General features: G+C 67.8%; 49 protein-coding genes and 4 tRNA genes (1 of these 53 running past the window's edge). 23 read left to right on the forward strand and 30 right to left on the reverse strand.

The features are described 5' to 3' along the window. Nucleotides 1-529, reverse strand: the 5' portion of a protein-coding gene (locus tag ACWESM_RS06080) for an oxidoreductase (protein ID WP_397275081.1). It extends 350 nt beyond the left edge of the window; 529 of the gene's 879 nt are visible here — the first part of the coding sequence; its start codon is at nucleotides 527-529; its stop codon lies beyond the left edge, outside the window. Between the two features lie 197 nt (nucleotides 530-726). Here ACWESM_RS06080 and ACWESM_RS06085 point away from each other — a divergent pair, with 197 nt between their 5' ends. Then, nucleotides 727-2,343, forward strand: coding sequence for a (2,3-dihydroxybenzoyl)adenylate synthase (locus ACWESM_RS06085; protein WP_452491051.1), 1,617 nt, complete (start codon nucleotides 727-729; stop codon nucleotides 2,341-2,343). 41 nt (nucleotides 2,344-2,384) lie between these two features. Here the strand turns inward: ACWESM_RS06085 and nbtS are convergent, their stop codons facing one another. Continuing rightward, nucleotides 2,385-3,695, reverse strand: coding sequence for a nocobactin biosynthesis salicylate synthase NbtS (gene nbtS, locus ACWESM_RS06090; protein ID WP_452491052.1), 1,311 nt, complete (start codon nucleotides 3,693-3,695; stop codon nucleotides 2,385-2,387). 267 nt (nucleotides 3,696-3,962) lie between these two features. Here nbtS and ACWESM_RS06095 point away from each other — a divergent pair, with 267 nt between their 5' ends. Both ACWESM_RS06095 and ACWESM_RS06100 read left to right on the forward strand, forming a co-directional pair. Further along, nucleotides 3,963-6,431, forward strand: coding sequence for a glycerol-3-phosphate 1-O-acyltransferase (locus ACWESM_RS06095; RefSeq protein WP_356963683.1), 2,469 nt, complete (start codon nucleotides 3,963-3,965; stop codon nucleotides 6,429-6,431). Continuing rightward, nucleotides 6,428-7,837, forward strand: a complete 1,410-nt coding sequence (locus ACWESM_RS06100) for an HAD-IB family hydrolase (protein ID WP_364425026.1) — start codon at nucleotides 6,428-6,430, stop codon at nucleotides 7,835-7,837. The genes ACWESM_RS06095 and ACWESM_RS06100 overlap by 4 nt, the downstream gene beginning before the upstream one ends. 275 nt (nucleotides 7,838-8,112) lie before the next feature. On the opposite strand, the gene ACWESM_RS06105 is transcribed toward ACWESM_RS06100, so the two are convergent. The 7 genes from ACWESM_RS06105 to ACWESM_RS06135 all read right to left on the reverse strand — a co-directional run bounded on the left by ACWESM_RS06105 (nucleotide 8,113) and on the right by ACWESM_RS06135 (nucleotide 11,300). Next, a complete protein-coding gene (locus ACWESM_RS06105) occupies nucleotides 8,113-8,832 on the reverse strand; it encodes a polyprenol monophosphomannose synthase (protein WP_228827674.1) in 720 nt (239 codons plus the stop codon). A 195-nt stretch (nucleotides 8,833-9,027) separates the two neighbouring features. After that, complete coding sequence (locus tag ACWESM_RS06110) at nucleotides 9,028-9,210, reverse strand: hypothetical protein (protein ID WP_355075016.1); 183 nt, start codon at nucleotides 9,208-9,210, stop codon at nucleotides 9,028-9,030. A 73-nt stretch (nucleotides 9,211-9,283) separates the two neighbouring features. Beyond that, nucleotides 9,284-9,964, reverse strand: a complete 681-nt coding sequence (locus ACWESM_RS06115; RefSeq protein WP_452491053.1) for a GAP family protein — start codon at nucleotides 9,962-9,964, stop codon at nucleotides 9,284-9,286. Between the two features lie 268 nt (nucleotides 9,965-10,232). Next, nucleotides 10,233-10,306: transfer RNA gene (locus tag ACWESM_RS06120), tRNA-Phe, on the reverse strand. Between the two features lie 58 nt (nucleotides 10,307-10,364). Next, a tRNA-Asp gene (locus ACWESM_RS06125) sits at nucleotides 10,365-10,438 on the reverse strand. Nucleotides 10,439-10,467: 29 nt separating this feature from the next. Continuing rightward, a tRNA-Glu gene (locus ACWESM_RS06130) sits at nucleotides 10,468-10,540 on the reverse strand. Between the two features lie 94 nt (nucleotides 10,541-10,634). Beyond that, complete coding sequence (locus ACWESM_RS06135; protein WP_355077042.1) at nucleotides 10,635-11,300, reverse strand: TetR family transcriptional regulator; 666 nt, start codon at nucleotides 11,298-11,300, stop codon at nucleotides 10,635-10,637. Nucleotides 11,301-12,153: 853 nt separating this feature from the next. On the opposite strand from ACWESM_RS06135, the gene ACWESM_RS06140 reads away from it, so the two are divergent. The 7 genes from ACWESM_RS06140 (at nucleotide 12,154) to ACWESM_RS06170 (ending at nucleotide 21,690) form a co-directional block, all read left to right on the forward strand. After that, nucleotides 12,154-12,226 (forward strand) — tRNA-Lys (locus tag ACWESM_RS06140). Nucleotides 12,227-13,556: 1,330 nt separating this feature from the next. Continuing rightward, complete coding sequence (locus tag ACWESM_RS06145) at nucleotides 13,557-14,525, forward strand: acyl-ACP desaturase (protein WP_355077002.1); 969 nt, start codon at nucleotides 13,557-13,559, stop codon at nucleotides 14,523-14,525. A 161-nt stretch (nucleotides 14,526-14,686) separates the two neighbouring features. Beyond that, complete coding sequence (dusB, locus tag ACWESM_RS06150; protein WP_364425213.1) at nucleotides 14,687-15,814, forward strand: tRNA dihydrouridine synthase DusB; 1,128 nt, start codon at nucleotides 14,687-14,689, stop codon at nucleotides 15,812-15,814. A 755-nt stretch (nucleotides 15,815-16,569) separates the two neighbouring features. After that, nucleotides 16,570-18,336 carry an LCP family protein gene (locus tag ACWESM_RS06155; RefSeq protein ID WP_364425032.1) on the forward strand — a complete coding sequence of 589 codons (1,767 nt, stop codon included), beginning with the start codon at nucleotides 16,570-16,572 and terminating at the stop codon, nucleotides 18,334-18,336. Between the two features lie 689 nt (nucleotides 18,337-19,025). Beyond that, entirely contained in the window at nucleotides 19,026-19,688 is a 663-nt protein-coding gene (gene phoU / locus ACWESM_RS06160) for a phosphate signaling complex protein PhoU (protein ID WP_355076998.1), read from the forward strand. A gap of 119 nt (nucleotides 19,689-19,807) precedes the next feature. Then, on the forward strand, nucleotides 19,808-20,101 hold the full coding sequence (locus ACWESM_RS06165) for a hypothetical protein (RefSeq protein ID WP_355076997.1): 294 nt from the start codon (nucleotides 19,808-19,810) through the stop codon (nucleotides 20,099-20,101). Between the two features lie 32 nt (nucleotides 20,102-20,133). After that, the gene (locus ACWESM_RS06170) at nucleotides 20,134-21,690 is read left to right on the forward strand and encodes a hypothetical protein (RefSeq protein WP_452491054.1); all 1,557 of its coding nucleotides are present in this window, start codon (nucleotides 20,134-20,136) and stop codon (nucleotides 21,688-21,690) included. A gap of 98 nt (nucleotides 21,691-21,788) precedes the next feature. Here the strand turns inward: ACWESM_RS06170 and pstB are convergent, their stop codons facing one another. The 6 genes from pstB to ACWESM_RS06200 all read right to left on the reverse strand — a co-directional run bounded on the left by pstB (nucleotide 21,789) and on the right by ACWESM_RS06200 (nucleotide 27,704). Next, entirely contained in the window at nucleotides 21,789-22,565 is a 777-nt protein-coding gene (gene pstB, locus ACWESM_RS06175) for a phosphate ABC transporter ATP-binding protein PstB (RefSeq protein WP_039795034.1), read from the reverse strand. 21 nt (nucleotides 22,566-22,586) lie between these two features. After that, complete coding sequence (gene pstA, locus ACWESM_RS06180) at nucleotides 22,587-23,489, reverse strand: phosphate ABC transporter permease PstA (protein WP_379250443.1); 903 nt, start codon at nucleotides 23,487-23,489, stop codon at nucleotides 22,587-22,589. Next, nucleotides 23,489-24,460, reverse strand: a complete 972-nt coding sequence (gene pstC / locus ACWESM_RS06185) for a phosphate ABC transporter permease subunit PstC (protein ID WP_355076991.1) — start codon at nucleotides 24,458-24,460, stop codon at nucleotides 23,489-23,491. Before pstC ends, pstA begins: the two co-directional genes overlap by 1 nt. A 90-nt stretch (nucleotides 24,461-24,550) precedes the next feature. Continuing rightward, a complete protein-coding gene (gene pstS, locus ACWESM_RS06190) occupies nucleotides 24,551-25,663 on the reverse strand; it encodes a phosphate ABC transporter substrate-binding protein PstS (RefSeq protein WP_355076989.1) in 1,113 nt (370 codons plus the stop codon). Between the two features lie 241 nt (nucleotides 25,664-25,904). Then, nucleotides 25,905-26,825 carry a mycothiol synthase gene (gene mshD, locus ACWESM_RS06195; protein ID WP_397275096.1) on the reverse strand — a complete coding sequence of 307 codons (921 nt, stop codon included), beginning with the start codon at nucleotides 26,823-26,825 and terminating at the stop codon, nucleotides 25,905-25,907. Between the two features lie 114 nt (nucleotides 26,826-26,939). Next, nucleotides 26,940-27,704: a winged helix-turn-helix transcriptional regulator gene (locus ACWESM_RS06200; protein WP_355076986.1), complete on the reverse strand. Its 765-nt coding sequence runs from the start codon at nucleotides 27,702-27,704 to the stop codon at nucleotides 26,940-26,942. 294 nt (nucleotides 27,705-27,998) lie between these two features. On the opposite strand from ACWESM_RS06200, the gene ACWESM_RS06205 reads away from it, so the two are divergent. The 6 genes from ACWESM_RS06205 to ACWESM_RS06230 all read left to right on the forward strand — a co-directional run bounded on the left by ACWESM_RS06205 (nucleotide 27,999) and on the right by ACWESM_RS06230 (nucleotide 32,093). Continuing rightward, nucleotides 27,999-28,799 carry an LmeA family phospholipid-binding protein gene (locus ACWESM_RS06205; protein ID WP_355076984.1) on the forward strand — a complete coding sequence of 267 codons (801 nt, stop codon included), beginning with the start codon at nucleotides 27,999-28,001 and terminating at the stop codon, nucleotides 28,797-28,799. Next, nucleotides 28,796-29,239: a thioredoxin family protein gene (locus ACWESM_RS06210; RefSeq protein ID WP_355076982.1), complete on the forward strand. Its 444-nt coding sequence runs from the start codon at nucleotides 28,796-28,798 to the stop codon at nucleotides 29,237-29,239. The genes ACWESM_RS06205 and ACWESM_RS06210 overlap by 4 nt, the downstream gene beginning before the upstream one ends. Before the next feature lie 288 nt (nucleotides 29,240-29,527). Beyond that, a complete protein-coding gene (locus tag ACWESM_RS06215; RefSeq protein WP_364425042.1) occupies nucleotides 29,528-30,022 on the forward strand; it encodes a DUF4395 domain-containing protein in 495 nt (164 codons plus the stop codon). Nucleotides 30,023-30,051: 29 nt separating this feature from the next. After that, nucleotides 30,052-30,885 carry a sulfurtransferase gene (locus tag ACWESM_RS06220; protein ID WP_355076979.1) on the forward strand — a complete coding sequence of 278 codons (834 nt, stop codon included), beginning with the start codon at nucleotides 30,052-30,054 and terminating at the stop codon, nucleotides 30,883-30,885. 5 nt (nucleotides 30,886-30,890) lie between these two features. Then, entirely contained in the window at nucleotides 30,891-31,196 is a 306-nt protein-coding gene (locus ACWESM_RS06225) for a DUF1416 domain-containing protein (protein WP_063023277.1), read from the forward strand. Nucleotides 31,197-31,385: 189 nt separating this feature from the next. After that, entirely contained in the window at nucleotides 31,386-32,093 is a 708-nt protein-coding gene (locus ACWESM_RS06230) for an FABP family protein (protein WP_355076977.1), read from the forward strand. A 476-nt stretch (nucleotides 32,094-32,569) separates the two neighbouring features. Here ACWESM_RS06230 and cydC read toward each other — a convergent pair whose 3' ends face one another. The 5 genes from cydC to ACWESM_RS06255 all read right to left on the reverse strand — a co-directional run bounded on the left by cydC (nucleotide 32,570) and on the right by ACWESM_RS06255 (nucleotide 40,014). Beyond that, nucleotides 32,570-34,279, reverse strand: coding sequence for a thiol reductant ABC exporter subunit CydC (gene cydC / locus ACWESM_RS06235; protein WP_452491128.1), 1,710 nt, complete (start codon nucleotides 34,277-34,279; stop codon nucleotides 32,570-32,572). 71 nt (nucleotides 34,280-34,350) lie between these two features. Further along, on the reverse strand, nucleotides 34,351-36,438 hold the full coding sequence (locus tag ACWESM_RS06240; protein WP_397275098.1) for an ABC transporter ATP-binding protein/permease: 2,088 nt from the start codon (nucleotides 36,436-36,438) through the stop codon (nucleotides 34,351-34,353). Nucleotides 36,439-36,442: 4 nt separating this feature from the next. Further along, nucleotides 36,443-37,474, reverse strand: a complete 1,032-nt coding sequence (gene cydB, locus ACWESM_RS06245) for a cytochrome d ubiquinol oxidase subunit II (protein WP_452491055.1) — start codon at nucleotides 37,472-37,474, stop codon at nucleotides 36,443-36,445. Between the two features lie 9 nt (nucleotides 37,475-37,483). Continuing rightward, nucleotides 37,484-38,974 (reverse strand): cytochrome ubiquinol oxidase subunit I, encoded by a 1,491-nt coding sequence (locus ACWESM_RS06250; protein WP_356963667.1) that lies wholly within the window; start codon nucleotides 38,972-38,974, stop codon nucleotides 37,484-37,486. Nucleotides 38,975-39,150: 176 nt separating this feature from the next. After that, nucleotides 39,151-40,014: an aminodeoxychorismate lyase gene (locus tag ACWESM_RS06255; protein ID WP_364425218.1), complete on the reverse strand. Its 864-nt coding sequence runs from the start codon at nucleotides 40,012-40,014 to the stop codon at nucleotides 39,151-39,153. Between ACWESM_RS06255 and ACWESM_RS06260 the strand changes: the two genes are divergently transcribed. The 5 genes from ACWESM_RS06260 (at nucleotide 39,919) to ACWESM_RS06280 (ending at nucleotide 43,522) form a co-directional block, all read left to right on the forward strand. Beyond that, entirely contained in the window at nucleotides 39,919-40,164 is a 246-nt protein-coding gene (locus ACWESM_RS06260) for a hypothetical protein (protein WP_355077071.1), read from the forward strand. The genes ACWESM_RS06255 and ACWESM_RS06260 overlap by 96 nt on opposite strands. Before the next feature lie 116 nt (nucleotides 40,165-40,280). Continuing rightward, the gene (ygfZ, locus tag ACWESM_RS06265; protein ID WP_452491129.1) at nucleotides 40,281-41,366 is read left to right on the forward strand and encodes a CAF17-like 4Fe-4S cluster assembly/insertion protein YgfZ; all 1,086 of its coding nucleotides are present in this window, start codon (nucleotides 40,281-40,283) and stop codon (nucleotides 41,364-41,366) included. A gap of 101 nt (nucleotides 41,367-41,467) precedes the next feature. Beyond that, the gene (locus tag ACWESM_RS06270; RefSeq protein ID WP_355076969.1) at nucleotides 41,468-42,184 is read left to right on the forward strand and encodes an MOSC domain-containing protein; all 717 of its coding nucleotides are present in this window, start codon (nucleotides 41,468-41,470) and stop codon (nucleotides 42,182-42,184) included. Then, nucleotides 42,181-43,134, forward strand: coding sequence for an asparaginase (locus ACWESM_RS06275; RefSeq protein WP_355076967.1), 954 nt, complete (start codon nucleotides 42,181-42,183; stop codon nucleotides 43,132-43,134). The genes ACWESM_RS06270 and ACWESM_RS06275 overlap by 4 nt, the downstream gene beginning before the upstream one ends. 175 nt (nucleotides 43,135-43,309) lie before the next feature. Then, nucleotides 43,310-43,522 carry a DUF3073 domain-containing protein gene (locus tag ACWESM_RS06280; protein WP_039794982.1) on the forward strand — a complete coding sequence of 71 codons (213 nt, stop codon included), beginning with the start codon at nucleotides 43,310-43,312 and terminating at the stop codon, nucleotides 43,520-43,522. Between the two features lie 149 nt (nucleotides 43,523-43,671). On the opposite strand, the gene purM is transcribed toward ACWESM_RS06280, so the two are convergent. From purM to purF, 7 genes are all read right to left on the reverse strand, one after another. After that, on the reverse strand, nucleotides 43,672-44,748 hold the full coding sequence (gene purM, locus ACWESM_RS06285) for a phosphoribosylformylglycinamidine cyclo-ligase (RefSeq protein ID WP_355076965.1): 1,077 nt from the start codon (nucleotides 44,746-44,748) through the stop codon (nucleotides 43,672-43,674). A 130-nt stretch (nucleotides 44,749-44,878) separates the two neighbouring features. Then, nucleotides 44,879-46,567 carry an ABC transporter ATP-binding protein gene (locus ACWESM_RS06290; protein WP_452491056.1) on the reverse strand — a complete coding sequence of 563 codons (1,689 nt, stop codon included), beginning with the start codon at nucleotides 46,565-46,567 and terminating at the stop codon, nucleotides 44,879-44,881. Continuing rightward, the gene (locus ACWESM_RS06295) at nucleotides 46,560-47,558 is read right to left on the reverse strand and encodes an ABC transporter permease (RefSeq protein WP_452491057.1); all 999 of its coding nucleotides are present in this window, start codon (nucleotides 47,556-47,558) and stop codon (nucleotides 46,560-46,562) included. Before ACWESM_RS06295 ends, ACWESM_RS06290 begins: the two co-directional genes overlap by 8 nt. Next, nucleotides 47,558-48,568 (reverse strand): ABC transporter permease, encoded by a 1,011-nt coding sequence (locus ACWESM_RS06300; RefSeq protein WP_356963892.1) that lies wholly within the window; start codon nucleotides 48,566-48,568, stop codon nucleotides 47,558-47,560. Before ACWESM_RS06300 ends, ACWESM_RS06295 begins: the two co-directional genes overlap by 1 nt. A gap of 125 nt (nucleotides 48,569-48,693) precedes the next feature. Beyond that, complete coding sequence (locus tag ACWESM_RS06305; protein ID WP_452491058.1) at nucleotides 48,694-50,307, reverse strand: ABC transporter substrate-binding protein; 1,614 nt, start codon at nucleotides 50,305-50,307, stop codon at nucleotides 48,694-48,696. A 351-nt stretch (nucleotides 50,308-50,658) separates the two neighbouring features. Next, the gene (locus ACWESM_RS06310) at nucleotides 50,659-51,045 is read right to left on the reverse strand and encodes a hypothetical protein (RefSeq protein ID WP_355076962.1); all 387 of its coding nucleotides are present in this window, start codon (nucleotides 51,043-51,045) and stop codon (nucleotides 50,659-50,661) included. Nucleotides 51,046-51,108: 63 nt separating this feature from the next. Further along, a complete protein-coding gene (gene purF, locus ACWESM_RS06315) occupies nucleotides 51,109-52,698 on the reverse strand; it encodes an amidophosphoribosyltransferase (protein ID WP_355076960.1) in 1,590 nt (529 codons plus the stop codon). Nucleotides 52,699-52,903: 205 nt separating this feature from the next. On the opposite strand from purF, the gene ACWESM_RS06320 reads away from it, so the two are divergent. Continuing rightward, complete coding sequence (locus ACWESM_RS06320; protein WP_355077058.1) at nucleotides 52,904-54,172, forward strand: YhgE/Pip domain-containing protein; 1,269 nt, start codon at nucleotides 52,904-52,906, stop codon at nucleotides 54,170-54,172. Nucleotides 54,173-54,202: 30 nt separating this feature from the next. On the opposite strand, the gene ACWESM_RS06325 is transcribed toward ACWESM_RS06320, so the two are convergent. From ACWESM_RS06325 to ACWESM_RS06335, 3 genes are all read right to left on the reverse strand, one after another. Beyond that, the gene (locus ACWESM_RS06325) at nucleotides 54,203-54,592 is read right to left on the reverse strand and encodes a sterol carrier family protein (RefSeq protein ID WP_355076959.1); all 390 of its coding nucleotides are present in this window, start codon (nucleotides 54,590-54,592) and stop codon (nucleotides 54,203-54,205) included. Between the two features lie 139 nt (nucleotides 54,593-54,731). Continuing rightward, nucleotides 54,732-55,454, reverse strand: coding sequence for a CPBP family intramembrane glutamic endopeptidase (locus tag ACWESM_RS06330; RefSeq protein WP_452491059.1), 723 nt, complete (start codon nucleotides 55,452-55,454; stop codon nucleotides 54,732-54,734). Further along, nucleotides 55,451-57,184, reverse strand: coding sequence for an alpha/beta hydrolase (locus ACWESM_RS06335; RefSeq protein ID WP_355076955.1), 1,734 nt, complete (start codon nucleotides 57,182-57,184; stop codon nucleotides 55,451-55,453). The genes ACWESM_RS06330 and ACWESM_RS06335 overlap by 4 nt, the downstream gene beginning before the upstream one ends. Before the next feature lie 185 nt (nucleotides 57,185-57,369). Here ACWESM_RS06335 and ACWESM_RS06340 point away from each other — a divergent pair, with 185 nt between their 5' ends. Next, the gene (locus tag ACWESM_RS06340; RefSeq protein ID WP_355076953.1) at nucleotides 57,370-57,660 is read left to right on the forward strand and encodes a YiaA/YiaB family inner membrane protein; all 291 of its coding nucleotides are present in this window, start codon (nucleotides 57,370-57,372) and stop codon (nucleotides 57,658-57,660) included. Nucleotides 57,661-57,671: the final 11 nt, after the last annotated feature.

Raw genomic sequence — 57,671 nt, forward strand, 5'->3', positions numbered from 1 at the left:
GCTCGCGAGCGAACATCAGGTTGGCCAGCTTGGCCTGCCCGTAGGCGGCCCACCGCTGATACTTGCGCCGCTCCCAGTTGAGATCGTCCAAGTCGATCTTGCCGACCTGGTGCGCACCGCTGGAGACGGTGACGATCCGGTCGGAGATCTTGTCCAGCAGGAGGCCGGTGAGCGCGAAGTGACCGAGATGGTTTGTGCCGACCTGTTTCTCGAATCCGTCGGCGGTGCGGCCTTCGGGCACAGCCATCACGCCCGCGTTGTTGATGAGCACATCGACCCCGTCGACGCTCTGGGCGAACGCGCGGACCGAATCGAGATCAGCCAGATCGAGTTCGCGAACCTGCGCCCGGTCGCCGAGTCCGGCGGCCACCCGCTCGCCTTTGGCCACGTTCCGGCAGGCGAGCACCACCTCGCCGCCCGCCGCGGCCAGCGCGCGCGCCGTCTCGGCCCCCAGGCCACTGTTGGCCCCTGTCACGATGAACTTCCGGCCGCTCTGGCTGGGGATGTTCGAGGTGTCCCACCTGGTCATGCCGGAAAGTCTAGTGCGCGGCGGCACCCGGCGGCAGGTTCGAACACGCCCGGGCGACCGCATTCACCCGTCGCCGGAAGCGTCACGGCGACGGTGCCGCCACCGGCCGGAGTCGGTGATCGGGACGGCACAAACCCACGTGAAGTAGGGTTGCCTAACCTATATAAGGGAACCTTTGCTTGATTTGTGAGGCAGACGTGACTTCCACACCGACCGGGTCCGCGCATCGCGACGGCTACGTACCTTTCCCCGCCGACGCGGCCGCGCAGTACCGAGCCGCGGGCTTCTGGGCCGGGCGCCCGCTCGGCGATCTGCTGCGCGCGAGCGCACACCGGTATCCTCAGCGCCCCGCGCTCCTCGATGCGGAGGGCTCGCACAGTTACGCCGACATCGACACCGCCGCGGACCGGATGGCCCACGGGCTGCTCGCGCTCGGCATCGCTCCCGGCGACCGCGTAGTCGTCCAGCTACCTAATGTGCCCGAGTTCATGACCGTGTTGTTCGGCCTGCTGCGCGCCGGAATCATCCCCGTCTTGAGCCTGCCCGCGCATCGTCGAGCCGAAATCGAGCATCTGGCGCGGCTTTCCGACGCGGTCGGTTACATCGTCGCCGACCGGGCAGGCGATTTCGACTACCGCGAACTGGCCTCGACCGTGCGGGACGCGGTGCCGTCACTGCGCCACGTCCTGGTGCTCGGCGAGCCGGGGCCGTTCACCGACCTCACCTCGGTACCGCGCGACGGCGGCGAACTGCCCGAGATCGATCCGGGCGATATCGCCCTGATGCTGGTCTCCGGCGGAACCACCGGCCTGCCGAAGCTCATCGCACGCACGCACGACGACTATGTCTACAACGCCACCACGAGCGCCGAGGTGTGCGCGTTGACCGAGCAGGACGTCTATCTCGCGACACTGCCCGCCGCGCACAACTTTCCGCTGGCCTGCCCCGGCATCTTCGGCACCGTCGGGGTGGGCGGCGCGGTCGCCTTCGTCGGCGACCCCAGTCCGGAAAGCGCGTTCGCCGCGATCGAGCGGCACCGGGTCACGGTGACCGCCGTCGTGCCGCCGCTGGCCCAACTCTGGTGCGCGGCCACCGAATGGGAAGAGGCCGACCTGAGTTCGCTGCGCCTGCTCCAGGTGGGGGGCGCACGACTGGCCGAGGTCAACGCCAAAGAAGTGACCCCGGCGCTCGGCGCGACCCTGCAACAGGTGTTCGGCATGGCCGAGGGCCTGATCAACTACACCCGGCTGGACGATCCGGCCGAACTGCTGCACACCACCCAGGGTCGTCCGCTCTCACCCGCCGACGAGATCCGCGTGGTGGACGGCGACGGCAACGATGTGGCGCCCGGCGCGGAGGGCGAGTTGCTGACCAGGGGGCCGTACACGATCCGCGGCTACTACCGAGCGGCCGAGCACAACGCACGCGCGTTCACACCGGACGGCTTCTATCGCAGCGGAGACCTGGTCCGCCGCCTGCCCAGCGGGCATCTGGTGGTGTCCGGCCGGATCAAGGACGTGATCAATCGCGGCGGCGAGAACGTGTCCTGCGACGAGCTCGAGGAACATCTGCTCGCCCATCCCGCGGTCCGGCATGCCGCCGCCGTCGGGCTGCCCGACGCGGTGCTGGGCGAAAAGGTCTGCGCCGTCTTGGTCGTCGATGGTGAGATGCCCACGCTGGCCGAGATCAAGTCCTTCCTCACCGCGCGCGGGCTGGCCACCTACAAACTGCCGGACGTGCTGCGCCGCAGCGCCAGACTGCCGATCACCGCGGTCGGCAAGATCGACAAGAAGGCGCTGCGCGCCGAGTCCTAGATCGACGGGCAGCGCACCACCGGCGCGCTGCCCGTACCGCTTTACGCCTTGACGACGTAAGGCGCTATGCTGCCGAGCTTCTCGCAGGTCTCCTCGAACTCACGCTCCGGCCGGGACTGACCGACGATGCCCGCGCCCGCGCGCAACCAGGCTCCCTCCGCGTTCTGGTACACCGCGCGCAGCACCAGGGTCGCCTCCAGCGCACCGGTCGGCGCAACGGTCACCACCGCGCCGGAGTACAGCCCGCGCGGGTCGTGATCGAGCCGGAACACCGAGTCGACGCCCTCCCGCTTGGGGATTCCCGAGGCGGTCACCGACGGGAACAGCACCTCGAGCGCGTCCCAGCTGGACCGGTGCGCGGCCAGCCGCCCGCGCACTGTGGACGCCAGATGCTGCACGCTGCCACGCTCACGCACGGCCATGAAGTCCGACACCGCGGGGGTGCCGGGATCGGCGACCGCCGTGATCTCCGCGAACGAGGTCTGCACCGAAATGGCATGTTCCACGATCTCTTTCGGATCGGTGACCAGTTCGGCCCTGGCGGCGAGATCGGCCGCGGCGCCGCGGCCGAACGCGCGGGTGCCCGCCAGCGGCTCGGTGGTCACCACCCGATCGTCGTCCACCGACGCGACCAGTTCCGGACTGAAGCCCGCCGCTTCCAGGCCGCCGAGCCGCAGCAGGAACGACCGTGCCGGAGTGTTGTGCGCGCGCCCGAGCCGATAGGTCGCCGGAACATCCACGGCGAACGGCAGATCGACTTTCCTGGACAGGATGACCTTCTGATAACGCCCGGCCCGGATCTCGCCGACCGCCTCGGCCACCCGGTCCCGGTAGCCGGTGGGGTCGATGCGGATGTCGGCCGGATGCGCCTGCGGCAGTTCGGTGTTCTGCGACCGCGCGATCAGCTCGTGAATGTCCGCGATCTCCGACGGCGTCGCACCCGATACCCGGACGCCGAATTCGCCTACCCTGACCTCGATGCGGGGAACCATCAGGTGCGCCAATGCGGTGCGCGGGTCGAGGTGCTCCGTGGCGTCGAGCGCCCAAGCGCAGAACTCGAATCCGATCCAGCCGTAGGCATTCCGCCCGTCGAGGGGCAGCGCGCCGAGCGCGCGGTCGATCACCGCCGCCGGATTGCCTTCCCACCGGCTGGTCGTGGCCGCCCCTTGCCAGGTGACGCGCAACTCTCGCACATCCAGTTCGACACTGCCGAGCGGATCGGCGGCGAACACCCATTCCCCCGGACGCTCGTACATCACGTACTCGCCGAACCGATCCGCCCCCGCCAGCCGGGACATCGCTGCCGCCGGATCGGTTACATACTCAACCCGCAGGCGTTCCGTGGTCGACAACGATCCTCCAAAGGTAACCCTGGCCTAACTTGTGGAGGTAAGGTTAGCATTACCTCCTTCAACGCGCCGGTGTGCTCGCGGCCACAACGCGGACCCGAGATATCGCTTCGAGCTGGATGGTTCGCGCCTGCCGAGTTCTTTCGTCCGGGCGTGCGCCGTTCGCGTCGTCGGCGCCCGCGCACGAACTCGCCGCGCCGACTGCCTGCGCGGAACAGACCCGCCGAGATTGAATAGGGGGAAGCGTCACCTGCGGAGGGAAGAACATCGATGATCGATCACCGCGGCGATTCACCCGCGACAGTCCGGCCCGGGACCACACCGCGATCGGTGGTGGCCCTGATCGACGCCGCCTCCGGGGTGGAACGCGAACTCGTCGGCAAGTGGCTCGCCGACGGCGGGATCAGCGCCGAGTTCGGTACCGACGCCCCGGTCACCCAGCTGGATCTGGACGCGGGCGCCGTCGCCGCACGGCTGGTCGGCAGGCGCGACGATCCACTGGTGGTGCCGATCCGCGTGCTGTGGCTGCCGCCGGAACGTGACGGCGTACGCCGCGTCACCTTCGCCGATCTCGCCCTGCTGACCAACCCGCGCAAGCCCAACCGGCTGGCACAGCGCAAGCTGGTGTCCAAGTCACCGGACCGGCACGTCGTGCTGACCGGCGCTCCGGCCCGGCTCAGCGAGTTGCGCGTCAACAATCCGGAGGCTTCGGCGCTCTACGACAAGGGCACCGCCGAACCGTTCGCCCGCGCCGTCGTGCGCGCGGCGGTGGTGGCGCTGGAACGCGCCGAGCGCACCATCATCGGCGACCGGTACAAGGTGCCCAAGCTGGTCGCGGAGGAGATACTCGACTCACCCGACTTCCTGCGCAGGCTGGAACTCATCGCCGATCAGATCGGGGCGAGCCCGCACGAGGTGTACCGGCGCGCGGAGAAAGCGCTCAACGAACTCGTCGCCGCCCAGAGCAGGCTGGTTTCCGACCTGTTCACCCAGGCCATGCGCCCGGTGCACGCTTCGACCTGGAATGTGGACTTCGACGAGTCCGGCCTGACCGGCTTGCGCGACCTGAACCGCCGCTTTCCGCTGGTGTTCCTGCCTTCGCACCGCTCGTACGTCGACGCGTTCGTACTGGGAGACGTGCTGGCCCGCAACGACTTCCCACCGAACCACGTGATCGGCGGCGCGAACCTCAGCTTCTGGCCGATGGGCCCGATCGCCCGGCGCACCGGAACGGTGTTCATCCGGCGCAGTTTCGGCGACGACGAGGTCTACAAGGCCGTCGTCGAGGAGTACTTCGCCTACCTGCTGGCCAAGCGCTTCAACCTGGAGTGGTACTTCGAGGGCGGCCGCACCCGCACCGGCAAGCTGCGGCCCCCGCGCTACGGCTTGCTGAACTACCTCGCCGCGGCGGTCCGTTCCAACCGCATCGACGACGTCATGCTGGTTCCGGTCTCGATCACCTACGAGCGGCTCAACGAGCTCGGCGCCATCGCCACCGAGCAGGAGGGCGGCAAGAAGAAACCGGAGGGCCTGACCTGGCTGGCGCGCTACATCCGCAGCCAGCAGCACTCCGCCGGGCACGTGTACGTCCGCTTCGGGGAGCCGCTGTCGGCCCGCGATCGTCTTGCCGCACATGGCGACCCGCTCACCGCGCCGCCGCTGACCATCCCCCTGCACCATACCGAGCCGATTCCGGCGCCGCGCACGGAAGCCGGGGTCGTCGACAGCGAGCCGCCGGAAATCGCCGAACTGGAACGAAAGGCCGTGCAGCGGTTGGCATTCGAAGTCGCGGTCGGCATCAACGCGGTCACCCCGATCACCGTCAGCGCGCTGGTCACCCTGGCTCTGCTTGGCGTGGACGGGCGCGCCCTCACCCTCGGCGAGGTGCGCACGGTGCTCAACCCGGTGCTCGGCTATATCGACAAGCGTGAGCTGCCGGGCGGCGAACTCGACGCGCTGCGCGACGCACAGGGCCTGGCCGTCGTGCTGGAACAGCTTTCGCTGGCCAAGGTGGTCACGGTGTATCGCGGCGGGGTCGAGCCGGTGTACTCGATCGAGCCCGGCGCGCATCTCGAGGCCGCCTTCTACCGCAACAGCGCCGTGCACTGGTTCGTCAACCGCGCCATCCTCGAGCTGTCCATCCTGGCCGGGGTCGACAACGGTGACGCCGACGCCCTGAAGACAGGGTGGGACGAGGCATTCCGGCTGCGCGACCTCTTGAAGTTCGAGTTCTTCTTCCCCGATCGCGGCGAGTTCGCCGATCAGATGGTCGCGGAAATGCTGCTGGTCGATCCGGACTGGTACAGCCATACCCGCAGCGACACCCTCAGCTCGGACATCCTGGCGAAGCTCACCGCCTCCGGGTTCACCATGGCCCACCGCGTGCTGCGCTCGTTCGTCGACGCGCAGTTGGTGGTGGCCGAACGGCTGGCCGCCCGGGATGCGGGCGACGAGATCGACCGCAAGGAGTTCATCACCGAATGCGTGGCGGTCGGCAAGCAGATGATGCTGCAGCAGCGGTTGCACAGCCCGGAGTCGGTCTCGACCGAGCTGTTCACCAGCGCGCTGAAGCTCGCCGACAACTACGGCCTGCTGGAGACGGTGTCCGACGACGAGCCGGAGGAGCGCCGCGCCGAGTTGGTCGGGCGAAGGAACGAATTCGCCGAGCGCCTGCGCACCATCGGCGCCCGCATCGCGCAGGCCGCCACGCTGGATCCATCCAATCGGGAGGCGCGGTGACCGACGCGCGCGCCGACCTCGACGCCGCGCTCGCCGCCATCCGCTCCGGTCCGCAAGGCAGCGCGGTCGCCGCGATCTTCGATTTCGGCGGTACGGTCATCGACGCCCCGAAATCGCGTCGGCTGCGCCGCAAGCCCGCCGATGTGCTGCTCGGCGGCCTCCGCGATCACATGACCGACGGCGAATACAGCCGGTTCCTGCGCGAGTTGTCCGAGGCGCTGGCCGGACGCTCCGAACAGGAGCTGGACGACGTGGGCAGACGCCTGTTCCAGCGCACCGTCTACGGGTACCTGTATCCCGAAGCTTGGGAACTGATCCGCACCCACCGAGCAGCCGGTCACACCATCGTGCTGGTCAGCTCACTGACCCGATTCCAGGTGGCGCCGGCGGCGGCACAATTGGGCATCGAGCACGTGCTGTACACGCCGATGGCCACCAGCGGCGGTGTGCTCACCGGCTATCCCGATGGGAAGACGCTGTGGCACAACGGCAAAGCCGAGGCTGTGGCTACCTTCGCCGCCGCGCACCGAGTGGATCTCGAGCACAGCTACGCCTACGCCGACTCGATCGCCGACCTGCCCATGCTGTCGCTGGTAGGGCATCCGGTGGCGGTGAACGCCGACGACGCGCTCAGCGGCGCCGCCGACCGGCAGCACTGGGCCACGTTGGCATTCCGGCCGCGCCGCGCGCCGCGTGCGAGCGATTACGTACGCACCGCCGCGGGATTCGCCGGGCTGCTCGGGGGCGCGCTGTTCGGCGTCGCGTCGAAAGCGCCCACCCAGGACCGGCAGCGGATGGCCGACGCGCTGATGGCGCACGCGGCGCGCAACACGCTGCGCATCGCGGGCGTGCGCGTGCGGGTCACCGGCGGCGAACACGCGAGATCGCCGCGGCCCGCGGTCTTCCTGTTCAACCATCAGAGCCAGTTCGACATCATCATCGTGCCCGAAGTGCTCGGCGGCGGGGTGACCGCGATCGGCAAGAAGGAACTGACCAAGAATCCGGTCTTCGGGCCGCTCATGCGCTTCGTCGGCGTGACGTTCATCGACCGGGCGAATACCGCTCAGGCCAAGGCGGCGCTGCGGCCGGTGGTGGAGACCCTGCGCGGTGGCTTGTCGGTCGCGGTGGCTCCGGAAGGCACCCGTTCCTACACCCCCGAAGTCGGGCCGTTCAAGAAGGGCGCATTCCACATCGCCATGCAGGCGGGCGTGCCGGTGATCCCGGTCGTCATCCGGAACGCGGGCGAGATCTGCTGGCGCAACGCGATGGTCGCCCGGCCGGGAACAGTCGACGTGGCGATACTCGACCCCATCGACGTCAGCGCATGGGAGCCGGGTGATTTGGACGACAACGTGGCGCGGGTCCGCCAACTGTTCGTAGACACGCTACTGAATTGGCCGCACTGATCGGCACGGCGTCGCGCCACGACGGCCGCCGGTCGTGTTGTCGCCCCGCTTCGGCCGCGATGCTGTCCCTAGCTGCGGACCGACGTGCTGTGAGCGGCGCGGGTGATCGGTGCGACGCAGCCTGCGGCGGCTATCACGCCGGACATCGACCTGGTCTGCGCGTCTCCCCTCGCCCGTGCGGTCGGTGCTCGTGACCGGGCTGGAGGCGATGCACAGCCGCTCGGTCAGCCGTTGACCGCCTGAGCCGCCGACGAACGGGACCCGTTGGCCGTAACTCAGACCGCGCGGCCGAACAGCAGCTTCCACGGCATGAGCGCCGACTCGAGCTGCACCTTCAGGCTCATCTTGGACGCGCCGAGCGTCCGCTCCTCGAATCGGATGGGGACCTCGGCGATCGCGATCCCCTTCTTGATGGTCCGGTAGTTCATCTCGACCTGGAACGAATACCCGTTGCTGCGGATGGAGGCCACGTCGATGGCGCGCAGGGTGTCGGCCTTCCACGCCTTGAAGCCCGCGGTGGCGTCCTTGACGCCCAAGCGCAGGATGAGGTTCACGTAGAAATTGGCCCAGGCCGAGAGCGCCTTGCGGTACCACTTCCATTCCGCGGCGGTCGAGCCGCCGGGAACGTAACGCGAACCCAGCACGACGCCGGCGTCCGTGCCGGAGAGCTTCTCCAGCATGGCCGGGATGACTTCGGCGGGGTGCGACAGGTCGGCGTCCATCTGGATCACGACGTCCGCGCCCTCGTCCAGCGCCCGAGTGATGCCCGCGACGTACGCCCGGCCGAGTCCGTCCTTCTCGGTCCGGTGCAGCACACCGACCACGTTCGGCAGTTCGGCGGCGAGCTTGTCGGCCACCTCGCCGGTGCCGTCCGGCGAGCTGTCGTCCACCACGAGTACGTGCAGGTCGGGCACCGGCAGCGCGGTCAGCCGCTCCACCGCAACCGGCAGATTTTCCCGCTCGTTGTAGGTCGGCACAACAACGGTAACCCTCAAGGGTCGCCCTCCCTGCTGATCCTGGTTTCCGCTCGCAGCCCACGCCAGGACCTCCGAGCATTCGTCGAGTTCTGGAGAACCGTACTCGATACACCTGATCGCGACCTGAGCGGCCGCACCCGGTGTGACGCGGTCCGAGCCCTCGACCTGCTGCCCAAGATCAACTTCACCGCCCGGGGGAAGACCCTGGGCGCGTCACTCCCCGTCCCGCCAGGCCCGATCCCGGGCATCTTCCCGCTCGTTGCGCGCGTGCGCGATCTCCAGCGCGCGCTCGGCCGTCGCTTTGTCCGGGTACGGCCCCATCCGGTCGCGGAACCAGCACTGCCGCCCTTGCTCGGCCCGATTGTGCTTCAAGCAGTAATACCAGCGCTCAGCCATACCTCCAGCATCCCACCGAACACCACCGCTCAATCGCTTTTCCGTTCGCCATCCGTTGCCCGGACTCGGCAATTCACGGCCAGAGGCTTCGGTAATGGATGAGCGCGTGGCACAGGACGACCACACCGAAGATCGCGAAGAGTACGCGCACCGAAGCAGGTCCGTACGAGCTGATAATGCGAACGATTTTCCGATACATCCGCCGCGCGCCGGTCGTACGCCGCATCGCGAGGCCGAGTATCACCAGCGGCGGCAGCAATGCCAACGCGCAATACGCGACCACGATCAGCGGCCACAACGTCGGGAGCGGATTCCGTGCGGAGATCATCGCGAGTCCGGCCAGATAGGGAACCGCGGTCGGCGCCTGTGCGATGCCGATCGCCACGCCGAGGCCGGCGAGCACCCACGGTTGCCGTCGTAGCGCGCTCGCCCGTTCCGGGGTCGCCGTACCGGCCATTCGAATACACGCGAGAGCGATCAGCACCACCCCCGCGAGGAGTTCTCCCCAATACCGCACCGTCGGCGTGATCTCGAAGTCGAACAGATCGGTCAGAAAACCGATCCCCAGGATCGTGCAGATGCCGAAGGCGGTGGTGACGGCGAAGACGCCCGCCAGCAAGCTCAAACCGCTCACCAGCGGCGAGCGACGGCTCAATCTGCTGTCGTAGACCACCGCCGTGGTGACGCCGATCAGTAGCAGGTCGAGCGAGTCGAGGAAGGCGAACCCAGCGAGCGCGAGGAGAAGGATCCACATGGCCGCGCCAGCCTACCCGCGCCCTACAAGCAACCGCGTAGTCCCGAACCCCGATGCGCGACCGCTCGATTCGCCAGATCTAATCGAGCGGTCAGCGAGCAGAGAGCAACGCCACACCGGACGACGATCAGCCGTCCGCCCGCGCGGACGAAGGAAACCACCAAGCGAGAAAGTCGGGCGACGCAGACCCGTAGAACGGGAATTGAGCACATAACGAAACGAGCCCGGCTCACGCTCTCCGTGAACAGGGCTCGCCAACAAGTGAAGGTGGCCAGGGCCGGGATCGAACCGGCGACCTTCCGCTTTTCAGGCGGACGCTCGTACCAACTGAGCTACCTGGCCGCAGGCACCCGAAGTGAATGCCATACGCGAAACGCCGGATATCTCCGGCGCTTGCTTGCGACCCTGACGGGACTCGAACCCGCGACCTCCGCCGTGACAGGGCGGCGCGCTAACCAACTGCGCCACAGGGCCATGCTCTGCTACCAACGATCCATGGATCGTACCCCCTACGGGATTCGAACCCGCGCTACCGCCTTGAAAGGGCGGCGTCCTAGGCCGCTAGACGAAGGGGGCTCGTCCCGGATTTCTCCGGACCGGCTTTCAACGGCTGTCCGTTGGGAGCTGGGATAGCTTATGACAGACCGGACTCGAATCCCAAACCGGCTGGTCAGAGGCTCAAACCGAGCTCTTCCAAGCGCGCGTGGGCACGCCACCCGTCGCTGCGGAACTTCTCCAGCCATTCCGGGGTGGCCATCGCCTCCATCACGACCTCGAGCGCCTCCTCGAACCGCGCCCGCAGATCGACCTGCCCGCCGAGCAGATCCACCATGTACCGCTGACCGGCCAGCGCCGCGGCGAGCGTGCGGGTGAACCGGTCGGGATCGGCGTCCGCGCGCAGCTGCCCGTGGTCGATGGCGCGGACGGTGAGCACCCTGGTGGTGCGGCCCAGGATGCGGCCGCCACCGGCCTGCACGTCCCGATAGAAGTCCGGTTCGATGATCAGGCGGTACTCGGCCTGCACGATGATGTCGTGCTCGAGTCGCAGCGCGATCTCGTCGACCACCCCGTGCAGGATGTCCAGCGGGCTGAGATCGGTTCGCGCCAGCCAGCGCTCGGCGGAGGCGCGGTAGCGTTCCACCGCGGTCTCCAGCACCGCGCGTGCCAGGTCTTCCTTCGAATCGAAATGGAAGTACATGGCGCCCTTGGTGGCACGCGATCCTTCCAATATGCGGTTGAGCGATGCAGCGGCATAGCCGCTCTTCCCGAACTCAACGGCGGCGGACCTGATAATCGCCGCCCGTGTCCGGCGCGCCCGCTCTTGCTGCCGTGCCATGCTCGAAACGCCTCCGAAGCCTTACTCGCCGCCAATCAGCCACCCCCGAAGGAACGGACCCTCGGCGCGAATTCATGAGTTTTATCAATACGTGGAACCCGGTTTTCGACCGATTGCAGACTTTCGGTACGAAAACGCCCTAAAAACCTGAAACACACCAGCTGGTATAGTTTGCCTGCCCGGGTGCGCCGCAGGGGGTGCGCATCCGGGCATTTCTTCGTTTCGAACGTGCCTCCTCCTGCGGCATCGAGTTCCGTCGAGCCCTGGCCGGCCGGGCCGACCGCGGCACCTTCGGACACAGCAACGACAATCCGAATTCCGTGACGCCGACCGAGTCGACGATTCTTTCGGAATTCACCAAGGCGTCACCGTACCCGGAATCCCGATCCGACACGCGGCAAACCGAGGAGTCAGGTAGCCATCCGATTCGGTTTTCTGTTACGGCAAATGTTCGGCAACCTGGACCGCCTATCCGAGTGGTGCGCGAATTCGCCAGCGGTTCAAGGTTCTTCACGCGCGCCGACCGACAACCCGGACGACCGGCCGCCGCCCACGTTTCGCCCGCCAACCCGTCCTCCACGCCTTCCCCGGCCACAGCCGTTCACCCCTGCAAATCCAAAGAGATTGCCAGCCAACATGTTTGAATGATATCCAGATCCAGCTAAGATGAACAAAGCTGGGTGCCAAGTGTTTACCGCCTGCATCGCCCACCGCGCACGCCGCGTTACCCATCCCCCCGCGTCCGCCCGCCCCAGCGGGTCCGCCACGCCGCCCCACCCATCCAGCCCGCCCGCCGACACGAACTCCCCCGATTGGGGCATACGCCCCTGCCCGCACTACACTGTTGCTCCGCGCCCCTATAGCTCAGTTGGTAGAGCTACGGACTTTTAATCCGCAGGTCGTAGGTTCGAGCCCTACTGGGGGCACAAAGGTCGGGCGTCCGGATTGCTCCGGGCGCCCGACCTGTTTTCTCGGAGTTCTCCGCCGTGCGGCGCCGGCCATACGGCAGTGGAAACGCCGCGTCGGGGCTCTATTACCTGTGCCGCACGGACGCTTCGCAGGAGGCGGCGTCCGGGGAGCGCGCTCGGCGGCGAGAAGGGCTGCACCGCTCCCCGATCACCGGTCACGGTTTGCACAGTCGGCGCCGTAGACGGTGTAAGCGGTGAGGAACAGGAATCTCGGCCGGAGCGACATCGCCGGTCACCCCCGGCACGGCTATAGGGGTCACCACGATGGAGTGGCATCAGAGGTGTACCGGTTGGATTGTGACGAACAGCACAGCTACCTCGCATAGGGCATTCGTCGACTGGAGAGATCGCGTCTCGCGTACCGGTCAGTCATGCGCCGGTTGTGATATCCCCTTGATCGCGGTTGTACGCCGGTCGGCGGAAAAGCCGATGACAGCTCGGCTTGCACAGTAGATACATACGGACAATTCGCGACGCAGGACAACCGTCGGGTCACGACGGCACAGCTGGAGGCCCGGATGCTTCGTCGCTTCATGAACAATCCATGGCGGCATGACCCGATAGTGACGAGCAGCCGAGGGCAGTGGCATACGCCGCCGGGCGGCGCATTACGTATAGAAGGACATGGTTGTCGGCGTAGTTGCGATGCGCAGTCGAACCGCCGTCGGCGATCGGGGAGGAAAAGCCTGCGAAGATCCGACAAGCGTGCGACTTGGGAAGAGCGGCATGAAGGCGTTGGCCTTCGGAGGCGATAGATGGCGATCGGACACGCCGATTTCACCGCGATCCATCGCGAATCGCCGGCTCGATCGCACAGGACGTCATGCAACCAAGGCGCGTGGCGCCCGGGAGACACATGCCGGATCCCGCCATCACACCTACTCACTTCCTGGCGGGTGCCGACCTCTCGACCGCTCTCCACGGAGGGCGTCGTCGGCGCCAATTCACAGGAACATCGCAGCTGGGCTCGCCGCAGTTCGCCGACACGCGCAGAACCAGGGCGTTTCGATCCCATATCGGCCCCCTGGGCCGCCCTTGTGTGTTCGCCCACGTACGGCTAACGCTCCTATCACCGCGTCGATAGACCCATTGCAGCGGGTAGAGCCCATACACTCATGGAGATCACCGAACGGCGAAGAGGTCGTATGAGGTGGATCACCAGAGCATCGATCGCCTAACGGATGCGTTTCGCATCACACCTACGGTGCCGTAAGGTATGGCCGCATCGGTATCGGTCTACCTTGGGATTGACCTGCACGACCGGAAGCACACACTGAAGGGTTCATACATGGCAAGGGATCTGACTCAACTCGAGCTGCTGACGGAGTTGGAGCCGGTTGCCGAAGAAAACGTCAACCGGCACCTCTCCATGGCAAAGGAATGGCACCCGCACGACTACGTCCCGTGGGACGACGGCCGCAATTTCGCGGCACTCGGTGGCGTGGACTGGGATCCGGAGCAGTCCCGCCTCAATGAGGTCGCGAAGGCGGCCATGATCACGAACCTGCTGACCGAGGACAACCTGCCCTCCTACCACCGCGAGATCGCCGAGAATTTCTCTCAGGACGGCGCGTGGGGTACCTGGGTCGGCCGCTGGACCGCCGAGGAGAACCGGCACGGCATCGTGATGCGGGACTACCTGGTCGTGACCCGCGGCGTCGATCCGGTCGCGCTCGAGGAAGCCCGAATGGTCCACATGACCAACGGCTTCGCCTCCCCCGCGGAAGCCGACGCGGGCTTCCTGCATTCCGTCGCGTACGTCACCTTCCAGGAACTGGCCACCCGGGTCAGCCACCGCAACACCGGCAAGGTCTGTGACGACCCGATCGCCGATCGCATGCTGCAGCGCGTCGCCGCCGACGAGAACCTGCACATGATCTTCTACCGCAACATGTGCGGCGCCGCCCTCGACCTGTCTCCCGACCAGGCGATCGAGGCGATCACCCTGATCCTGGAGAACTTCCAGATGCCGGGCGCGGGTATGCCCAACTTCCGCCGCAACGGCGTGCTGATGGCCAAGCACGGCATCTACGATCTGCGCCAGCACCTGGAGGAAGTGGTCCAGCCGGTGCTGAAGAAGTGGAACATCTTCGACCGCACCGACTTCACCGCCCGCGGCGAGGCGGTCCGTGAGCGCCTCGGCCTGTTCCTGGACAAGCTGGGCAAGGACGTCATCAAGTTCGAGGAACAGCGCGACCGGATGCTCGCCCGCGAGGCCGCCAAGCGCGACCGCGCGATGGTCGGCAGCTCCGTGTAGAACCCGAGGAACAACAGCAGGCGCCGCCCCGGAAGACCGAGGGCGGCGCCGGTGTGCACGGCCCGGTGCCGCGCGACATGCGCACCGGGCGAACGACCCGCTCCGGCCGACTTACGTGCGCAAATGAGACACTGGTCGGCGTGACGATGACTACCGAGGCGATGACGAAGCTGCGGATCGGGCCGTATCCGGTCGATCCGCCGGTCGTGCTCGCGCCGATGGCGGGCATCACGAATCTGGCGTTCCGCAAGTTGTGCCGGGAATTCGGCAGCCCGACCTCGATCTACGTGTGCGAGATGATCACCGCGCGGGCGGTGGTGGAGCGTAACGAGAAGACGCTGCACATGATGTCCTTCGACGCCGACGAGCATCCTCGCTCGATGCAGCTCTACGGCGTCGACCCGGCCACGCTCGGCGAAGCGGTGCGGATCATCGTCGGCGAGGGCTGGGCCGACCACATCGACCTCAACCTGGGCTGCCCCGTGCCCAAGGTCACCCGCCTCGGCGGCGGCGCCGCCCTGCCGTACAAGCGGACGCTGTTCCGGAGCATCGTGCGCGCCATGGTGAGCGCGGCGGAACCGGCGGGGGTCCCGGTCACCGTGAAGTTCCGCATCGGCATCGATGACGACCACCTCACCTATCTGGACGCGGGCCGGATCGCCGAAGCCGAAGGCGCGCGAGCGGTCGCGTTGCACGCTCGCACGGCCGCGCAGCGGTACTCGGGCCAAGCCGACTGGACCGCGATCGCCCGGCTCAAGGAGGCGGTCACCTCGATCCCGGTGCTCGGCAACGGTGACATCTTCTCCGCCGCCGACGCCGTCCGCATGATGGACGAAACCGGGTGCGACGGTGTGGTCGTCGGTCGCGGCTGCCTTGGCAGGCCGTGGCTGTTCGCCGAGTTGCAGGCGGCGCTGCGCGGTCAGCCGCTGCCGGAGGCGCCCGATCTGGGCCGGGTCGGCGCGGTGCTGTACCGGCACGGCGCGCTGCTTTCCGAGCATCTCGGCGAGGAGAAGGCCATGCGTGATCTGCGCAAGCACATGGCGTGGTACCTGATGGGCTTCCCGGTCGGCTCCGATCTGCGACGTGCGTTCGCCACCGTGGGCAGCCTCGCACAACTGGAAGACCTCGTCGGCCAACTCGACCCGACGGTTCCGTTCCCGGAGGACGCGGAAGGTCCGCGCGGCAGGCAGGGCTCGCCGGGCAAAGTCGCGCTGCCACACGGCTGGCTCGATGACCCGGACGATCCCGCGGTGCCTCGCGCGGCAGATGTGATGCACAGCGGAGGCTGATCGGCAATCGCACAGCGAACGCTGGCGTCGAACCGTTGTGACCTGTTCGATTTCGCCGTGGGGTGGCCTGCCGTGGCGGAATCGTTATCATTGCGGGATCGGTGCCGCCGGTCCGGTATGACCCAGGCGGAAAGCAAGACGAAAAGCGAGGTTCGTTGGTGGGTGACGATCGGCACGGGCGTTCGCCACGGCCCGGAGGTCGCGCCCCGTGGGAGCGGTATCCCGCGGCGGATAACCCCGAAGGAGACGTCGCACGCACGTCTCGTCGTTCCCGCCATACCGACGCCGCTCCTGACCAGAGTTCCGCGCCCCTGACGGTGCAGGATCTCGTCCAGCGAGTCGACAACGAACGCACCGGCCGCCGCGGTCGCCGCGCGGAACCCACGCCACCGGACCCGACCGCCCCGCCGAGCCGAGGCCGCCGCGCGGAACCCAAACCACCGGACCCGACCGCCGCGCCCATCCGAGGCCGCCGCCCCGAGCCCGGCCCACCGGACCCCGCCGCCGCGCCCATCCGAGGCCGCCGCCCCGAGCCCACGCCACCGGTTGCGGGCTCTCCGACGAACCGAGGCCGCCGCCCTGAGCCGGTACCCCCGCAGGCAGGCCCACCATCCGCACGAATCAATCGCGCCGAGCCACGTCAAGAAGCTCCGCGCCGACCCGCCGACCCGGCCGCCGCCAACGGCCGTGGCGCGGCAGCCGGTCCCCGGCGCGCACCGGACTCGCCACCGCCACGGCAGACCGGTAGCTCACCGGTGGTCCAGGACATCACGGGCGCGACACCGGCCGCCCGTCCCGCGAACCGCCGCCCTGCCGAGCGCTCGGCATCCGCCGCACCACCCGTCGCTCCCCCAGAACCGGAACAGGCCGAAGAGGTCACCGACGTCCTACCTCCGCTCGACGAGCCCACGCGCGCCAAGCGCAAGGGCGTGAGTTGGCCGACCAAGGACGGCAAGGACGCCAAGCCGAAGCCCGTCGGCACCGCCCAGACCCGTCTGCAGGCTTCCAAGGAGCGCCGCAACAAGCGTCTGCGCACCGCGGGAAGGGCGGGGGGTGCAGTGTGCGCTGTGCTCGCTCTGCTGGTCACCGGCGGCGGCTGGAGCTACTTGCGGTCGACGACGGACGGCTTCACTCAGGTCAACGCCCTTGATGAGAACTCAGAGGACATCATTGATTCCAATGCCCAGCTCGGCGACGAGAATTACCTGCTCGTCGGCACCGACACACGCGCAGGGGCCAACGGCCAGCTCGGCGCGGGCACTTTGGACGACGCCGAAGGTGCCCGCGCAGACACCACCATGCTGGTCCACATCCCGAAGGACCGGAGTCGGGTCGTCGTAGTATCTTTCCCGCGCGACCTGGACGTGACCAGGCCCCAGTGCAATGGGTGGGACAACGAAAAAAACGCGTATTCCGACGAGAAGTTCCCGTCTGCCATAGGTGACAAGCTCAACGCCGTCTACAATCTCGGCGGCCCGATGTGCCTCGTCTCCACGATTCAGCGCCTCACCGGCGCGTCGATCAATCACTTCATCGGCATCGACTTCGCCGGTTTCGAGTCGATGGTCAACCAAATCGATGGCGTCGAGGTCTGCGCGTCCAAGCCGCTCGTCGACGATGTGCTCGGCACCATCCTCGAGCACCCGGGCAAGCAGCGCATCGACGGCCAAACGGCGCTGAAGTATGTGCGTGCCCGGCATGTCTACGGCGAGGAGCGCAGCGACTACGACCGCATCAACCGGCAGCAACGCTTCCTCGCTTCGCTGCTGCGCAGCACGCTGTCCAGCAAGGTGCTGTTCAATCCGGGCAAGTTGAACGGCTTCATAACTGCGCTTCGCGAGCACACCTGGGTCAACAAGGTCGAAACGACCGACCTGCTGATGCTGGGTCGTTCGCTGCAGAAGATCGATGCCGGCGTGGTCACCTTCATCACCGTGCCGACCGCGGGAACCACCACTTACGGCAACGAGATCCCCCGGGAATCCGACATCAAGGCGATCTTCAAGGCGATCCGCGACGATCAACCTCTGCCAGGCGAGAAGCCGACCGTTCAGGCGAACGTACCCGCGCCGGCACCGACCGCTCCGACGCCGACCAAGTACAAGGCGGTAGATCCTTCGACTGTCTCGCTGCTGGTGTCCAACGGCTCCGGAGTCGAAGGGCTGGCGCGCACGGCGGCCACCAAACTCGGCAACCAGGGCTTCACGATCTACAACACCGGAAACTACGCCAACGGCACCTCCACGACAACGAAGGTCCGCTACGCCCCGGGTCTGGAAGCGGAGGCTGCCACAGTGGCTACTTCGATTCCCGGCGCGACCATCGAGGCCGCCGACGATCTCGGCGGCATCGTCGAGGTCGTCATCGGAGGCGACTCGAAGACCGGCGTCACAGTGAAGGCGCCGACGCCGGTCGGTGACGAGATCACCAACGTCACGACGAGCACCTCGACGAGTTCGACGCCCGCCGTCCTGCCCTCCGACCTGGAACACGTCAACGCTGCCGATGAGGTCTGCAAGTAGACGACCGAGTGCACCAGCACCCGACCCACCCCCGCAGCCCAAGTTCGTGTTGACTCACGTTCTACCGCAACGATATTCGCTTGATCCGCTCGTTCGATCGCTGCTAGCGTCGGGGACGTCGATCATCGATACGGAGGGGATTTCAGTGGTACGCAAACTAATCTTCGGAGCAACTGCAGCGGCGGCCGCCATGGCGCTGTTCGCAGGTCCTGCCCAAGCAGACGGGTGGTGGCAGTACGACACGCCACAGGAATGTGAGCACTCCCGGCAGTGGTTTGTAGACCACGGAAACCGCGTAAGCGGGTGCGAGTTGGTCCCCAACGGCAGCGCGTTTGGCGGCGGCGACGCCTGGGGTTTTCACATTTACAGCTAGTTCGGGCCGAACTCCGATGGTGACTGCGCGAACGCTGTGTCACCCCTCGGAGTTCTCGCGGTGACACGAGTCAGTCACCCTGTCCTCCGATCTAGAGCACATCAACGCCGCCAACGACTGCAAGTCGCACCCGGCATACACCGCAGGACGAATGCGACGCAGATCACAACTCGTCTCGATGTCGTCGTTCCCAAGCCGCGAGGGTGCGGATCGCAGTCGTTGAATCGTCAACGGCAATTCCCACGCTAATGATGCACACCGGTCATTCACTCCCTGTTCGTGACTTGGTCAGCGCGGCGAACTAGTGTCAGTTTCCATGCGTGTCATCTACAACGAGCAAATGGCTGAGCTCGCCCACCTGCTGGGTGAGATGGCCGGGTTGGCCGGCTCGGCCATGGAGCGGGCTACCCAGTCGCTGCTCCAGGCGGACCTCGCCCTGGCGGAGCAGGTGATCAGCGAGTCCGACCGGATCGCCGAGCTGATCCAGGACGCCGAGGAGAAGGCCTTCGCTCTGCTCGCGCTGCAAGCTCCGGTCGCCGGTGATTTGCGGCAAGTGGTGAGCACGATCCAGATCGTCGCCGATGTGAATCGGATGGGCGCGCTGGCGCTGCACGTGGCGAAGGTCGCGCGCAGGCGTCATCCGAACCACGCGCTACCGGAGTCCGTCAACGGCTACTTCGCAGAGATGGGCCGCATCGCCGTGAACATGGGAGCCAGTGCGCGTGAGGTGCTGGAGACCCGTGACCCGGAGCGCGCCGCGCAGCTGAACGAAGACGACGAGGCGATGGACGATCTGCACCGTCACCTGTTCACACTGCTCATGGACCGCGACTGGAAGTACGGCGTCGCGGCTGCCGTCGATGTCACGCTGCTCGGTCGCTACTACGAGCGCTTCGCCGACCACGCGGTGGAAATCGGCCGCCGTGTCATCTTCTTGGTCACCGGAGTGCTCCCGCCGGACCCCGACTCGGAGTCGTAAACGAAAAGCTTGCTGCGCTTGACGTTTCGCAGGCGGCGAATGATAGATTGAGCCGCACAGGGCGAGATTGCTCTGGTATAGCGTTACGCCGGAGGGGAACCGGCATGAAGGGGGGCGTTATGGACGTCGATCCAGCGGAGCTGCGCGCACTGGCCGCGTCGATGGACAAAATCGGCGGCGAGATCGGCGCATTGACCGTGCGTGCGACCACCGACGCGCTCGGTGGCGTGCTGCCCGGTTCGACGGTGGGTGAAGCGTGTTCCACAGCGGGTTCGAACGTCGAAGACGCATGGCGGCGAATGGCCATGCGCTGCAAACGAGTTTCAAATATCGCGAAAGGCGGCGCCGCGAATTACGAGGTGTCCGACCAGGAGTTTCGCGCGGGTCTCGACGCGATGGGCGCACAGCTGTGAGGTCTACGAGCAGTACGCCAACCCTCAGCCAGGTGCGGTCGGAATGGCAGCCGTGGAAACTGAGCGAAGCCGGTACCGAAATACGCACGCGCAACGGCGAATTCGTTTCCCTGATCGATCAAACGGTGACGCAGATCCGGGCAGCGGGCGCGCATTGGAGCGGTGACGCCTATTACGCCGCGTACGACCGCATCGCAGGCGACCGCGACACGGCGAACAAGGTGGCGTTGGATACCGAGACGCTCGCCCAGACATTGATCGACAGTGGTACCAGCCTCGTCGGATTCCGCCAAACGTTGCTGGACAAGGTCGATGAGGCCGTCGCGGCCGGATTCACCGTCTCCGAGGACTGGCAGGTCACTCCCGGGCCGGGCGCCTCGGACGAGGACGGTGATGCGCAGTTCACCTACCAGACCGCCATCACCACCGCCATGAACGAACTGCTCGGCACCCAGACGGACGTCGCGGCGAAGATCGAGCAGGCGAGCGGCGACGTCAGCACCCGAGCCGCTCAACTCGGCGACGGCGACCCGCTCGACAGCGACAAGTCCGCCGACGGGACGGACCCGGCTCTCGCGTTGTACAGCAACCAGTCCGACGCCTCGGCCACGGACCAGGCCGCAGGCACACCAGCGGACGACAGCAAGCAGTCCGACCAGACGGCCCCCGCGAGCACACCGCAGGCGAGTCCGATCGCCGCCCAACAGCAGTCCGCCGACCAGACCGGCGCCGAGAACAAACAGGACAGCGGCGAGTCGGGCGATGGTAAGGACAAGAAAGAAACGGCCGACGGCAAAGACAAGCAAGACACCGGCGACGGAAAGAACAAAGACACCGGGGACGGCAAAGACAAAGGCACCGGCAACGGCTCCGAGGACAAGTCCGCCTCCACCGGTGCGGCCAGCGACCCGAACTCGTGGAAGCCGTCGGATGTGACGAGTTTGATCACCTCGGTCAGCCAGATCACCGGCAATGTGCCCACGCTGATCGAATCCATCGGCAAACTCGACGACGATCTCGACGACATCATCAAAGCAGGCGGGGAGGCTGGAAAGGGTCTGATCGAGGCCGCCGGTACCAGCGCCGAGAAGTTCGCGAACGCCGTCGACACGATCGCCGGAACGCACCAAACGGACGGCACGCACACGGACTCACCGTCCACGGGTGACCCCGCCGGAACCGGGACCCCGAAGCAGGATCCGGCGGCCACCGATCCCACGACCGGACAACCCGCAGCCACCGATCCGAACGCGAAAACGGAAGATCCGAACGCGAAGTCCACCGATTCGAAGACCGACCATCCGGCAGGCACCGAGAACAGCAAGACGGATAAACCGAATTCGTCGCAACACGCGGAAACCAAGCAGGACCAACCGGCGTCCGTCCGGCAGGCGAGCTACACCAATGCCGACTCCGGCAGTCCGAGCACTGCTCCCGCGTCCGCGTCCGGTTCCCCGTCCACCGCACCCGCGAGCACCGGACTGCTCGGAGGAATATCAGCGGCGAATCGTGAATCGGATCCGGAGCACACGCGCCGAGTGCAATCCACGCCGACGCCGCTGTTCGAGACCCCGCCTCTCGACGAATAGCCGAGGCCCGAATATCCGAAGGCCCTGGGGGTGGTCACCGCCCAGGGCCTTCGTTTTGCGTATGCGGCGCGTCCGCGGATGCGGAACCCGCCTCGAGATCAGCCGAAGCGACCGGAGATGTAGTCCTCCGTGGCCTTCTGCGACGGGTTGGAGAAGATCTTCTCGGTGTCGTCGATCTCGATCAGCTTGCCCGGCTTGCCCTGGGCCTCCAGGTTGAAGAAACCGGTCTGGTCACTCACGCGCGCGGCCTGCTGCATGTTGTGGGTGACGATGACGATGGTGAATTCCTTCTTCAACTCGGTGATCAAATCCTCGATCGCCAGGGTCGAGATCGGGTCGAGCGCCGAACAGGGCTCGTCCATCAGCAGCACGTCGGGCGAAACCGCGATGGCGCGCGCGATGCACAGACGCTGCTGCTGACCGCCGGAGAGGCCGCCGCCCGGCTTGTCCAGGCGGTCCTTCACCTCGTTCCACAGGTTGGCGCCGCGCAGCGAGCGCTCGGCGACCTCGTCGAGTTCCTTCTTGTTGCGCACGCCCTGCAGCTTCAGACCCGCGACCACGTTGTCCTTGATGGACATCGTGGGGAACGGGTTGGGCCGCTGGAAGACCATGCCGATCGTGCGGCGCACACCCACCGGGTCGACCTGCGTGCCGTAGATGTCCTCGCCGTCCAGCAACACCGCGCCCTCGACCCTGGCATTCGGGGTTACCTCGTGCATGCGGTTGAGCGAACGCAGCACGGTGGACTTGCCACAGCCGGAGGGACCGATGAAGGCGGTCACGCTGCGCGGCAGCACGGTCAGCGAGACATCGGACACGGCGTGGAACTTGCCGTAGTAGATGTTCAGATCTTTGACGTCGATCCGCTTGGCCATTGTCGGTAATCCGTTCCGCTTCTATCGGTTCCGGGTGAGCAGGCGGTTGAGGACCGCAGCCGCCAGGTAGAGGAGGGCGATGATGAGGATCAGGGTCAGTGCCGCGCCCCAGACCCGCTCGCGTCCGGCAGCTTCGGGGTTGGCCAGCTCCTGGTAGATCAACAGCGGCAGCGACGCCATGTTGCCGTCGAAGATGTTCGTGTTGATCGACTTGCTGTAGCCGACCAGCACCAGCACGGGAGCGGTCTCGCCCATCACCCTGGCGATGGCCAGCAGGATGCCGCTGATCATGCCGGGCAGCGCGGTGGGCACCACGATCCGCACGATGGTCTTCCACTTCGGGATGCCCAGCGCGTAGGACGCTTCACGCAGTTCGTCCGGCACCAGTTTCAGCATTTCCTCGGTGCTGCGGACGACCACGGGCAACATCAGCAGCACCAAGGCCAGCGACACCGCCAGCGAGCTCTGCGGGAATCCGAGCGTCGCGATCCACAGCGCGAAGATGAACAGCGCCGCGACGATCGACGGGACGCCGGCCAGGATGTCGACCATGAAGGTGGTGACCTTGGCCAGCAAGCCGCGGCCGTACTCGACCAGGTACACCGCGGCCATGATGCCGAGCGGCACCGCGATCACCGTCGCGACCAGCGACTGCACGAGGGTGCCGTAGATGGCGTGGTAGACGCCGCCGGCCATCTGGTTGGGCAGCACACCCTTCAGCGAGTTCTGCCACCAGTCCGCCCGGACCACTGCGCTGAAGCCCTTGCTGATCACCATGATCAGGACCCAGGCCAGCGGTACCAGCGCGACCGCGAAGGCCAGCCACACCAAGCCGGTCGCGACGTTGTTGCGTACCTTTCGCGCCAGGCTCACATCGCGGAAGGTGGGCGGCTTGATCGGCCGGTCCAGAGTCGAGGAGGTCATCACCCGTTCACCCTTCCGCCCGCGGCCAGTCGAGCGAGCGCGTTCACGACGAAGGTCAGCGCGAACAGCACGAAGCCTGCCGCGATGTACGCGCCGGTCGGCAGCGGGGCACTGAACTCCGCGGCGGCCGAGGCGATTTTGGAGGCGAAGGTGTAGCCGCCGTCGAACACCGACCAGTGTCCTGGCTGCGCGGCCGTCTTCAGCACGATCAACACGGCGATGGTCTCACCGAGCGCGCGGCCGAGGCCGAGCATGGCGCCGGCGATCATGCCGCTGCGCCCGTAGGGCAGCACCGTCATCCGCACGACTTCCCACTTCGTCGCGCCGAGCGCCTGCGCCGCCTCGATGTGCGCACGGGGGGTGAGGTTGAACACCTCACGGCTGACCGACGTGATGATCGGCAGGATCATCACCGCGAGCACGACGCCCGCGGTGAAGATCGTGCCGCCGCTGGCGAGCGGGATGTTGCCGTCATCGAAGAGGAACAGCCATCCCAGGTTGTCGTTCAAGAAGTTCTGGATCGGCTCCAGTTGCGGAGCGAGCACCAGGATTCCCCACAGACCGAACACGATCGAGGGCACCGCCGCGAGCAGATCGACGAGCACCGAGAACGGCCGTGCCAGCGTCTTCGGCGCGTAGTGCGTCAGAAACAGCGCGATGCCGATGCCGATCGGAACGGCGATCACCAAGGCGAAGACCGAACTGAGCACCGTCACCATGAACAGATCCCGGATGCCGAACCTTAAGTGGTTGGCGTCCGAGGTGTTGAACTCGGTGCTGGTGAAGAAGTTCGCCTCGTTCGCCAGCACCGACGGCACCGCCCGGATGAGCAGGAACAGCGCGATCAACGCGATGGACGCGACGATGATCGCACCGGCCGTCGTCGCCAGCGAGCGGAAGATGATCTCCGCCCGCGGGCTGTGCTGGCGACGGCTCTTCGCGGTCGGTTCGGTGCTCGGCTTGCTCGGCATGAGCGCAGTATCTCCGCCTGCTCGCTGGTCGGTCGAATCAGACGGACCAGCGGCGGCAACCTCGTCGTGCACGGTCATGTGGGACTGCTATCAGGAGATGGCGTTGATGGCGGTGGTCAGCTTGGTCTTGAACTGTTCCGGGATCGGGATGTACCCGGCCTCGTCCAAGCCCTGCTGGCCGTTGGTGACCGCCGAGGTGAGGAAGGCCTTGACCGCCTTCGACGTGTCGGCGTCGGAGTACTTCGAGCACACGATCTCGTAGGTCGGCATCACGATCGGGTACGCGCCCGCCACCGACGGCTTGTAGAACGAGGAGGTGTCGATGACCAGGTCGTTGCCCTGGCCGGAGACCTTCGCGGACTCGATCGCCTTGCCCGCCGAGGCGACGCTCAGCGTCACCGGGTCCTTGCTCGCCGAGGTGATGATGCGCGCGATCGACAGGTTCTGCGCCTTCGCGAACGACCACTCGTTGTAGGTGATCGAGTTCTTGGTGCTCTTCACCGCGGCCGAGGTGCCCTCGTTGCCCTTCGAGCCCGCGCCGACGCCGCCGTTGAAGGCCTTGCCCGCGCCCTTGCCCCAGGCGCCGTCGGAGGCGGAGTCCAGGTAGAGCTGGAAGTTGTCGGTGGTGCCCGACTCGTCGCTGCGGAAGATCACGGCGATCGGCTCGGACGGCAGCTTGGCGTTCGGGTTCAGCGCCTTGATCTCGGGCGCGTCCCAGGTGGTGACGGTGCCGTTGAAGATCTTGGCGGCGGTCGGGCCGTCCAGCGCGAGATCGGTCACGCCGTCGATGTTGTAGGTGATCGCGACCGGGCCGAACACGGTCGGCAGGTTCCACGCGGGCGAGGCGCAGCGGTCGGCGGCCTTCTTCGGCTCGTCCTTCTTCGCGCTCAGCGGGGAGTCGGAACCACCGAAATCGGTCTGGCCACCGAGGAACTCGCTCACACCGGCGCCCGAGCCGCTCGAGGTGTAGTTGAGCGTGGCGCCGTCGCAGTTCTTCTCGTACGCGGCGATGAAGCGCTCCATCGCGTTCTTCTGCGCCGAAGAGCCGCTGGCCTTGAGGGCCTTCTTGCCGCCGCAGGCGACGTCGACCTTGGCCACGTTGCCCGAATCGGCCGAGGTGTTGTCGTCGCTGCCACAGGCGGCCAGCGCCATGGCGCCGACGGCCAGCACACCAACGAGGGCGCTGCTGCGCTTGAGATTCACTATTCCTCCGGAATGGCGTCCTACTCGTCCGGTCCCTCACCGGCCCGGACGGGTGTTGTGGTGCTGTTCGCGGGGAACTCGCGCACCAGGCAGCAGTGTGCTGCCCTCACTCAACCTAAGGTCATGTGGTTGACAGTTGGACCGACCTGAGTGAACGGAGAGTGAACAGCCCGGCGCGATTGCGCCTGGTAGATGTGACGTTTGCCGCAGTTTTACTGGCGCGCATCCATTCTGCCGCCTGTTATTCAACCTCCGCCGCCGCGTAGGCGACGTCGACATGTGCCGGAGCGAATCCGAGACGGGTATAAGTGCGCACTGCGGCGACATTGTCGGCCTCGGTGTAGAGCAGAACCTCGGCCAGCCCGCGCTCCCGCAGGTGATGCAAACCGGTCAAGGTGAGCAGCCGGCCGAGTCCGCGCCCTTGCGCCGCCGGATCGATGCCGACCACGTAGACCTCGCCGAGCGGCGGTTGCTCCGCGTGATGCACCTTGGTCCAGTGGAATCCCAGCAGACGATCAGGGGCCGCGGTGTCGAATGCCAGGAACAGGCCCGCCGGGTCGAACCACGACTCGTCACGGCGGATCTCGATGTCACGCCGGGTCCACGCGCCCTGTTCCGGGTGCCAGGCGAAGGCGGCGCCGTTCACTCGCAGCAATTCCGCGTCGTCGGCGGGACCGGCGTAGGTGCGCAGCACGATGCCGTCCGGCACGGCCAATTCCGGTAGCTCAGGAGTTGCTAGAGACCGGCGCATCTGCCACAACTCACGCACGGTCCGCAGCCCGAGCCGCGCTGCGACGGCTTTGGCCGCCGGCCGGTCGCCGTGCGCCCAGACCCGCGCGCCCGGACCGCCCGCGGCCAGCGCTGCCGCGACCAGATCGGTACCGACGCCGTGACCGCGCCGAGCCGGGGCGACCGCGACCTCGGCCATAGCAGGGTGTTCGCCGTGGGCCGGAACGAGATTCGCGTAGCCGACGACGGCGCCTTCGCGCCGCGCGAGCAGATGGCGCGCTCCGGTATCCGCGCCCGAAGTCAGCGACAACACGGCCTGTTCCGAGACCGGGGCGACACCGTCGGCCTCGGTGGCGCGCGCGAGCAGATCGGTGACCGCCCGCGCGTCGCCCGCGTCGGGGCGGTCGGTCCACTGTGTCGTCGCGCCGCTCATCGGCCTCCGTTCATCGAGCCTGCGGACCCCGCATGGAGTCCACTCCTGGCAACGTCGTAGCGGCAGGTGGCATTTCAGCCCCGCCGAAGCGATGCGGGCACGGTCCGCCGACGATTACTGCACGGAGCCGTTGACCGGCGTGAGCGGTGAATCGTCGGTGCCCTCGTTGTCGTCGTCCGGAAAGCTCACCGGCTCCCCCTTGACCGCCGCGCGCGAGGGGCGCACGGCCTTGTAGCCGACATTGCGCACCGTGCCGATCAGCGACTCGTATTCGGTGCCGAGCTTGGCGCGCAACCGCCGCACGTGTACGTCCACGGTGCGCGTGCCGCCGAAGAAGTCGTAGCCCCAGACCTCTTGCAGCAGCTGCGCGCGGGTGAACACCCGGCCCGCGTGCTGCGCCAGATACTTCAGCAGCTCGAACTCCTTGTAGGTGAGATCGAGCGGGCGGCCACGCAGACGCGCCGTATAAGTGCCCTCGTCGATCACCAGCTCACCGAGGGTGATCTTGCCGGTGTTCTCCGGGCTGGCCACGCCGCCGTTGCGGCCGACCAGCAGCCGCAGCCTGGCGTCGAGCTCGGCGGGGCCGGTGCCGGGCAGCAGGATGTCGTCGAGTCCCCAGTCCGCGTTCACGGCGACCAGGCCGCCCTCGGTGAGCACCGCGACGACCGGCACCGATGACCCGGTGCTGCCGAGCAAGCGGCACAGACCGCGGGCGGCGGCCAGGTCCGTCCTGGCGTCCACCAGCGCGACATCCGCCGTGCCTGCCTCGAGCAGCGAGGCCACCTCAGTGGGCGCAGGGCGCACGTTGTGCGCGAGCAACGCGAGCGAGGGCAACACCGACTCGGGGTTGGGGTCGGAGGTAAGCAGGAGCAGCTCCACGGGCCCTCCTCCCATCTCGTAGCCACGTGGATGCGGCAGCACCGCCGCGGCCACGTCGCTAATCACAGGTAATCGGATGCAAGATTAGCGCGTAACAAGGCATGACCACGCATTCCGGGGTCGGCGAGCGCACCGGAGGACACTCGGGAGCCCCGCCCGGGCCAACCGATATGGTGCGTACATGGGTTACGTATCGGGCATGCCCGCCGTCGGCGAGGCTCCCGAGGCGGTAGCCGAACGCGCGCCGCGCGGCTCCCGGCCGCCGCGGCCCGAGACCCGGAGAGACGGGGGAGCATGCGCAAGCTGATCATCGGCCTGCTGTGTCTGGCTGGGTTCGCCGTCGTCGTCGACTTCAGTACCGCGGCCTATTCGGAGTATCGCGTGTCCCGAGCGCTGCGCGACGGCGCCGATCTCACCGCCGATCCCGAAGTGACGATCCACGGTTTCCCCTTCCTCGGCCAGGCCTGGGACAGCCGCTACGACCACGTGGAGATCCGGGCCCGCGCGAAGCGACTGGACATCCCGGGGGAGATCGCGCTCGAGGCGACGCTGACCGGGGTGCGGCTGCCGGTCGGCGAACTCGTCGACGGCAGCCTGCGCGGCGTCCCGGTGGAGCGCGTGGACAGCCGGTTGCGAGTGGAGCCGACCGAACTCGGCAGGCTGTTCGCCATTCCCGATCTGCAGGTGCACTCGCGGCCTGCCGACAAGTCCGACGGGACCGGCGGATCGGGCGGTTCCGGCATGACCACCACGGGCGCACTGGTGCTCACCGGAACCATGCCGGAGACGCCCGGCGCGCAGTACGGCGGTGAAAAAGTCAGCGTGCAGGCCGATCTGCTCCTCGACGGCGATCAGGTGAAAATCGTGGCGACCGGGTTCTACCGCGGCCCGCCCGGCACCGAGACCATGCCTGTGGCGGTGATCACCGAGGCCGATCGCCCGGCGGTCCTCGCCCGCTTCACCCGTACCATCGACACCAAGGAGTTGCCGTTCGGTGTCCGGCCTACCAAGGTCTCCGCTCAGGGCGGTCAGATCGTCGTGGAGGGCAAGGGCGTGAACGTCACGATCGACCTCGACCGATTGCAGCGACCATGATCCAAGTCACCATCCTCGCAGTAGTACTGCTCACCGCGCTGGCGGTGGGCGTCCTGCTGCGCCGGCGCGACGGCAAGATCCGCGCGGCCGACGGCATCGACCTGTCCCACACCGCCCGCGCGGAACTGCTGGCGTCCGTCGGCGTGACCGGCGCCGGTCCCGCGGTACTGCATTTCTCCGCCGAGTGGTGCGGACCGTGCTCCGCTGTTCGCCGGGTGGTTGCCAACGTCACAGGCCAGCTCGCGGGCTCACCGCAGCCGCCGCAGGACATCGAGGTGGACATCGACGCCGAGCCTGCGCTCGCCCGGGAGCTGAACGTGCTCTCGCTGCCCACCACGTTCGTCTTCGACATCGCGGGCAGGGAACGGTTCCGCATCTCCGGCGTGCCCAAGGCCACGGATCTGCACTCCGCGCTCGAGCCGCTGACCGCGGCGGCCTGAGCTGCGACGACAAGCCCCCTGGACGGAAGTGATCCACCCCGGGTCCATATTCTCCCGCCGAATTGGGTAAACTGCTGACGTGCTTACCAACCACGAGCTGATGCTCACCCGACGCCGCACAGTGGATCTGTGTCGGCTCGGTGGTTGTTGCTGCCTGTGCCGCTGAGCGGTCGGCTTTTCCGGATTTCCTGACGCCGACCCCTGTCCGCCGCGCGAGCGATCTCACGATCCCCCGGCGAATTGGCAAATTTTCAGTCATCGGACTTATTCAGCGCAGGAGTACGCACAATGTCCACCGAGATCCGTAATACTTCCGAAGCGATCCCCGTTTCTTCCGACCGGGTCGACGTGCGCGGACCACGATTCGCCGCATGGGTGACCACCGGCGTCCTCGTCGTGGTGCTGCTCGCCGCCGCGTTCTCGCCGGTCGCCGCGGGGGTGTTGATCGCCCTGCAAGCAGTCGTCTTCGCGGTCGGCGCCGCCCTCGGCCCGCGCCGCCACCCCTACGGCCGGATCTACGCGGCCGTCGTCGCGCCGCGTCTCGCGCCGACCACCGAGACCGAGCCGACGGCCCCGCTGCGGTTCGCGCAGTTGCTCGGTTTCGTGTTCGCGGCCGTCAGCCTGCTGGGCTTCGCGCTCGGCTCCACGATCGTCGGCGCGGTGTTCGCCGGCTTCGCCTTGTTCGCGGCGTTCCTGAACGCGGCGTTCGGGCTCTGCCTGGGTTGCCGGATCTATCCGCTGGTAGCCCGCCTCCGCCGGACCCCGTCACCGGCATCGAACTGACCCTGCACGTCATCTCTGAAAGGAAAACAATGGCTCGCTCCGATGTCCTGGTCTCCGTTGACTGGGCCGAAGAGAACCTCAACGCCCCCGGCGTCGTGTTCGTCGAGGTCGACGAGGACACCTCCGCCTACGACGGTGGTCACATCGAGGGTGCCGTCCGGCTCGACTGGAAGAAGGACCTGCAGGATCAGGTTCGTCGCGACTTCGTGAACCAGGAGCAGTTCTCCGACCTGCTCTCGGCGCGCGGCATCTCGAACGACGACGAGGTCATCCTGTACGGCGGCAACAACAACTGGTTCGCCGCGTACGCCTACTGGTACTTCAAGCTGTACGGCCACAACAACGTCAAGCTGCTCGACGGCGGTCGCAAGAAGTGGGAACTCGACGGCCGTCCGCTGTCGACCGAGCCGGTGAACCGGCCCGCCACCCAGTACAAGGCGTCGGCGCCCGACCTGAACATCCGCGCCTTCCGTGACGAGGTCATCGCGGCCATCGGCACCAAGAACCTGGTCGACGTGCGTTCGCCCGACGAGTTCAGCGGCAAGATCCTGGCGCCCGCCCACCTCCCGCAGGAGCAGAGCCAGCGTCCCGGCCACATCCCCGGCGCCATCAACGTGCCGTGGAGCAAGGCCGCGAACGAGGACGGCACCTTCAAGTCCGACGCCGAGCTGACCGAGATCTACCAGGAAGCCGGCCTGGACGGCGAGAAGGAGACCATCGCGTACTGCCGGATCGGCGAGCGTTCCTCGCACACCTGGTTCGTGCTGCAGGAACTGCTGGGCCACCAGAACGTCAAGAACTACGACGGCAGCTGGACCGAGTACGGCTCGCTCGTCGGCGCTCCGATCGAGTTGGGAGAGTAATCCATATGTGTGCAGCACCTACCCAGGGCCAGGCAATCCCGGCCGGTGTCGACGTGGAGAAGGAGACGGTCATCACCGGCCGTGTCCTGAGCACCGACGGCCAGCCGGTGGGCGGGGCGTTCGTGCGCCTGCTCGACGGCAACGGTGATTTCACCGCCGAGGTCGTCGCGTCGGGCACCGGTGACTTCCGGTTCTTCGCGGCTCCCGGCTCGTGGACCGTCCGCGCGCTGTCCTCGGCGGGCAACGGCTCCGCCGAGGTGCGCCCCGAAGGCGCGGGCATCCACGCGGTGGACGTCGCGGTCGCCAAGTAAGACCTCGCAGTCGTCGAACGGCCCCGGTCGCTTTCCGCTCCGCGGAAGCACCGGGGCCGTTTGCGCGCCGCGAAAGCGAGGTCGTTAGACTCGAAACGTGGTCCTCTTCTTCGAGATTCTGCTGGTGGCCGTGGCCGTCCTGATCGGCTGGTTCGGCCTCTACGTCTTCTACCGGCTGTTCACCGAATCATGAGCGAACTCGCGAGCGAAGGTTCCAATCCGGCCGAGCGAGCGAGTGAACAACTGAACGGCAACGCTCCGGCTGATTCCGCCGGTCGCCGCAGCGGCGACCAGGCCGTAGCCGAGGCTGCCGAACGGGCGAAATCGACCGGTGCCCGCAACATCCCGGTCCTACCGGATCTTCCGCTGCCCGAGGACACAGCCAACTTGCGCCTCGGCCCGGACCTCAGCGCCTCGATGCTCGCGCTGCTCCCGCTGGTGGGCGTGTGGCGCGGCGAGGGGGAGGGCAACGATCCCGAGCGCGGGGACTACCACTTCGGCCAGCAGATCGTCGTCTCACACGACGGCGGCGACTATCTCGCCTGGGAATCCCGGTCCTGGGTCATCGAGGCCGACGGCGCCTACGGCGGCCCCGACTTGCGCGAGAGCGGCTTCTGGCGAGTCGGCATCGACGGCAACGACGAGGTCATCGAACTGCTGCTGTCACACAGCGGCGGCATCGTGGAGCTGTTCTACGGGCAAGCGCTGTCCCAGTCGTCCTGGGAACTGGCCACCGACGTGGTGATCCGCAGCCAGTCCGGCATCGTCGTGGGCGGCGCCAAACGCCTCTACGGCATCGTCGAGGGCGGCGACCTGGCCTACGTCGAAGAACGCGTGGTAGCCGACGGCCCCCTCCAACCCCGCCTCTCGGCCCGCCTCCAGCGCTACATCGGCTGAGAATTTCTCCTCGCCCAGCACGGCACCCCGCCGCGCTCGGCGCTGCCCAACGCAATCGCAGGCTAGCCGCAGCGGAACGCAGTACGTGGTCTGCTGCAACCCCTGACCGACTCCACCCCAACGCAACACCTGATCTCGCGAGCACATGGGTAACTGACCGGGAACGCCCAAAACCCACCCACATCCCCAACGCAGGCCCTGTGACCAACCCACACCCCACCCCACTGGTACGGCCTGAATACCCGGAGAGGCGGAACAGAACAGCCCCCGAGCCATACCGGTGCGATTGTGGTCGCACGGGTCCGGTCGGACGGACCGGGGCTCGGGGGCCGGGTGACTGCCTGGAATTCGCTAGCGCTCGCGCGGGCGAAATCCACCTGCAGCGGTGGCGCTAGCGGACAGCCACCTCACGTGTCCTATGAATAATCATTCTTCGAACCACCTCCTTCCTGTGTACGAACGAATCTAGCGATGCGTCAGTAGCTCGGCAACGGATTTTCTCGGTGGGCTGAATCGGCGCTGCCACATGGCGTTCCGTGCCCCGCGAAGTCCGTCGTGACCTGCCCTGATGCGGATACTCGCAGCACCGCGTCGGCCCGATGGTCTTCCGGGAGCTGATGCGTGACGACGACCACGATCCGATCCGGTTCCACGAGACCGTTGTCGGCGTCCAACAGGTCGCGCAGCAGCTTCGCCCCGGCTTCGGCTTCCAAGTGCTCGGTCGGTTCGTCGAGCAGCAATACCCGCGCCGGTGACACCAGGGCGCGCGCGAGCAGGATCCGGCGACGCTGGCCACCCGACACGGCGGCCGCTCCCCCGACGAGATCGGTGTGCACACCCTGCGGAAGCCCGTCCAGCCAGTTCCCGAGACCGACCGTTCGCAAAGCTTCTTCGGCTTCTTCCGCGGTCAGATCACCGCGGGCGACCCGCAGATTCTCCAGCACGGAGGTGCCGAACAGGTGCGCGTCTTCGGCGAAGAAGGTGACGCCGGGGCGCGGCGTGTCGAACAACCCGGCCCACTTCATGAGCAGAGTCGTCTTGCCCGCGCCGCTGGGGCCGACCACCGCGATCCGCCGTCCGCAGGGCAGTTCCGGCACATGGGCGTCGATGGGAAGAGTCCGAGCGACGTTCGCCGCGTCCTTTGCATGTGGAGGGCGGGTGGTCTGCCGCGCCGACGGGCCGACCGACGCACTCGGGGGCGAATCGGGGTCGAGTCCATCCAGGCGATGCAGGGCCGCGCGGGCCGTGGTCAGCGTCTGCGCCGCCGTGGGCAGCGGGCCGACCGCTTCGAAGGCCGACAAGGGCAAGAGGACCAGGACGACGAGCGCCATGGGCGTCATCGCGCCTGGCGAGCCGCCGTCCGGGCCGTAGAGGGTGATGCCGATCAGCAGCGCGCCGAGGACAGCCGCGCCGATGGACAGGGGCGTGGCAGCGGCCGACCAGGCGCTGCGCGCGGCCGCCCCATCTTCCGCGGCGACCGCACGGCGCGACGCTTGCCCGGCCGCGGCGAGGGCGGCATCCAGGCGACCGGCTACGCGTAGTTCCGCGGCGTGGTCGAGCACGGTGAGGGCCTGAGCGGTGAACTCCGCCCGGTCGGCCCGCACGGCGCGTTCCGCCTCGGACGCCGCCTTGGCCGACAACCACGGTGCGACGATGCCCGACAGGACCAGCGCACCCGCCAGGATCGCGGCGGCGGCGGGCGAGATCGTGGCCAGCAGAGCGACGGCGGCGAGTGAGAGCGCGAGGGCGACCGCGACCGGCACGAACGCGCGGACCACCACGGCACCCAAGTCGTCGATGTCGCTGCCGATCCGGACCAGGAGATCTCCGCGGCGCAGCGGCTTGCCCGACCGATCGCCGCCACTCGGCGACACCTCGGGTCGGCGCAGCCAGAAATCCGAACGAGCCAGCGTCCGGTAGACCGTGGTTCGCGCTGTTGTCATAGCGCGCAGTGCGACGTCGTGCGTGGCGAGACGTTCCAGGTACCGGCACAAGCCACGGGAGATGCCGAGCGCGCGCACCGCCACCACGGCGATGCTCAGATCGAGCACCGGCGGCATCTGCCAGGCACGCGCGATCAGCCAGGCCGCCAACGCGGCGAGCCCGAGCCCGCTGCCGAGCGCCAGCACGCCCCATCCGATCGCCACCGCGACCCGCCAACGGGACAATTCGAGCAGCGCCCACATTCGGCGCAGATCACCGGGCACCGTGGAACCGGTGGCACGCGGAACGGCCCGCGTCGCGCGTCCGCCGGTGTTCATCCCGGCACCTCCTCTCGCGAGGTGCGCAGGTCCGCGCGCACCTGCACGACATGGTCGGCGGCGGCCAGCACGGTCGGGCGGTGGCCGACGACGACGACCGTCGCGCCCATACGGGCCCTGGCTTGGAGTGCGGCCAGCACGGTGGCTTCGGCGGCGGCGTCGAGGTGCGCGGTCGGCTCGTCCAGCAGCAGGATCGGGCGATCGGTGGCCAGCACCCTGGTCAGCGCGAGGCGCTGGCGTTGACCGAGCGACAGGCCGACGCCGCCGGGGCCGACCACCGTGTTCCAGCGCTCGGGCAGTTCATCGAGCACGGCATCGAAACCAGTTGCCAGACAAGCGGCTTCGAGATCATCGAGGACGCGCGCCGGGCCGTGTGCGGCGTGGTCCACCGTCCGCGCGCCGAGCAATTCGAGGTTGTCGCGCAATGTGCCGGGAACCAGCACCGGCCGCTGCGGCAGCCAAGCCACACGCGCCCACCATTGGTCCTGGTCCAGTTCGCGGACGTCCACCCCGTCGACGGTCACGGCACCTCGGTCGGGTGTGATCAGGCCCAGAATCGCCTGTACCGCGGTAGATTTACCGCTTCCGTTGGGACCGGCGAGCACCGTGAGGGCACCGGGCCGCAAGATCGCCGACAGGCCCGCGGGAGCGAACCCGTCCCGCGCCCGGACCGACAGGTCGCGGAGTTCGACCGTGCCGGGCCACTCGGAGCTGCCGCGGCGAGCCGTCACCCCGGCTTCCTCCGGCAAGGCACAGCGGCCGCATGCACCGGCGCGCGTCGACTCGTCCCGCACCGCATCGACGCGCGCCACCCCCTGCACGCCCCGGCTGGACAGCGACTCGACCGGCTCGTGGTCAGGCGCCGTGGCCGCGCCGGAGTCCTGGGGACTGCCGCGGCGAGCCGTCACCACGGCCTTCTCCGGCTCGGTGCGTCGACAGTCGCATGTACCCGCGTGGGCCGACTCGTCCGGTGCGCCCACACCGGCGTGCGCCGCCGCGCGCCGCGCGCCGTGGCCGGGTAGCCGCTCGGTCGGCTCGGCGGGCGTGGACTCGAGGATCGCGAACGCTCGGTCCGCGGCCGCCATACCGTCCTGGGCGGCGTGGAAACGTTCGCCCACCATGCGCAGCGGCAGATACACCTCCGGGGCGAGCACCAGCACCACCAAGCCCGCGTAAAGACTCATCTCACCGAAGACCAGTCGCAGCCCGATGGAGACCGCGATCAGTGCCACGCTCAGCGTGGCGAGCAACTCCAGCACCATGGAAGACAGAAAGGCGATGCGGAGCGCGCCCATGGTGCGCCGGCGCAGCGCGTCGCCGAGATCGCGAACACGGTGCCGCATGGTGTGCGCGTGTGCGGTCGAACCGCCCGTCCCGGTGTCGTTCCGCTGTCCCCGCGCAGTGGGCTCGGGCTGCGCGTCGCCGGTCTCGCGGCCGAGCGCACGCAATGTCGGCATGCCCGCGAACAGATCGAGCATTTGGTCCGACAGCCGGGTGGTGGCCGCGAGCGTGGCTTCCGCCCGGCCCTGGGTCAGCAGCCCGATGAGGATCATGAAGATCGGGATGAGCGGCAAGGTGATCACCACGATCACACCGGAAGTCACATCGTGGGCCGCGATGACCGCGAGCACGATCGGTGGAACCAGCACCGCCAGCAGCAGAGCGGGCAGGTAGCCGACAAGATATCCGCGCAGCCCGGACAGGCCCGTGCCGACGACCACGGCCAATTCCGTTCGACGCGCGTCGAGTTCGCGAGGCGACAGCCGTGCGCCCGCACCGAGCACCGCGCCTTCCAGCTCCGCCACCACGCTCGCGCCCGCTCGGTGCGCCAGCCGGGACTGCGCCCACGTGGCGAGCACCCGGGCCGCGATCGCGACCGCGAGCACGACGAGTTCGACCGTCCACGCGCCGAGCGTGCGCGCACTCGGATCGGTGACCACCCCGGCGAGCACCCGCCCGATCAGCACCGCCGCGACCACGATCGCGCCGGTGACGACGAGCGACAGCGCCACGCTCAGCGCGAGGTAGCTGCGTGCCGAGCGGGCATAACGCCACAGGCGCGGATCGATCGGCGGGCGGGCCATGGCGTCAATCCTGCGCGACCCGCAGGGGCAGGCCGACCGGGGGCGGGATCTGCTCGACGGTGATGCGCTTGCGGAACACCCAGTACGTCCAGCCCTGGTACACCAGCACGACCGGCGTGACCAGCGCGGCGGCCCAGCTCATCACCTTCAGCGTGTACGGCGTGGAGGACGCGTTGTAAACCGTCAGGTCGAACGCCGCATCGATCGTCGAGGGAAGCACCGCGGGGAACAGCGAACCGAACAGCAGCGCGGTCGCCGCCGCGACGGTCACCGTGGTGCCGGTGAACGCCCACCCGTCGCGCTGCGCGAGATCGGCCGCCGCCGCCACGACCAGACCGAGCACGGCCAGCCCCAATGGGATCCAGGTCCAGCCGTTCCCGTAGGCCAGCTGCGTCCACAATCCGAATCCGCCGACGACGACCACGGTCGGGACGAGCAGCAGCCGAGCGGTGCGTCGTGCGTCGTCGCGGACCTCGCCCGCGGTCTTGAGCACCAGGAACATCGCTCCGTGCAGCGCGAACAGCAGTCCGGTCGCCAGCCCGCCGAGCAGGGCGTAGGGGCCGAACAAGTCGGCGACCGAGCCCGCGAACTGCTTCTTCTCGTTCAGCGGGACACCGTGCACCACATTGGCGAACACCCAGCCCCACGCCAGCGCCGGAACCCAGGAGCCGATGCCGATGCCGATGTCGCAGCGGGCCCGCCAGCCCGGATCATCGATCTTGCCGCGGTACTCGATGGCGCAGATCCGCAGGATCAGCGCGACGAGCACCAGCAGCAACGCCAGGTAGAAGCCGGAGAACAGGCTCGCGTACCACTCCGGGAACGCCGCGAACATCGCGGCGCCCGCGGTGATCAACCAGACTTCGTTGGCGTCCCACACCGGCCCGATCGTGTTGAGCACCGCGCGCCTGCGCCGGTCGGACCCCTTGCCGAGGATCGGCATGAGCATGCCGACGCCGAAATCGAAGCCCTCCAGCACGAAGTAGCCGGTGAACAGCACACCGATCAGGACGAACCAGAACTCTTGCAGACTCATCGCCGGCTCCTAGTAGGCGAACGAAAGTTGTTCGACGGCGGGCTCTTCGGGGCGACGTTCGCCCGAAGTCGTATCCGTGTCGTGCGGCTCGGCGGCGGGCGCCGCCGGATCCGGTCCGTGGATCACGTACCGGCGCATCAGGAAGAACCACACGAACGCGAGCGCGCCGTACAGCAGCGTGAAGGTGATCAGCGAGAACAGCACGACGCCTGGCGCGTGATCGGAGACGCCCTGCTGAACGGTGAGGCGCAGATTCGGGTCGCCGGTTGGGTTGGGCGCGACCACCCAGGGCTGCCGCCCCATCTCGGTGAACACCCACCCGGCGCTGTTGGCCAAAAACGGGGTGGGGATGGCCAGCAGGCTCAGCCAGGCGAACCAGCGCTGGTCCGGCACTCGTCCGCGGCGGGTCAGCCAGAGCCCGGCCAGCGCGAGCAGCACCGAACCCGCCGACAGCCCGATCATGGCACGGAACGACCAGTAGGTGACGAACAGGTTGGGCCGGTAGTCACCGACACCGAACTTCTCGTTGTAGGTCTTCTGCAGGTCGACGACGCCGTCCAGCGTCACACCGGTGAATTCCCCCTTCGCCAGCCAGGGCAGCACATAGGGCACTTCGAGCACGTGCGTCACGCTGTCGCAGTTGTTGTGCGTGCCGACGGTCAGCACGGAGAAATCGGGGTCGAGGGCGGTGTGGCACAGCGATTCCGCCGAGGCCATCTTCATCGGCTGCTGCTCGAACATCAGCTTGCCCTGCACGTCGCCGGTGTAGACCAGAGCGGCCATCGCCGCGATCACCACGACGATGCCCGCTCGCGCGGCGGGCCGCCACATCTCGCGCGCGTCAGCCGACTTCGCCTCGTCGCCACTGCGCGCGTTGCGCACCATCCACCAGCCGGCGATGCCGACGACGAAGGTGCCCGCCGTGAGGAAGGATCCGGCCACCACGTGCGGGAAAGCCGCCAGCAAGGTGTTGTTGGTGAGCACCTTCACGATGCTCTCCAGCTCCGCGCGACCGGTTTCCGGGTTGTAGCGGGCGCCGACCGGATGCTGCATGAACGAGTTGGCCGCGACGATGAAATACGCCGAGGCGTTCACGCCGATCGCGACCATCCAAATCGCGCCGAGGTGCAGCAGTTTCGGCAACCGGGTCCAGCCGAAGATCCACAGTCCGAGGAAGGTCGACTCCATGAAGAAGGCGATCAGCCCTTCCAGCGCGAGCGGGGCGCCGAACACGTCACCGACGAAGCGGGAGTACTCGCTCCAGTTCATGCCGAACTGGAACTCCTGCACGATGCCGGTCGCGACGCCGAGCGCGAAGTTGATCAGGAACAGCTTGCCGAAGAACTTCGTCAGCCGCAGCCAGTGCTGCTTGCCGGTGACGACCCATGCCGTCTGCATGGCAGCGACCAGCGGCGCGAGACCGATGGTCAGCGGCACCAGCAGGAAGTGGTAAACGGTTGTGATGCCGAACTGCCATCGGGAGATGTCCAAGGCGTTCAAGCCGGCCTCCTGCGTGTCTACGACATGTCGTAGTAAAGCCTACGCCGGAGCAGACCTCGAAAAATGAGTCCTAGGCCACGCCACCAGGGCTGATACTGCCTGTTCGGCCTGTTTTCCGTGTTCATCACCGCCCCGTGCCCGCCCGAGTAGGACGGAGATCACGGAGCGGCGCACACTCACCAGTCGCCGATGGCTCCCGCCCGCTCGATACCGCGATCGACCAGCCCGATGATCTCTTCGGCGTTGTCCGGCGCGGACATCCGCAGCCCGTCCAGCGAATTCACCCGCGCCGCAAGCGAAATGCTCGACAGCATCCAGATGCTGTCGCAGGTGAGCAGGTCGGCGGTGAACAGCGAGTCGTAGCGGCATTGCCAGCCGGCCTTCTCGGCTTCGGCGAACAGCGCGCGCTGAGTGACGCCGGGCAGCACACCGTTCTTCGCGGGCGGCGTGATCAGCTGCTTGTCGCGGGCGATCACCACGGTGGATCGCGGCCCCTCCAGCACCCGGTTCTCCGTGCTGGTGAAGATCACGTCCTCCGCGCCCATCCGCGCGGCGAACCGCAGGGCGGCCATATTGGTGGCATAGGACAGCGTCTTGGCACCGAGCAGTTGCCATGGCGCCGCTTGCGCGAGGTCGACCGAGATGCCCCGCGACAGGCTCACCACGGCGACGCCCTCGGCGCGGGCCTTCTCGACGCGCTCGGGCACCGGCACCACGAGCACGAAAGCGGTCGGCACGGGCACGGCGGCGGCGAGGTCACCGGTCTTGACCTTGTCGGGCGTTGCGGCCAACTCGGAGTCGCGCCCGCGGGTGAGCACCAGCCGCATCACGCCTTCGCGCTCGCTGCCCCACTCCTTGGCGGCGGTCTCCACCGCCTCGCGCCATTTGCCCAGTTCCGGCTCGGGCAGATCGAGCGCCTGGGCGGAGCGGCGCAATCTGCCTAGATGAAATTCGATCGCACACGCGACGCCCGCGCGCACGAGCACCGTTTCGAAGACACCATCGCCACGCAATACGCCAATATCGTCCGCAAACAACAACGGCGCATCCGCATCCCGGACCGCGCCATCGAGAGTTACCAGAACTCGATCCACCATGCGACGAGCGTAGGCGGTGTGAGCGGACAATGCCTATGTCACGGCCGCTTTTGCCAGACCTTTTGTGCAGCCGCCCCACGCGGCCCGCTGTAATGCTCGGACAATGCCGATCGGCTATGCCGTTCTCCGACGCCCTGGCCCGGTTCGCGCACCGCCGGGCGGGCCCGCCTAGAGTGGGAGAGGTGTCCGTGGTCGTTGCGCCCAGCCCCATGCTCAGTGTGTCGGGAGCCGTCGCGGGAGCGGCGGGTTCGCCCGACGCCGCCGTCGCGTGGCATTACGGCGATCCGTTCGGCGAGCAGCGCGCCGCGGTGCAGCGCGCCGCGATCGTCGACCGGTCACACCGATTCGTGCTGCGCATCACCGGCGCGGAGCGGCTCTCCTGGTTGCACACCATCTCCAGTCAGCATGTCGCCACCCTCGGCGACGGGCAGTCCGCCGAGAACCTCGACCTGGATTTGAACGGCCGGGTGCAGCATCACTTCGTGCTCACCGAACTGGACGGCGCCGTCTGGATCGATACCGAAGCCGAGCGCGGACCCGACCTGCTCGCGTTCCTGCAGAAGATGGTCTTCTGGGCCGATGCCAAACCCGAAGCCGCCGACTACGCGGTACTCAGCCTGCTCGGCCCCGGAGTGGCAGACCTGGCCGAAACACTCGGCATCACCGCCCTTCCCGGCGTGTACGAGGCGACGCCGCTGCCCGGCGGCGGATTCTTGCGCCGGATGCCGTGGCCGACGGCCGACTCCTTCGACTTGGTCGTCCCGCGCGATCAGCTGACCGGCCTGTGGGACCGGCTCACCGCGGCAGGCGCCGTTCCCGCCGGAATGTGGGCGTTCGAGGCATTGCGCGTCGCGGCCGTCCGGCCGCGGATCGGATCGGACACCGACGAGCGGACCATCCCGCACGAGGCCCGCTGGATCGGCGGCGTCGCCGAACACGGAGCCGTCCACCTGGACAAGGGCTGCTACCGCGGCCAGGAGACGGTGGCCAGGGTGCACAACCTCGGCAAGCCGCCGCGGCACCTGTTGCTGCTGCACCTGGACGGCTCGGCGGACGAGCGCCCGGTCATCGGCGACGACGTCACCGCCGGCGGCCGCGCGGTCGGCAGGCTCGGCACGGTCGTCGACCACTTCGAACTCGGCCCGATCGCCCTCGCGCTGGTCAAGCGCGCGGTTCCGGCCGACACCGCGCTGGTCGCCGGCCCGGTCGCGGCGTCCATCGATCCCGATTCGATGCCCTCCGACGACGAACCGCAAGCGGGCCGGCTCGCGGTCGACCGGCTGCGTGGGCGCTGACCTGTTGACCGGCCACCGGCAAGCGGGACGTTTTCCTCAGCCGACATCCGCACTCTTGCTCAGCGCCGAGCTCCCCATTCGTGACGAGAGGAGCGCCGTTCATGCGCGTCGGTGATTCGGGAGAGGTGCTCGCGGCGTGCGTCGTGCACGCCGATATCGAGGTACCGGGAAGGGTCGGTCGCAGCGCCATCGACAAGCGCCCGGCGGCGGGACGAGTCGCGGTACGCGCCCTCGGCTTGGACGGCGACCACGTCTGCAACACCAAGCATCACGGCGGCGTGCACCAGGCCGTCTACGCCTACGCCGACGAGGACGCCCGCCGCTGGGGCACGGAGCTCGGCCGGGAACTGCCCGCGGGCTGGTTCGGCGAAAACCTGCGCGTGCGTGGCCTTCCGGTCAGCGACTCGGTGATCGGCGCGCGCTGGACGGTCGGTGACACCGTGCTGGAGGTGAGCGCTCCGCGCGTGCCGTGCGCCACGTTCCAGCACTGGAGCGGCGAGCAGCAGTGGGTCAAACGGTTCACCCTGCGCAGCGATACCGGCGCCTATTTGCGGGTGCTCACCGAGGGCACGATCGCGGCGGGCGACCGGATCTCGGTGGTACACGTCCCCGAGCACGGCATCACGGTCCGCGATCTGTTCACCGGCGCCGATCCGGATCTGCTGGCGATCCTGCTCGCCGACGAGCCGACCATCTCCGACGACGTGCGCATGCAAGTGGAACGGCACGCGCGCAGGCATGGCAACGCCGTGCGCGCCACCGCGCACCGGCACGCGACGACGAGCACCGACGACATCGGCACGGGAGCGAAATCGTGAGTGTGGAACTGGTCGAAGTGGTCCGCTCGGGCTTCCGTGAATGCGTGCACCGCGGCTCGGTGGTGGTGCTCGACGCCGCGGGCGAGCCCACCCTCGAACTCGGCGAAGTGCACCTGCCGATCTTCCCGCGCTCGACGAACAAGCCGATGCAGGCGATCACCCTGCTGCGCAACGGTTTCCAGCCGGTCGATGACGCCGAACTGGCGATCGCCACCGCCTCGCACTACGGCGAACCCGACCATGTCGCGCTGGTGCGCAGGCTGCTGGACCGGTTCGGCCTGCCCGAATCCGCCCTGGCCTGCCCGGCCGATCTGCCGTACGACGAGGGCGCCCGCACCGCGCTGCTGTCCGGCGGAGGACAACCACGCCCCATCTACATGAACTGCTCGGGCAAACACGCGGCGATGCTCGCGACCTGCGCGATCAACGGCTGGCCGACCGAAGGCTACCAGGACCGGGCGCATCCGCTGCAGCGCGCGGTGATCGCGACCGTGGCCGACCTGACCGGCGAGCCGGAAGCCGATCTGGGCATCGACGGCTGCGGATTGCCGATCATCCCGGTCTCACTCGTCAACCTCGCGCGGGTGTTCTCGACCATCGCGACGGCCGAGCCGGGGAGCCCGGAACGCCGGGTCGCCGACGCGGTGCGCGCGCATCCGCGAGTGATTTCCGGCACGAACGCGCCCGATCTGCTGACCATGCTGGCCACTCCCGGGCTGGTGTGCAAGATCGGCGCGGATGGTGTGCACGCGGGCGCGCTGCCGGACGGATCGGCTTTCGCGTACAAGATCGAAGACGGCCACGATCGCGCGCGAATGCCGCTGACGCTGGCGATTCTGCACCGAATGGGAATCGAGTGGACCGATGCGCACGCGGAGCTGGCGGCCCCCGCGGTGCTGGGCGGGGGTATCCGAGTCGGTGTGATTCGTGCTATACCCGGGGTCGTCTAGCTATTCCACGGCAGGGCGACAAGCGGGCAAACGGCACTGGTTCCGGAGTTCTTCACCCACTCCTGGAAGCGAGACCGCCGGACACACGCTAAAGTGTCTGTCAGGAAGAGTATTAATTCGAACGGGGCCGCCACCAAACCCCAGGCCGCCCCGCTGTGACGCGAGGGGGTCAGCCATGGGCCGTGGCCGGGCTAAGGCAAAGCAGACCAAGGTCGCACGCGAGCTGAAGTACAGCTCGCCCACGACCGACTTCGCGAGCCTTCAGCGCGAGCTTTCGGGAAGCCCCAACTCCCAGCGGAGTGGTGGTGTGCTGTCCGATGAGCACGACGCGGACGACTCCTTGTCCCGCTGGGACGAGGACGACGACTACGACGACTGGCGCCGCTGACTCGGATTTACGTCTGAAGGGGGAGGCCGACGGGCCTCCCCCTTCGATCGTTGTCGCGGGTTGACGTCTCTGGCGCCGAAAAGGCTTGCAACACACCGGAGTCCCGCATCGTACATAGATGCGGGACTCTCACGTGTCTTCACCGCGAATCAGAACCGCGGATGCTCACCGACCAGCACGGCGCGCGCGGCGTCGGCGTCCTTGGCCTTCTTGACCGTGCCCAGCGTCCAGCACTCGATGTGCCGTGCGGTCAGCACCGCCAGCGCCCGGTCCACATCCTCGGGAGCGACGACGGCGACCATGCCGACGCCCATGTTGAACGTCTTCTCCATCTCGGGCCGCTCGACCCGGCCGCGCTGGGCGATCATCTTGAACACCGGCGCCGGGTTCCAGGTGCCTCGATCCAGCTCGGCCACAATGCCCGCGGGCAGCACCCGGGCGAGATTGGCCGCCAAGCCACCGCCGGTGACGTGGGCGAACGTGCGCACATCGGTTTCGGCGATCAGCGCGAGGCAGTCCTTGGCGTAGATCCTGGTCGGCTCGAGCAGTTCCTCGCCCAGGGTGCGGCCGAACTCCTCGACGTGGCCGGTGAGCGACATGCGATCGATCTCGAGCAGCACCTTGCGGGCCAGACTGTAGCCGTTGGAGTGCAGTCCGGAGGACCCCATGGCGATCACCACGTCGCCGGGACGGACCCGGTCGGGTCCGAGCACCGCGTCGGCTTCGACCACGCCGATGCCGGTGGCGGACAGGTCGTAGTCGTCCGGATCCATCAGCCCGGGATGCTCGGCGGTCTCGCCGCCGAGCAGCGCGCACCCGGCGCGCACACAGCCCTCGGCGATGCCGGAGACGAGTTCGGCGACCTTCTCCGGGACGACCTTGCCGATGGCGATGTAGTCCTGGAGGAACAGCGGCTCCGCGCCGCAGACCACGAGATCGTCCACCACCATGGCCACCAGGTCGAGGCCGACGGTGTCGTGTTTGTCCATCGCCTGCGCCACCGCGATCTTGGTGCCGACGCCGTCGGTGGAGGCCGCCAGCAACGGTTCCCGGTAGCCGCCCTTCAGCGCGAACAGCCCGGCGAAGCCGCCGAGGCCGCCTTGGACCTCGGGCCGGGTCGCCTTCTTCGCCAATGGCCCGAACAACTCGACTGCGCGATCACCTGCCTCGATGTCCACGCCTGCCGCGGCGTACGAAGCACCACCACTGGGGGTCTGTTCAGTCATTTTCGGGGAAAGCTCCAAACCGAATCGGCGGATAGATGCCTGCTCACGCTACCGGAGCCGGATAACGACCCCGCACCGGTGTTGGCTCGCCCTCTTGACAATAGGGCAGAGCCAACCGTAAAGCGGACGATCAGTCCGTCTCGTCGCCATCGAACCCCGCGGCCTGTGCCCGGCGGTGGCGTTGCCGCACCGGATCCGGTACCGGCACCGCGGCGACCAAGCGGCGGGTGTACTCCTCCCGTGAGGCGCGCAGGATGCGATTCCGATCGCCCGCTTCCACCACCGCACCGTCGCGCAGCACCACGATCCGGTCGGCGAGCTGGTCGACCACGGCCAAGTCGTGGCTGATGAACAGGCAGGCCCAGCCGCACTCGCGCTGTAGCTGACCGAACAGCTCCAGCACCGCGGCCTGCACCGAGACGTCCAGCGCGCTGGTCGGCTCGTCGGCGACCAGCAGGTCCGGGTCGAGCACCAGCGCGCGGGCGAGGCTGGCACGCTGACGCTGCCCGCCGGACAACTCGTGCGGGTACCGGCGTTCGACGCCCGCGGGCAACCGCACGTCGTCGAGTAGCAGGCGCACCCTGGCGCGAATCTCCGCCGAGCTGCCCGCCTTGTGCACGAGCAGCGGTTCGGACACGCACTCGCCCACGGTGAGCCGGGGATTCAGCGAACTGGCCGGGTCCTGGAAGACGAATCCGAAGCGCCGCCGAATCGGTCGCAGCTCGCGCTGTGACAACCCCACGATGTCGCGCCCGCGCACTCGCACCGTTCCGGAGGTGGGCCGTTGCAGTGCCGCGACGCAGCGGCCGATGGTCGACTTGCCCGAGCCGGACTCACCGACCAGGCCGAGCGTCTCGCCGGGACCGATGCGCAGACTCACGCCGTCGACAGCGCGGAAACGCGGCCTGCCGAACGGGCCGGGAAATTCGACCACCAGATCACGGACCTCGAGTACCGGATCGCCCTCGGTCTCGGCACTGTCGGGCGGGCCGTGCTCGATCTGCTCGGTACCCAGGTACGGGACCGCGGCAAGCAGGGCGCGGGTGTAGTCCGCCGTGGGACGCGCGAACAGTTCATCCACCGGCGCCTGCTCGACCACCGCTCCGTCGCGCATCACCACCACGCGGTCGGCGATGTCGGCGACCACGCCCATGTTGTGGGTGATCAGCACGATCGCGCTGCCGATCCGGTCGCGCAGGCCCCGCAGCAGGGCGAGGATCTCGGCCTGCACCGTGACGTCCAGCGCCGTGGTCGGCTCGTCGGCGATGATCACCTTCGGCTCGCAGGCGATGGCGATGGCGATCACCACGCGTTGTTTCTGCCCGCCGGAGAGCTGATGCGGGTAGTAGTCCACCCGGTGCTCCGGATCGGGCAACCCGACCAGGCGCAGGAGTTCCACCGCCCGCGCCTTGGCCGCCTTCTTGGTCAGGTCGGTGTGGGCGCGCAGCGCCTCGCCGATCTGGAAGCCGACGGTGAACAGCGGGTCCAGGGCCAGGCCTGGTTCCTGGAACACCATCGAGATCGCGCCGCCGCGCAATGCGGTGAGCTGCCTCTCGTTCATCGTGGTGACCTGCTCGGTCCCCAGGGTGACCAGGCCGCGCACCGTGGCCGTCTCCGGCAGCAAGCCCATCGCGGTGCGTGAGCTCACGGACTTGCCCGAACCGGACTCCCCCACGATGGCCAGCACTTCGCCGGGGTAGACCTCGTAGGAGACGTCGGTGACCGCGTGCACCGGCCCCGCGTCGGTGGCGAAGGTGACCGACAACGATTCGATGGACAGGGCGGGGCGGCCCCGCTCCGTCGCGGAGGACTCAGGCATCGGTCGCGTCCTTTCCGCCGCCGTCCGGTCCGGCCACCGCCGCGGCGCGGCGGGTGCGCAGGACGGGGTTCAGCACTTCGTTGAGGCTTTCCCCTACCAAGGTCATGCCGAGCACGACGAGCACGATGGCGACACCGGGAAAGATGCCCGTCCACCAGATGCCGTTGGACACGTCCGGCAGCGCTTTGTTCAGATCGAAACCCCATTCCGCGGCCTGGGTCGGTTCGATGCCGAAACCGAGGAAGCCCAGGCCGGCCAGGGTGAGGATGGCTTCCGACCCGTTGAGCGTGATGATCACCGGCAGCGATTGAGTGACATTGGCCAGGATGTGCCGGAACAGGATTCGCGTGGTCGACGCGCCGGTTACCCGCGCCGCGTCGACGTACGGCTCCTGCTTCACGGCCACGGTCGCGTTGCGCACCACCCGGAAGTACTGCGGGACGAAGACCGCCGTGATGGCCACCGCCGCGGACAGCACACCGCCCAGGCTGGTCGAGCGACCGCCCGCGACCACGATGGACACCACGATCGCCAGCAACAGTGTCGGGAACGCGTACATCGCGTCCATGAACAGCACGAGCAACCGGTCCGGCCACCGGCCGACGTAGCCGGACAGCAGTCCGAGCGGTACCCCGATCAGCAGCGAGAGCAGCAGGGAGATCGTGATCACCCACAAGGCTGTCCGCGCGCCATAGATCACCCGGGAGAACACGTCTTCTCCGCGAACCGAGGTGCCGAACCAATGCTCGGCCGACGGTGCTTGCTGGCGAACGAAATCGACGCCGTCAACGGCACTCTGGGCGAATCCGTACGGTGCGATCAGCGGAGCGAAGAGCGCGGCGACCACGAAGACACCGACCAGAGCCAGGCCGAGGACCAGCGTCGCACGCTGCAAACCGGAGGTCATCGAGAACAACCGGAGGCCGGGTACACCCCGCCGCGCCGCGGGTGGCGTGACCAGGGTTTCGTTCAGCAGTTCCGGAGCCGTCATCAGAACCTCACCCTCGGATCGATCAGGGCCACCAGGACGTCGACCAGGAAGCTCATCACCGCCACGATGAGCGCGATGAACGCGACGATGCCCTGCACGGCGATGAAGTCGCGCGCCGAGAGGTATTGCGCGAATTGATAGCCGAGGCCTTTCCACTCGAACGTGGTCTCGGTGAGCACCGAGGCGCCGAGCATCATGGCGATCTGCATGCCCATCACCGTGACGATCGGGATCAGCGCGTTGCGGAAGGCATGCCGCCCGGTCACCACGCGGCGGGACAAGCCACGGGCCCGTGCCGCGTCCACGTAGTCGGCGCGGAGGGTCTGGATCAGGTTGATCCGCACCAGCCGCAAGAAGATGCCCGCGGTGAGCAAGCCGAGCGCGATGGCGGGCAGCACGGCGTGTTTCAGCACGTCGAGCAGGTATCCGGCGTCGCCGTAGAGGATCGCGTCGATCAACATGATGTTGGTCTTCGGCGAGACGTGTTGCAGCCGCAGTTCCACGTTGGTGCTCGCCCGGCCCGCCACCGGCAGCCAGCCGAGTCGCACCGCGAACACCAGCTTCAGCAGCAGGCCGACGAAGAACACCGGCGCGGCGTAGAACAAGATGGCCAGCAACCGCAACGTGGTGTCGGCGGCCGAATCCCGCCGGGTGGCGGCGTACCTGCCCAGCGGGACGCCGATCGCGAACGCGACCACGAGTGCCCAGCACACCAGTTCCAGCGAGGCGGCGCCGTAGGTGACCACCACCTCGCTGATCTCCCGGTTGTCCTGGGAGCGACCGAGATCCCCGTGCAGAAGCCCGGACAGATAGTCCCAGTACTGGGTCAGTATCGGCCGGTTCAGCCCGGCCGCCTCCTTGCGCGCCTCGATCTGTTCCTGGGTCATGCGTCCGCCCATCGCCGCGCTGATCGGGTCGCCGACCACGCGCATCAGGAAAAACACGACCGTGACCAGGATCCACGCGGTCACCGGAATCAGCAGCAGGCGGACGCCGAGGTAGCGCAGCAACGCGCCGTGGCGAGAATCGTCGCCGCCCTTGCCGGTTCGCCGCAGGGCGAAGGGCCGGGCCCGGACGGGTGTCGGCGCGATGTCCGCCGATGTGGTCGCCCCGGGCCCGGCCGGACCGCCGGAACTCACTTGCTCAGCACCGTATAGCGGAACTTGAACGATGCGTCGAGCGTCTGTTCCACACCCTGCACCCCGGTGGCGGAGACCGCGATCTGCTTGCCGGACAGCAGCGGGACGATCGGCAGGAAGTTCTGCGCGAGATCACGCTGCACCTGCTGGATCTGCGCGAGCCGCTTGTCCTTGTCGGGCTGGGTCGCCTGGGCGATCAGCTGGGCGGAGATGCCGGGGTCTTCGAAATGCGACTGCAGGAAGTTGTTCGTCCCGAAGAACGGGGAAAGGTAGTTGTCCGGGTCCGGGAAGTCCGGGAACCAGCCGAATTGGAAGAGCGGGTAGGCATCACGGGCGCGTTCTCGCTGGTAGGTCACCCATTCGGTGGATTGGAGATCGACCTTGAACAAACCCGTTGCCTCCAGTTGCGACTTGATCGCCGCGTACTCCTCGGAGCTGCTGGAGCCGTAGTGGTCGGGGTTGTACTGGAGATTCAGCTCGACCGGCGTCGCGACCCCCGCGTCGGCGAGGAACTTCGCCGCCTGGTCCTTGTTCGGCTGGGGGCCGTAGATTTCCTTGAACGGCTCGGCCGCGCCCGGCATGCCCTGCGGCACGGACGAATACGCGGGCAGGTAGGTCTTCTTGTAGACGCCGTCGGCGAGCGCGGCACGGTCCACGGTGGCCGCGACGGCCTTGCGCACGGCCAGTTTCTGCGCGGGCGTGCCACCCGGCATGGTGTTCAGATTGAACACGATGTACCGCAGTTCCCCGCCGGGGCCCTCGTGCACGGCGACCTTGCCGTCGTTGCGCAGCGACTCGATGTCGGTGGGCGTGAACGACCGATATCCGACGTCGAGCGAACCGTTCTGCAGGTCGAGCTTCATGTTGTCGGTGGTGGCGTAGTACTTGGTGGACACCGTCTCGGTCTTCGGCTTGCCGAGGATGCCGTTGTAATCGGCGAACGCCTGGTACTCGACGAGTTTGTTCTTGTCGTAACTGGCGATGACGTACGGGCCGGAGTAGCCCTTGGCCTTCACCACATCCTCGTCCGGCATCACCTTGTCCGGCGCGTATACCTTCTCGTCGACGATCGGCCCGGCCTGGGTGGGCAGGATCGCGGGGAAGGTCTGGTCGTCGGCCACCTTCAACGTGAACGCGACGGTGCGCGGGTCCACTACGTCGGTCTTCTCCAGGTTGCCGAGCAGCGAGGCGGGACCGTTCGGGTCGTTGATCCGCAGCATCCGGTCGAAGGAGAACTTCACGCTGGTCGCGGTCAGCGGGTTGCCGTTGGCGAACTTCAGGCCGTCTTTCAACGTGCAGGTATACACCGTGGGCGTGGTGAACTCGCACTTCTGGGCCGCGTCCGGCTTCGGCGTCGCGTCACCGGGTGCGAAGTTGAGCAGGTACTGATAGATCTGCGTCTCGGCGACCAGCGACCCGTTGTCGTAGGCGGCCGCGGGATCGAGCGAGAAGATCTTGTCGGTGGTGCCCGCCACCAAGCCGCCGCCGTCACCGCCCTCCCCGGTTCGCCCGGAACCGCATCCTGCCAGCACCGAACCCGCCAATGCCAGCAAGCCGAAGGCCGCGATGGTTCGCGTCCCGATCTGTCGCCCCAACCTCGAATTCCTCATCACGGCCCCACTTCTCGAGCGCCGCACGCGTTGCCCTGGATCGCAGGCCCGGTGCGGACACGGGTGAACTTCCGATCTGATCGGCACCGTACCTACGAAGCATTTTCGGCACGTTACGTTTTCGAAGAAAATCCGCGGCGCTCTCAGCAGGTGTTATGCGCGGCGACTACGACCGGCCCGAAAAACCGGTCGTACGTCCAGAATCGCCGGACGGTGCACGGCGTGATGTCTCGAGCAGGCCACATCACCGCGCGAGACAGCGAACAGCATCAGCAGCGCATCGCGTTCGCGCCAGCAGCGCGACTGGCCCGAACCTCAGCGGTGGTTCGTGATGGTCAACGACGTGCGGGGTCACGGCACACTGACTCCCAACTGCCCTATTGGCGCCACCATCGCACGTGTCCTCGGACACGACCACACCGCCACCCCGCCGCTCACGCCCGCCGCCAGCGGATGAGTGTTCGGATGTCTCGGGCACACCGGCCACACCGGTGACTCGCCCGCCGTCCACAACGCCTCTACCGCCCACTCGTGCGCCTTGTCGGCGAGATACGCCACCTGCTCCGCGTAGTCGTCGCCGACCAGCGGTCCGATCCCGGCGCCGCTACCGTCGGGCTCGTAGAACATCACCCAGTCCATGCCCTGGTGCGTCTCCTCGACCACGATGGGCTGGACAGCGCAGGTAGCGGCCAGATCCCGACGCACGGGCTCCAGCGCGGCGGCGTACTTCGCATCCATGCGCTCATTGTGCGGCACGCGGTGAGCGAGTTCGGCTACGCGGATCCCGAGCGACGTCCCGCGTCACGGACGGCTCAGCGCGCTCGCATTCGCGTTGTCGCCCAGCAGCTCGGCCTCGGTCTGACCGGTGAGCATGCCCTCGAGCACGTTTTTCCCGATCGCGGCCTCGGTGGGCAGCGGGATCGGATAGTTGCCGTCGAAGCACGCGGCGCACAGCCGCGAGCGCGGCTGTTCGGTGGCGGCGATCATGCCGTCGAGCGAGATGTAGCCGAGGGTATCGGCGCCGATCGACCGGCGCACGCCCTCGACCATGTCCGCGACGTCGCCCTCGGTGCCCGCTCCGTTGGCGATCAGTTCCGCCCGCGAGGCGAAGTCGATGCCGTAGAAACAGGGCCACTTCACCGGCGGCGAGGCGATCCGCACGTGGATCTCCAACGCGCCCGCCTCGCGCAACATCCGGATCAGCGCGCGCTGGGTGTTGCCACGCACGATCGAGTCGTCCACGACGATCAGGCGCTTGCCGCGGATGACCTCGCGCAGCGGATTGAGCTTGAGCCGGATGCCGAGCTGACGGATGGTCTGGCTGGGCTGGATGAACGTGCGGCCGACGTAGGCGTTCTTCATCAGGCCCTGGCCGTAGGGCACGCCCGACCCCTGCGCGTAACCGACGGCGGCCGGTGTGCCGGATTCGGGAACCGGAATCACCAGATCGGCGTCGACCGGGTGCTCCTTCGCCAGGCGACGGCCGATCTCCACCCGGGTGGCGTGCACCGACCGGCCCGCGATGGTGCTGTCCGGCCGCGCCAGGTACACGTATTCGAAGACGCAGCCCTTGGGCTCGGGGTTGGCGAAGCGCATCGAGCGCACGCCGTCGGCATCGATCGCCAGCAATTCGCCGGGTTCGATCTCTCGGACGAAGGCGGCCCCGACGATGTCCAGCGCGGCGGTCTCACTGGCAACGACCCAGCCACGCTCCAGCCTGCCCAGGCACAGCGGGCGCACGCCGTGCGGGTCGCGCGCGGCGTAGAGGGTGTGCTCGTCCATGAAGGTCAGGCAGAACGCGCCCTTCAGGGTGGGCAGCAGTTCCATCGCGGCCCGCTCGATGCTGGAGTCGGCGGCGGCGTGCGCGAGCAGCGCGGTGACCACGTCGGAGTCGGAGGTCGCCGCGGCGGGCTGCGGGCGCCCGCCCCGGACGGAGGCGAGCAGGCCGAGTTCCCGTGCACGGCCGGCCAATTCGGCGGTGTTGACCAGATTGCCGTTGTGCCCCAGGGCAAGTCCGGAGCCCACCGCGGTGGTGCGGAAGATGGGCTGAGCGTTCTCCCAGGTCACCCCGCCCGTTGTGGAGTAGCGACAGTGACCGACGGCGATGTGACCCGGCATGGCCGCCAGCGTCTGCTCGTCGAACACCTGGCTGACCAGTCCGAGATCCTTGAACACGAGGATCTGCGAGCCGTCCGACACCGCGATGCCCGCCGCCTCCTGGCCACGGTGCTGCAGAGCATAAAGCCCGTAATACGTGAGTTTCGCCACTTCTTCGCTCGGCGCCCAGACTCCGAAGACTCCGCACTCCTCGCGCGGCTCGTTCTCGTCGACGTCCGGGGTGGGACACGAGGCGGCGGAAATGCTCTGGACCGGCAGTTCGGCGTTGGTCACCGTTTGCTCCCTGTTCGGGCGGGCTGGGGGCAGATTTCATTCTACGGATGCCGCGGCGGTGCCCGCGCACCGCCGCCGCATCCGAGCAGCAATTCCAGGTGACCGAAGCGGGGTCGCCGCGACGCCTTCGGCTGTTACGGTGCGGACCGTGACGACTACGGACGACGCGGGCACGACGGGGCCGGTGCGCAGGCCATGGCCTCGGATGGTGCTGTTTCCCATCGCGGTGTTGAGCCTGCTCACCGCGCTGCTGGGCATCATGTACCTCGACTATGTCGTCGATCCGGAGAAGAACCTGCACGACTTCCCGATCGCCCTGGTGAACCAGGATGTCGGCGACACCATCGGCAGCGGGAGCGCCGAGCAGAAGGTCAATTTCGGCGATCAGATCACCAAGGCGCTGGCCGCCGGAGTGCCGTCGGACAAGGTCGACCTGCGCGTGCTCAGCATCAACGAGTCCGAGCGGCAGATGCAGTCCGGACAGGTCTACGGCGCGATCGTCATCCCGAGCGATTTCAGCAAGCAGCTCGGCAATCTGGGTGTGGGCAGTGTCATACCCGGTGACATCCCGCGCCCGATCATCACGGTGCAGACCAACCCGCGCGCGGGCGCGTTCGGCACGCAGATCGTGCTGCGGGTCGGCAACGAGGCGCTGACCGAGGTGAACAAGCAGGTCGGCAAGCAGTTGCTCGACCAGGTGAACGCGCAGCTGGCCCCGCGTCCTGGCGGTCCGCCCGCACCCGAACTGACCGGCGCGACCAGGGTGGCGCTTGCGTCGCCGATCGAGGTGGTGCAGCAGCAGTACCACCCGCTGCCGCACGGTAGCGGCCAGGGCCTGACCGCGTTCTTCTACGCCCTGTTGCTGCTGCTGGCCGGCGTGGTCGGCGCGATGGTCATCCACACCATGATCGATGCGCAGCTCGGTTTCGTGCCCACCGAGTACGGCCCGTGGTACGTGCACTACCCGCCCACGCCGATCTCGCGGTTCAAGACGCTGCTGATCAAGTGGGGCGTGTTCGTGCTGGCGGCGAACATCGTCGCCGGAGTGTTCCTCGTCGTGGGCGAACTGCTGGACATGCCGATCGGCAATCCGCTGGCCCTGTACCTCTACAGCGCGCTCGCCATGATCGCCGTCGGCGTGACCGGGCTGTCCATGCTGGCGGCGATCGGCTCGGCGGGCCTGCTGGTGAACCTCATCCTGTTCGTCATCCTCGGCCTGCCGTCCTCGGGCGGCACCGTGCCGATCGAGGCGACGCCGCGATATTTCGGCTGGCTCGCCTCCTTCGAACCCATGCACCAGGTGTTCCTGGGTGTGCGGTCGATCCTGTACTTCGACGCCGATTTCGAGGCGGGGCTCACGCGTGGTGTGTGGATGGCGGTCCTCGGGCTCGCGATCGGGCTGATCTTCGGCGCGTCGGTCACCCGCTTCTACGACCGCAAGGGGCTGGAGCGCCGCAACATCGTCCGGGCGTGAACTGTCCGCGCCGCAACGATCGGCTCGGTCTCAGTCGACTCGGACGATCGGCAGCCAGTGCGTGATCTCGGCCGCGCGGGTGCCGGACGCGCTCACCGCGCCGGAGTCGAGCGCGTCGTCGAACTCGAGCAGTCCGGTGGCCAGTAGCAGCCAGGTACGCGGGTCGGTCTCCACGACGTTCGGCGGTGTACCCCGGGTGTGCCGCGGGCCCTCGACGCACTGCACCGCGACGAACGGCGGCACCCGGACCTCGACCGAGTGCCCGGGCGCGGAGGCCGCCAGCGAGCGCGCCGTGGTACGCACAGCCGCCGCGAGTTCGGCGCGCGCGGGCGCGTCGACCGACTCGTCACGCAACCATTCGCTCACCACCGCCACCGCTGCCCGCGTCTGCGCGGGGTCTACCGTGCCTCGTCCTGCCACCTGCCCGACCCTACTTCGCGCTCCGTACGCCTCGCGCCCGTGATCGACCTCAGCCGTGCTTCGGCGAGGGCGGTCGACACGACGGTGTCGGCGCGGCTTCGGGACGGCGGCGGCGCGGTGCCCGGCGTCGGCCGCCCCGTCAACGGGCTCGCGGTATATCCGAAGCCGGAGTTGCGAATTCATCCACAGTTGTCCCGAGGTCCGAACGTGCCACCCGCATCGCACGCGCGGAACCCGGGAAGTGGCGGGCCAGGCGCGGAGCGATCGCTCCGCCCGCGTTCATGGCGAGATGCAGCAGCGCGGGGGCGGCGGTGCCCGCGGTGCGGCGGCGCAGCAAACCGAACACGAGTCCGCCCGCCGTAGTCACCGCCACAGTGGCGGGAACACTGTCGCCCACGGCCCGCGCGGGAGTGATGTGCCAGAGTCCGAAGGTCGTCGCGCCGACCAATGCACCGGCTCGCGGACCGAAAAGGCGGTCCAGCATGGGATCCAGCGTGCCGCGGAAGACGAGTTCCTCGCTGTAGACAGTCCCGAGAGGAATGTGCACAGCCACCCACTCCTGCGTCGACACAGCGGGCGCCCGTTCAGCGAGTTCGGCCAGTTGCCATCGCAGCGACGGAACGGCAAGGGCCGCTGCGTAACCGGCCACGACGACCGACGCGGCGAGCAGCCCGCAGCGCACGCCGCTCTTCGACCACCGGCCAGGTTCCGCGCGCAGCGCGACCGCGTAGGCGGTGGCGAAACCGGCATTGGCGGCGGTTCGTCCGCGGATGCCGAGACGGAGGCGGGGCAGGACCGCGTTGCTCCAGAACAACGGAACGGCAACGGCCGCCATGGTTCGCACGGCCCGTTCCTGGCTCACTTGATCTTCCGCTCGAATTCCTCCGCGGCCTCGACTTCGACCCGGATCCGCTCGGAACGCTCGGCGGTCCAGTCCGGTGGCGCGGCGATGGCGGCCCAGCCGTCCAGGACCAGGCTGCCGTAGCGGTGTCCGTGCCCGTCGGTGACGCCCTGCGCATTGGTCAGATCGGCGGCCACCTGCCAGAAGGTGACGAACGGCCACCAGCGCATCTGGGAGGAGACGTCCGAACCGCGCGGCTCCGACAGCCAATCCGGCCGCGAGAAGATCAGATCCGGCGACCACCAGACGATGGGATCGGACGCGTGCTGCAGATACGCGATGCGCGGCGGCCGCCATTCCGACGACGGGCGCGCCAGGTCACCGCTGTCGGAGGCGAACCGGACCACCAGCCCGTCGGCGTACAGCGGCTCCACCTCACGGGAGCCCGGATCGCGGCGGGCGACGAACTGCTGCCACAGCCGGTTGGAATTGGGCGGGCCGACCCACAGCGCGCCGTCGACCTTGGCGCGCAGATCGGCCAGACCGTCGAACGCCGCCTCGGAACCCTGCGAACCGAGGCTCTCCCCGTACACCAGCAATTTGGGTCGTGCCTGCGGCGGACGCGCGGTCCAATGCTGGTACACCGCGTCGAACAGATCCCTGCCCGCCGCGGCGGCCTTGCTCCGGTCGGCCAGGAAGGACAGCACGCTGGGCAGATACGAGTACTGGGTGGCGACGATCGCGGTGTCGCCGTCGTACATGTACTCGAGCGCGGACGCGGCCAGCGAGTTCACCCATCCGGTCCCCGTGGTGGTGACCACCACGAGCGCCTTCCGGTCGAACGCACCGGTTCGCTCGAGCTCGGACACCGCCAGCTCGGCCGGTTCCTGGTTCCCATCCACCGACTCCAGACCGACGTAGGCCCGGACGGGCTCCTTGGCCGGGCGGCCGGTGAGCGAGGTGATGTGGCTCGCGGTGGGTCCGTGCGAGACGAACCAGCGCCCCTCGAATCCGAGGGTCTCCCATTTGGCCAGCGAGGCGGGGCTGCCGGAGCGCTCCGGTTGCTGTGGCTGCACCGCGTTCACCGAGGTGTGGTCGTTGCGCACGCTGAACGCGGAGTTGGCCACCGCGAAGAACGCTTGCGTGGCGACACCGTTGAAGATCGTCACCGCCAGCACCACCAGCACCAGGAATCCGGCGGCCGGAGCGAGTTCGCGGGGCACCTTCACCCACCGGTTGAGCAGGCGGGCCAGGAACAGGATGAACTCGCGCACGGTCCGGTAGACCGCGACCGCCGCGGCGCCGACCGCCATGCTCAGCAGTCCGGTGCGCAGATAGGCGGGCGTGGTGGTGCCCGCCATGCCCATCAACGCCGTGATCTCCCGCTGCCAGCGCGCCGACTGCACCAGCATCAGCGCGGCGCTCAGCGCGGCGGTGAGCAGCACGGCGGACTTGACGGCGTAACGCGCCCACGTCGGCGGCGGCGCGATCTTCAGCCGCGGCCGCACCCACAGCCGGAACAGCCACTCCAGCAAACAGCCGGCGCCGTATCCGATGGCGGCATTGATCCCGCTGATCAGCCCCTGGAACAGCCAGTCGCGCGGCAGCAGCGACGGCGTCACCGACAGCGCGAAGAACACCGTCGCCACCACCAAGCCGACGTAATTGAGGTCGATGACGTCCTCGACGCGCCGGATCACCGCGACCGCGCGCGTGCGCAGTTTCCGCATGGTCCCCGCGGTCTCCAGCATTCGATCAGTATGGCGGTCGCCACCGACGGCCCGGCGCGTCGCCCACCGTGACGCGGGCGCGCACGACGCGGATCACACCCTGCGCGACCCCGTGATCGGACGCGTTCGCGCGGATGGCAACTACCCATTTCGCTCGAGTAGTTGTACACGGGTGCGCGGGTCGCGCCATCCGGAAACTTTGGTCCATGAGCACAACGACCGCGGCGCAGAAAGCCAGCGCCGCTTACGTCGCACAGGCCGCGATCGCCTTCGGCATCAGTTTCGTCGGCATCGGCATCGGGATCTACGCGCTCCCGCTGGACGTCTGGCAGCGCGGATTCCTCGGTATGTCCGTGTTCTTCCTGGTGACCAGCACCTTCACGCTGGCGAAAGTGGTGCGCGACCAGCACGAGGCGGCGACCGTTCACGGTCGCATCGATCAGGCGCGGATGGAGAAGCTGCTCTCCGAGCACGATCCGTTCAATTCCGTCGCCTGAGTACGCGCACC

It is taken from the genome of Nocardia sp. NPDC003999 (genome assembly GCF_053604885.1).

Excerpts from the sequence above, each read along its gene's own strand:
- ACWESM_RS06240 (WP_397275098.1), bottom strand. The coding sequence starts at position 36,438 with ATGGCCCGCCCGCCGATCGATCCGCGCCTGTGGCGTTATGCCCGCTCG.
- pstA (WP_379250443.1), bottom strand. The coding sequence starts at position 23,489 with ATGACCTCCTCGACTCTGGACCGGCCGATCAAGCCGCCCACCTTCCGC.
- phoU (WP_355076998.1), top strand. The coding sequence starts at position 19,026 with ATGCGTGTCATCTACAACGAGCAAATGGCTGAGCTCGCCCACCTGCTG.
- ACWESM_RS06310 (WP_355076962.1), bottom strand. The coding sequence starts at position 51,045 with ATGGATGCGAAGTACGCCGCCGCGCTGGAGCCCGTGCGTCGGGATCTG.
- ACWESM_RS06165 (WP_355076997.1), top strand. The coding sequence starts at position 19,808 with ATGGACGTCGATCCAGCGGAGCTGCGCGCACTGGCCGCGTCGATGGAC.
- ACWESM_RS06220 (WP_355076979.1), top strand. The coding sequence starts at position 30,052 with ATGGCTCGCTCCGATGTCCTGGTCTCCGTTGACTGGGCCGAAGAGAAC.
- ACWESM_RS06110 (WP_355075016.1), bottom strand. The coding sequence starts at position 9,210 with ATGGCTGAGCGCTGGTATTACTGCTTGAAGCACAATCGGGCCGAGCAA.
- ACWESM_RS06280 (WP_039794982.1), top strand. The coding sequence starts at position 43,310 with ATGGGCCGTGGCCGGGCTAAGGCAAAGCAGACCAAGGTCGCACGCGAG.
- ACWESM_RS06210 (WP_355076982.1), top strand. The coding sequence starts at position 28,796 with ATGATCCAAGTCACCATCCTCGCAGTAGTACTGCTCACCGCGCTGGCG.
- ACWESM_RS06095 (WP_356963683.1), top strand. The coding sequence starts at position 3,963 with ATGATCGATCACCGCGGCGATTCACCCGCGACAGTCCGGCCCGGGACC.
- ACWESM_RS06340 (WP_355076953.1), top strand. The coding sequence starts at position 57,370 with ATGAGCACAACGACCGCGGCGCAGAAAGCCAGCGCCGCTTACGTCGCA.
- ACWESM_RS06320 (WP_355077058.1), top strand. The coding sequence starts at position 52,904 with ATGGTGCTGTTTCCCATCGCGGTGTTGAGCCTGCTCACCGCGCTGCTG.
- ACWESM_RS06290 (WP_452491056.1), bottom strand. The coding sequence starts at position 46,567 with ATGCCTGAGTCCTCCGCGACGGAGCGGGGCCGCCCCGCCCTGTCCATC.
- ACWESM_RS06145 (WP_355077002.1), top strand. The coding sequence starts at position 13,557 with ATGGCAAGGGATCTGACTCAACTCGAGCTGCTGACGGAGTTGGAGCCG.
- pstB (WP_039795034.1), bottom strand. The coding sequence starts at position 22,565 with ATGGCCAAGCGGATCGACGTCAAAGATCTGAACATCTACTACGGCAAG.
- ACWESM_RS06305 (WP_452491058.1), bottom strand. The coding sequence starts at position 50,307 with ATGAGGAATTCGAGGTTGGGGCGACAGATCGGGACGCGAACCATCGCG.
- ACWESM_RS06230 (WP_355076977.1), top strand. The coding sequence starts at position 31,386 with ATGAGCGAACTCGCGAGCGAAGGTTCCAATCCGGCCGAGCGAGCGAGT.
- dusB (WP_364425213.1), top strand. The coding sequence starts at position 14,687 with ATGACGAAGCTGCGGATCGGGCCGTATCCGGTCGATCCGCCGGTCGTG.
- mshD (WP_397275096.1), bottom strand. The coding sequence starts at position 26,825 with ATGAGCGGCGCGACGACACAGTGGACCGACCGCCCCGACGCGGGCGAC.
- cydC (WP_452491128.1), bottom strand. The coding sequence starts at position 34,279 with ATGTGGGCGCTGCTCGAATTGTCCCGTTGGCGGGTCGCGGTGGCGATC.
- cydB (WP_452491055.1), bottom strand. The coding sequence starts at position 37,474 with ATGAGTCTGCAAGAGTTCTGGTTCGTCCTGATCGGTGTGCTGTTCACC.
- ACWESM_RS06270 (WP_355076969.1), top strand. The coding sequence starts at position 41,468 with ATGCGCGTCGGTGATTCGGGAGAGGTGCTCGCGGCGTGCGTCGTGCAC.
- ACWESM_RS06335 (WP_355076955.1), bottom strand. The coding sequence starts at position 57,184 with ATGCTGGAGACCGCGGGGACCATGCGGAAACTGCGCACGCGCGCGGTC.
- ACWESM_RS06225 (WP_063023277.1), top strand. The coding sequence starts at position 30,891 with ATGTGTGCAGCACCTACCCAGGGCCAGGCAATCCCGGCCGGTGTCGAC.
- purM (WP_355076965.1), bottom strand. The coding sequence starts at position 44,748 with ATGACTGAACAGACCCCCAGTGGTGGTGCTTCGTACGCCGCGGCAGGC.
- ygfZ (WP_452491129.1), top strand. The coding sequence starts at position 40,281 with ATGCTCAGTGTGTCGGGAGCCGTCGCGGGAGCGGCGGGTTCGCCCGAC.
- ACWESM_RS06215 (WP_364425042.1), top strand. The coding sequence starts at position 29,528 with ATGTCCACCGAGATCCGTAATACTTCCGAAGCGATCCCCGTTTCTTCC.
- ACWESM_RS06115 (WP_452491053.1), bottom strand. The coding sequence starts at position 9,964 with ATGTGGATCCTTCTCCTCGCGCTCGCTGGGTTCGCCTTCCTCGACTCG.
- pstC (WP_355076991.1), bottom strand. The coding sequence starts at position 24,460 with ATGCCGAGCAAGCCGAGCACCGAACCGACCGCGAAGAGCCGTCGCCAG.
- ACWESM_RS06205 (WP_355076984.1), top strand. The coding sequence starts at position 27,999 with ATGCGCAAGCTGATCATCGGCCTGCTGTGTCTGGCTGGGTTCGCCGTC.
- ACWESM_RS06260 (WP_355077071.1), top strand. The coding sequence starts at position 39,919 with ATGAAATTCGATCGCACACGCGACGCCCGCGCGCACGAGCACCGTTTC.
- ACWESM_RS06135 (WP_355077042.1), bottom strand. The coding sequence starts at position 11,300 with ATGGCACGGCAGCAAGAGCGGGCGCGCCGGACACGGGCGGCGATTATC.
- ACWESM_RS06295 (WP_452491057.1), bottom strand. The coding sequence starts at position 47,558 with ATGACGGCTCCGGAACTGCTGAACGAAACCCTGGTCACGCCACCCGCG.